Here is a 54,925-nt window from a genome sequence, read left to right on the forward strand (position 1 = left end):
GAAGACATCCGCGCTGCTGTCAAAGCGATGTTCACCGATCCCCACCACCTGCGTGTCGAAGACCCGGGACGTGTTGAGGGGCATGTGGTCTTCACCTATCTCGACGCCTTCGACCCCGACCAAAAAGCGCTTGCCGAGCTCAAGGCGCACTATCAGAGCGGCGGGCTTGGCGATGGTAAGATTAAGGCGCGTCTGGAAGCTATTCTTCAGGAGCTTATTGCTCCAATTCGAGCGCGCAGGACCCAGCTATCCCAAGACCGAGCGTACATCCTTGAGGTGATCAAAGAAGGCACGGAGCGCGCGCGCGAGCGCACCGAGGCGACAAAGCGCGATGTGGTGAATGCCTTGGGTCTGTTCCAATTTTAGGAAAGCGGAGGCGGGCGATCCGGATGAATCTGTTTCGTCCGCCGACCGACGTTTCATCCTATAAAATGCTGCGCAATGCGCGAATGTCCGATCGACGGACTGCGCCGCTGCATTGAAAGGACTTGGTCAATGGCAGCAAAGGGCCGTTCTTAGTCTTCAACGATCACCATACATGACCGTCGCGGCAGTGCTGAGGAAGTCTACAGGTCGATTGGGAAGCGGTCCCCATCACTTCCACTCGCCGACCGCATCCTTGGTCAAGAGAAAGAAGTAGGGCGCCACTCCGCGCATATTCATGAGGCCGAGAATGCGCCGTTCGTCGATGCGGCGGAAGTGGTCGACGATGGGCTGCCGGTCGTAGACCATCGCCGCGCTCGCGCTTCCGCGGAACCCGACCGTGGCAAGCCGCGCGGCAGGCCCCGAAGCGCGCAAAAGGCGACGACACAGCCTGAAGGCAGTGCGGGTTGCGGCGCTTTTTGCAACGCGCGGCCAGCGCAGTGCGATGCGGACAGGCATCAGGCGCGGGTCGAGCGCGATGCCGGGCTCGAAGACCAGCGGATCGACGTGATCGACGCTGGCGAAGTGTTTCCCGTGCCAGCCGAGATGCTCCAGCAGGCCGTCGAGGGAATGCCCCGTCGGCAACCCGCCCCCCCGCCAAGCGCCCAACATCTCATCCGGCATGACGGGCGGGAGTGTGTCGAACCGTGCGAGTGCCGCCTCGGTCGAAACGCCCTCGCGGCGCCAACGGCGGACCCAGTTCGGTCCGGTCTCGAGACCGGGCGCGACCCGCGCGGGCTCTGCGTCCTGACCGAGCGCGTCCGCCAGTTCCGCCTCGAGCGCGCCGGGCCTGTCGGCATAGCGCGCCGAGTGGTGGAAGCCGATGACCCGGCGCGCACCCGCAGCCCGCGCAATCTCACCGGCAGCGCGCGCGGTGAGATGTGCCGTCGCCTTGGCCAAGTCGCGATCATCGTCGAGAAAGGGAGTTTCGATGAACAAGTGATCGGCATTCTGGGCAAGGCGCATGATCTGGGTGCGGTTCGCCTCCGTATCGGCTGCGTCGGTGACGTAGACGACCCGCTGGCCGGAACCGACCCGGAAGGCTTGGCCTCGCAGGTCACCGAGACGCCGGGTGCCGTAGCCGGGCACGTCCACATCGTGATCGTCCGGGGCGCCGCTGCGGATCGCGCTCTTGGCGGCCTCGAGCCATGGTCCCACGGGTAAACCCATGCCATCGAGCGCGGTCTTCCAGACGTTGACGCGAAGGCTTTCCTGAAAGGCGAAAGCGAGCGACGGGATGCCGTGGTCGAGTGCTACCGCTTCCACGCTGAAATCCTCGTCGGCGAGCACGACGCCTTCGGGCAGGTCCGCCGGAGCAAGGTCGCGGCGGTGAAAGGCGTCGTGAGCGCGGAACTCGGCCGCTCGCACGATCCGGGTTCCATCGAACTCCTGCACCGTGAGACGGAAGTTGGTGGAGGTTTCGTCGAGAAGGTTCCAGGTGAACGCGTTGAGGCGGCTCTCGACCTGACGAACGAAGCCCGCGGGACCGGTCATGCAGAGCGGGCGCGGCCGGTTGAGGCGCAGGCGTAGCAGCCGGTCAGTGCCCGCAACGTGGTCCATGTGGGCATGCGAGACGAACACGTGGCTGACCCGCAGAAGCTCGCGCGGGGTCAGCGGCGACAGGTCGCCCATGTCAAAAAGCATGGCGCGCCGGCCGAAGCGGAAGTCGAGATAGACGCCGGGATCGCCTTCGGGCGGGTTAACCAAGCGGGGCTGCACAAGCTGGGTCATGCGTTTACTATAGCAGAAGGGTTGCAGCTTCGCTTGGCACGGGCGCACATCAAGGCGAGACAGGCTGCGCCAACCACACAAGCCCTTGCTTCGCAACTCAATTCTGCACCGTCTTCAGGATAACCTCTGCTGCCTCCGTCGGGCGGTCCCATTGCGGAAAGTGGCCGCACCGGTCGAACCAGTGCAGTTCAGCCGTCGGAAAGGCCGCCTGCGCGCGCTCCGCTTGGCGGGGCAGCAGGAGCCGGTCCTGGCGACCCCAGCCGATCGTCACCCGTCCGGGCGGTGTCGTCGTTCCATCCTGCAACGGGCCACGCGCCAGTTCGCTCAACATTGCATCGAAGACGTTCGTCTCGGCGATCGACGTCAGTTCATTCTGAACCAGCTGGGGGTCAAGGTCGCCGGGATGTGCCGACAGTTGGGCCAGCAGCACCGTGCGCGCGGCCCGGCTTTGCGACAGTGTCGGGATACGCCGCCGCAAGAGCCGCACCAGCCGGACCGACGCAGCCAAGGTCGAGCGGAACCAGGCGGTTTCCCAGCCGCGCCAGAAACCGCCCGGATCATAGGCAACCGTGTGGCCGCCCGTTCCGCGCCTTGCCAGTTCCAAGACCATCCGGGCTCCGACGGAGCTGCCGACGGTATCGACGCCCGCCAAACCGTTCCTGTCGATGAAGCGGTCCAGCGCATCCGCGTAGGCGGCGATGGTCTGGCGCCCCGCAAGCGGCGGAGACTGCCCATGGCCCGGCAGATCGACCAGCACCACCTCGCGCGCGCGCGCGAGTGTCGGCACGATGCTGTCCCAAGAGCGCATGCTTCCGCCCAACCCGTGCACCAAAAGCAAAGGTTGACCGGCACCCTGTCGTTCGAAGTTCAAGTCCATGCTCATCAACGATCTGCAAAGGGTTTGGTTTCATGGCAGACTGTGCGGCTACCGCCGATGCCGTATCCTGTCCGGCCGCTGGAGGAGCAACAAGCTGTCATTGATCATGTGAGCACTCTCACAAGCCATTCGACCTCCCACTGGCGTTTGCATTTCGTGGTCCAATTCGAGCTCAGAATCTGTGGAAGGGCCACCAACCAAAGGTGCGCGACGAGGAAGAGTTCCTGTCAATCGCACTGCGGAAATCGAGCGACGCATCATCTCGCGGATGCAGCGAATGGCCGGTTCGGTGACGCTGCAACGCAGCTTCCGAACAGACGATCAGTGTCCGGTCTGGGCCGGAAGCCACTTCTCCACGCGCCGTTTAGATCCGGCCCTGTTGTTCGACCTTGTCCCAGAATGCCTGTTTGCGTGGATGCCTGCGGCGCAGGTCGTCGACAAAGGCCTCGTGGCTTTGAAAGGCGCCGTAATCCGCAATCGCCAGATCGGCCTGGGCGCAGGAGGCGAGATGCCTTGCGGCATGCCGGTAGCGTTTGGCGCGGTTGTTTTGAAGCGCAAAGGTGATCATCAACCGCCACACCAGTGTTGCGGCCAGGGGATGTTCGGCCTTGAGTAACTCGGATGCCGGGGTAAGGATTTCATAGGCATTGCCATCCAGCTCTGCGTGACGGGACAGTATCACGTCAGCGGCAAGCCCTGGGTCGGGCCAACTCACACAGAAGACGAGGCCCTGGAGCAGGTCGGGGTAGGTGCGCACATGGGTGCGGGCATTCAGCAGCGCCTCATCATCGTCGAAATCGTGCAGGCGCGAGAGATAGCGGCGCAGGGTCTCCGCGCAAAGCCTGGTTTCAAACCGGGTCCACATGGCGCTGCGCAGGTTTGCCTCCTCGCCCAAGGCGTCGAGGCAGGCGAAATGGGCGCTGTCGACCTCGGGCGAGTCAAAGGCGCGGCCTTTGCCCTTCTCAGAGGCGATGCAGGTTTCCATGATCCGCAGGGCGTCTTCGGCCCGGCCCGCTTTTAAGAGCCGTCGCGCTGCATTCGGTGCAATCGTGTGATACGTCAGTTGCTGCGCGCTATACTGCGACAGCCACGCATCCACATCGCCCTGGGCATCGGCAACGTCCGACAGGATCATCCTGAGCGTTCTGTCGTGGCTGTCCTTTGCCATTTCAAGGCGGCGCTCGACGCTCATGAGAACCCCGAAATACTCGGTTTCGTCCAAGGTGATGGGCGCATCCATCGCAGCTTCCGCACGTACCCTGAGCGCGGTCAAACCCTGATCACCCAATGCCTCGGACAAGGCAGGGATAACGCCGTCAAATTCGCCATAGCCGTTGTCTTGGAGGGCCTCGAACACCTGATCCGCAAGCAGCTCGGCGTTGCGATCGAGACGTGGGGCGAGGGTTTGGATCGCATCCATCGCAGCATCCATGACGTCGCCGATCGTACCATTGCTGTCGTCGGTGAGGAGATATCGAACCCTGATCACAGCCGCCTCCGGATACAGAAAAATGAGCCGACCTCCTGATCATCAGTCAGGAGAATTCAAAATGTCCGCACCGAAACTCACTCAGGCGTCCGTGAAGAATGCGATCGCCGCCGCCGCCGACCTTACCCCCACCGCCTTGGTCGTTCAGCCGAACGGCAGCCTGCGGCTGGAATTTCTCCCGGAACAATTGAATAATGCCACCAACTCGGAGCCGCTGGCGCCGAACGGTCAGGCGCCGAAGAAGTGGAGAGGGGCACAACGATGAAATTTGAGTTCAAAGGACTCCTCGATGACAAGACGGCGGCGGGAACTGTCAGATGGCGTGTTCGCGTGGAAGGCGACCGAGACAAAAAAATCCCGATCCCTATGGGGCCGGGAAAACCTGGCTTCCACGAACACTACAATGCCGCTCGCGCGGGCCAAAAGCTCGAAATGAGGAAACCAGAAAAGCCGAGGAAGGGTACTCTCGACGAGCTTTGCGACAAGCACCTCGAATGGCTGAAAACGCAGGTAAAAGCTGGCAGTATGTCAAAAGGCACCCTGACAAGCCGTCAGACAGGATTTAAGCAAGCTTGCGACACACTTGATCTTGACGGCGATCGTATGGGGTCCTTGGACTCCGACCTGCCCGAAGAAGCGTTCATTCATATTCAAGACGGCTTCGGAGTTCTCACGGCTGCCGCTGACACTTGCCTCAAGGCGCTTCGCGCTGCGTATCGTTGGGGAGCCAAGCGCGGTTATCCCAAGAATAGTCCTGTCTTCGCAGTGGAGAACATCCACACAGCCGGTGGAGGCGCCAAGCCCTGGAAGCCTGAGGACGTCGAGAAGTTTCTGACTGCCCATGGCTCCGGGACCATGGCGCGGCTGTGGTTTTGCCTCGCTTATGACAGCCACAGCCGGATCGGCGATACTCATCGCCTTGGCAGGAAGAACGAAGCGATGTACGAGGGCGATCGTTACCTTGAGTGGCAACCCTCAAAAAAGGGTTCGGCGTTCGTCTCGATTCCCTTGGGTAATATGCTTGCAACGGAGCTGGCATTGCATGACGAACGCAATACCTACCTGTTGACCGAGCAAGGGAAACCGTTCGCCTCCTCCGGCTCACTCGATAACCGGGTTCGCAAGTGGATCATCGCTGCCGGTCTCTGCGTCGATGCGAAGGATGAAGAGGGTAATCCGATCTATGTGGGTAAGGGCAAGCGGAAGGTCGTGAAGAAAAGGTCCACGCGTTCACAGCATTGGATCCGGAAGGGCGTCGCAGAGCTCATGGCTGAACGTGGCGCGACCGAATACGAACTCATGGCCGCCTTCGGTTGGACTGAGGCGAAGGCCGCCAGCGTCTACACCAAGAACTTCCAGCGCCGCGGCGCTGCAACGGCGGCTTCCAAGCGCATGGCTGAGATGAAAGGTGGACCACGGCCCGAAACTCGTGGTCCACATGCGGACCAAGAGGCCAATAAAATAGGGCTTTCGGGGAACAAGTGGCAGCCCGTAGGGGAGTCGAACCCCTCTTTTCAGGTTGAAAACCTGACGTCCTAACCGATAGACGAACGGGCCACTGTCTTGTGAGGGGCTGATTATGCAATCGCGCGGGATGGTGCAAGACCAAAAATGAAGTTCTTTCAGAAAATTCTGTTCAAGCCTCCGCAGCGTCCTCCAAACGCAGCTGAACGCTCTGCCGCCCGCGGTATGTGTTGATGTCCAGTCGCCCCGCCAGATGAAAGCGCGCGCCGCCGTGCCGTTCCAGCCGGGGCCCCAGCGGGCCATCATAGGCCCCGAAACAGATGGCATCCATGCGCGGCCCGCCGATATCGCCAAAGCTGAGCTTCAGATGGCTTTCGCCGACCCGCTTGGCATGAAAGATCTGCATGTCTGCAAAGGCATAGCGCGGACCGGGGGCGGCGGCACCGTAAGGGCCTGCCTGCTCGATCATCTCGGCCAGTTCCACTTGCGCGGCACCGGGCATCATCGTGCCGTCCAGCCGCAGATCCGCCACGCCGATGCGGTCCGCCCCCTGTTTGGCCAGCAACGCGCCCAGCCGCGCCATCGCGTCCGGAATAAGCTCTTCACGCACTGTCAGCCCCGCAGCCATCTTGTGCCCGCCGCCCTTCAGCAGCAGCCCTTCGGCGGCCAGCCGCTGGATCGCGGCGCCCAGGTCAATGCCGGTGACCGACCGGCCCGAGCCTTTGCCGATGCCGTCCTCGATCCCGATCACCACGGCTGGACGGTTCGACGCCTCTTTCAGCCGTGCCGCGACGATGCCCACGACACCGGGGTGCCAGCCATCGCCTGCCGCCCAGGCCAGCGGTGCGTCGAAACCGCGTTCCTCGGCCTGCGCCATGGCAGATGCGCGCACGGCGGCCTCGATGTCGCGCCGCTCGGTGTTCAGAAGGTCCAGCCGCTCGGCCATCGCCGCAGCCTCGTGCGCGTCGGTCGTGGCCAGCAGACGCGCGCCCAGATCGGCCTGACCGATCCGCCCGCCCGCATTGATGCGCGGCCCCAGCAGATAGCCCAGATGATAGGCCGCAGGCGCCGTATCCAGCCGCGCCACATCCGCCAGTGCCGCCAGTCCTGCGCGGTCACGCGCGGCCATGACCCGCAGGCCCTGACGGACAAACGCGCGGTTGACCCCGATCAGCGGCGCCACATCCGCCACGGTGGCCAGCGCCACCAGATCCAGCATCCGCATCAGGTCCGGCCCGCTTTTGCCCGCGCCGCGCAACTGCCGCCCGCATTCGACCAGCATCAGGAACACCACGGCGGCGGCACAGAGATGCCCCAGATCGCCGTCTTCGTCCTGCCGGTTGGGGTTCACGACCGCCACCGCACCGGGCAGCGTCTCGCCACCCAGGTGGTGATCCAGCACGACCACATCCGCGCCGACCGCCGCCGAAATCGGCCCGTGCGACAGCGTTCCGCAATCCACGCAGATGATCAGGTCATGGGCCGCCGCCAATTCCGCCATCGCCGCATCATTGGGCCCATAGCCTTCGTCGATCCGGTCCGGCACATAGAGCGTCGCGCGCAGGCCCAGCTGCCGCAACCAGTCCAGCAACAAGGCCGCGGAACTGCCGCCATCCACATCGTAATCGGCAAAGATCGCGATCCGCTCGCGCCGCGTCACTGCCTCCAGCACGCGCGAGGCGGCCTTTTCCATGTCCTTCAACAGGCGCGGGTCCGGCAGCAGATCGCGCAGGGCAGGGGCCAGGAACGCATCCGCTTCCTCTGCCACCACGCCACGCCGCGCCAGAACCTGCGCCACGGGCCCCGGCAGTCCCTTTAGCTGCACGATAAGATCGGCTGCCCGCTGCACTTCCACAGCAGGCCCGACCCAGCGCCGCCCGGTCAGGGATGTCTCAACGCCCAGATACATGGCCACATCCCATCTTCATCTTGCCAAACAAACTCCCCCCGGAGGGCCGATCAGCCCCACGCGGCGGGTTATCAGGTTTCCGATACGGGCGTGCGGTATTGCATCCGCCGCACCGATCCGGTTTTCGACCGCATCAACAGGGTTTCGCAGGTCAGCCAGCCGGGTTCGCGCTGAACCGCCTGCAACAGCGATCCCGACGTCACACCGGTCGCGGCAAAGATCACGTCCTCGGTGACCATCTCGTCGCGGGTATAAACGCGGTCGAGGTCGGTGATGCCCGCCTTTGCCGCGCGGCCCTTTTCGTCGTCGTTGCGGAACAGCAGGCGGCCATAGATCTGCCCGCCCATGCATTTCAACGCGGCTGCGGCCAACACGCCCTCGGGGGCACCGCCGTCGCCCATGTACATGTCGATGCCGGTGTCTGGGTCGGCGCAATGCATCACCCCCGCGACGTCCCCATCGGTGATCAGGCGGATGGCCGCACCGGTGGCGCGCACATCGGCGATCATGTCGGCGTGGCGTGGGCGCTCAAGAATGCACACGGTGATGTCTGCGGTCGCACACCCCTTGGCCTTGGCCAGCGCTTTGACGCGTTCGCCGGGGCTCATGGCCAGCGTGACTGTATCGGGGGCAAAGCCCGGACCGATGGCCAGCTTTTCCATATAGACGTCCGGCGCGTGCAGCATCGACCCGCGCGGGCCCATCGCGATCACCGTCAGCGCGTTGGGCATGTCCTTCGCGGTCAGCGTGGTGCCTTCCAGCGGGTCCAGCGCGATATCCACGCCGGGGCCGTTGCCGGTGCCCACTTCCTCGCCGATGAACAGCATCGGCGCTTCGTCACGCTCGCCCTCGCCGATCACCACCACGCCCGCGATGTCCAGCAGGTTCAGCTGCTCGCGCATGGCGTTCACCGCGGCCTGGTCGGCGGCTTTCTCGTCGCCGTGCCCGATCAGCTTGGCCGAAGCCAGTGCCGCCGCCTCCGAGACCCGCGCAAGGCCCAGGGACAACATGCGGTCATGAAATTTTGCGGCGTCTGGCATGGGGGTGATCCTCATCAATCTGTGTCTGGAAAATTTGTAGCGGCGGCAGCCCGATGGCGCAACTTTACAAGTGCTCGATCCGCAGCGCGACAGGGGCAGAGGCCAGAACGCCGGTGCCTTCCATCGCCTCGACGGCCACATCCAGGCTCGCGCGGGTGGTCTTGTGGGTTACGATCAGCACCTGGGCCGCTTCCGCATCGGCATGGCCGTACTGGCGCATCCGTTCGATGCTGACGCCCGCTTCGCCAAGTGCTGCGGCGATCTTGGCCAGTGCGCCGGGTTTGTCGACCAGACCCATCCGCAGGTAATAAGGCGCTGGCAGCACCGACAGCGCAGGTGTCGCCGCTTCCAAAGTGGATGCGGGCTGTCCGAAGACCGGCAGGGAAAAGCCGCGCGCGATGTCGCAGACGTCGGACATCACGGCACTCGCGGTGGGGCCTGCACCGGCACCGGGGCCGCGCAACACGATCTGCTCGACCGCGTCGCCTTCCAGTACGATCATGTTGGTGCCGCCCTGCAACTGGCCCAGCGGCGATGTATCTGGCACAAGACAGGGCTGCATCCGCTGTTCCAAGCCGCGCCCGGTTTTCTGCGCTACGCCCAGCAGCTTGATCTTGAAACCCATGTCGGCGGCGGCGCGGATGTCTTCGATGCTGATCCGCTCGATACCTTCCAGTTCGATGCCCGCGAAATCGACGCGGGTGCCAAAAGCGATCGACGACAGGATCGCGAGCTTGTGCGCGGCGTCGATGCCCCCCACGTCCAGCTGCGGGTCGGCTTCGAGGTAGCCCAGGCCATCGGCCTCGGCAAAGACCTCCTGATAGGTCAGCCCGGCAGTCTCCATCCGGGTCAGGATGTAGTTGCACGAGCCGTTCATCACGCCCATCACGCGGGTGATGCCGTTTCCTGCAAGGCCTTCGGTCAGCACCTTGATCACGGGGATGCCGCCAGCAACGGCAGCCTCGAACTTCAAGGATCGCTGCGCCGCCTCGGCCTGTTCGGCCAGCGACTGGCCGTGCATGGCCAGCATCGCCTTGTTGGCGGTGACCACGTGTTTGCCTGCGGCAAGGGCCGCTTCGGTGGCGTCCTTGGCGGGGCCATCTTCACCGCCCATCAGCTCAAGGAACAGGTCCACATCGTCACGTTTCGCCAGGGCAACCGGATCAGTTTCCCACGCATAATCCCCCAGGCTGATGCCGCGATCCTTGTCCTTGGTCCGAGCCGAAACCGCCGAGATCGTGATCTCGCGCCCGGTGCGGGCAGTCAGCAGAGCGGCCTGCTGGCGCACGATCTTGACGACACCCATGCCGACCGTGCCCAGACCGGCGATACCAAGGCGAAGGGGCTGGGACATGGGCTATTTCCTTATACATGCGTGGTGTTTTTGCGCATCTACCCCGTTCGCGCTGGGCACGCAACATGGCGCTGTCGATCACGCCGCAAGAAAGGGAAAGGGGCGCCGAAAGAAAGGGAAAGCGCCCGTTTGCGTGGCTGCGGCTCAGTCTATGCGGGGCTCTTGGGCCAGACGTGTCCGGTCGGCACTGTCGATCACGCTTGACCCCTTGATCCGTGCCGCGCGGCTCCGCAGGGCGGCGACGCGGGCCTCCAGATTGCCTTGCACGACCGCAGGCGCGGGGCCGTCATTCTCCGCGCGCGCAAGGATGGGGGCGACGTTGACCAGTTCGGGATAATCCGCAGCCTTCGCGCGCTCCGATATGGCGGCGTCCAGTTCGGGGAACTGGGCACAGGCCGCCAGCGCAAGCGGGGCGGCGATCAGGGCTGTGACAAGAAAAAGGCGCATGAACCTGCCTGAATGAGATGTTGCATGCTTGATGCACCAGTGTCGCCCATGGTGCAAGGGACTTGGTTTTGAACGAGTGTTCAGATAATCGGGTGCACATGGCGCGCACAGCAGGATCACATTCGGACATCACGGGGCCACGGGTGCGAGACGCCGCACTGCGTCTGTTCGCCCGAGATGGCTATGCCGCCGTGTCGATGCGCCGGATTGCGGGCGAGGTCGGGGTACAGGCAGGCGCGCTCTATAACTACACGCCCGACAAGCAGACATTGCTGTTCGATCTGATGCGCGACCACATGACCGACCTGCTTGCGGCGCTGCCCGACCACGGGGGCGACGCGGCATCGGCGCTGGAACGTTTCGTGCGCTTTCACATCGGATTTCACCATGACCGCCCCGATGCGGTGTTCATCGCCTATATGGAACTGCGCAATCTGGAGCCGGATAACTTTGCCGTCGTCGAAGCCCTGCGCCGGCGCTATGAGGACCATCTGGAAGCGATCCTGCGGCGCGGGGCCGACGAGGGCGCATTTGCGGTGCCCGACACCAAGATCGCGACGCTCGCCGTGATCGCGATGCTGACTGGCGTGAACACATGGTTTCGCGCGGGCGGACGGTTGCGTCTGGCCGAGGTGCAGGACATCTATTGGGACATGGTGCGCCGCTCGGTCGGCGGTCGGTAGCAACCTGCGCGCTGTAAAGGCGGCGCGCAGGGCAGGAACCCAGGTCTGGGGTCGTTCAGTGCGCAGGCTTGATGAACGTGCCGTTGCGCAATTCGCGCATCGCCTGCATCAGCTCTTCTTGCGTGTTCATCACGATGGGGCCGTGCCAGGCCACGGGCTCGTTGATCGGCGCGCCCGAGATCAGCAGAAAGCGCACGCCCTGTTCGCCTGCCTGCACGGTAATCTTGTCGCCCGAGCCAAAGCGGATCAGCGTGCGGTCGCCTGAAAGATCGCGGATGTTGACCTCTTGTCCTGCCACTTCCTTTTCCAGCAAGACCCCGCTGGGTGCCGAGGCGTCGACAAAAGCCGCCTGACCCTCGAAGATATAAGCAAAGGCACGGCGGTAGGTGTCGATGCGGAACGTCTTGCGCACACCGGGCGGCATGGTCACGTCCAGATACTGCGGATCGGCGGCGATGCCGTCCACGGGGCCTTTCTTGCCCCAGAATTCGCCGGTGATCACGCGCACGGTGGTGCCGTCGTCGTCGGTGACCTCGGGGATATCGGCTGCGGTCACGTCCTGATACCGCGGCGCGGTCATCTTCTGCGCCGAGGGCAGATTGCCCCAAAGCTGAAAGCCGTGCATCTGGCCCTGTGGATTCCCCTGCGGCATCTCCTGATGCAGAATGCCGCGTCCGGCGGTCATCCACTGCACGTCACCGGCCCCAAGCGCGCCGGTGTTGCCCAGGCTGTCGGCATGATCGACGGTGCCCGACAGCACGTAGGTGATCGTCTCGATCCCCCGGTGCGGGTGCCAGGGAAACCCCTTTTCGAAATCCTCGGGGCGTTCGTTGCGAAAGTCGTCAAACAGCAGGAACGGGTCCAGTTCCGACGGGTCCTGAAAGCCGAAGGCGCGGTGCAGTTTGACACCGGCCCCTTCCAGCGTGGGCTGGGCACGGCGGGTTTCCAATGTGGGGCGCAGGGACATGGGACATCTCCTTTGAATGCTGCTGTTGTGCAGAAACATAGTCGTGCGCAGATGCGTCGCAATCGGCGCCTGCGCGCCGTGACTGTGCAGATTTGCGGAAAGTGGCGGGAACCACCGCAGCCGTTGGTTCTTTGTTCCCGAGGACCTGTATGTACAGGTGGGCACCGGGTAAGTGGACCAGGGTCCAAACAGAGCCAGTTCCCTCGGAATTGCTTAAGGCCACTGGAACGTAACCGTATCGAGAGGGGCAGAACCCGCCACTGCCTGAGATAGGGTGCGCGCTGGCACTTGGCAAGGGGGGCAAGGGGGCGCTGCCCCCGGCCTGCGGCCTCCCCCGGAGTTTATCTGGCAAGATGAAGCCTGTTCACTCGCTTTCGACGAAGTTGTAGCGTGTCAGCTCCTCTGGGAGCAGCACGTAGATCTCGTCGGGCGGCGTGGTCAGCGCGTGCTGCATCACCAGCGGGTCGATGCCCATTTCGTCGAGGTAAGTCATCACCTCACCCTGGCCACGCTGGATGTCCTCGACTGCGAAAGAGGCGGGCAGGATCGTGCTTTGGCCGAAGTAATGCTGATGGACGCCGACGCTGGCACTCTCGGCGATGGTGCGCGTGATGCCTGCCGCCAGCAGGTAGGGGCAGGCGGAATAGCACACTTCGTCCGCGCGCATTTCCGTGGCGATGTTCTGTTCGCGGATAAAGCGCCCCAGTTCCAGGGCATCGGCGACCGATCCGCCCGGCGATTGCAGCACCAGCCGGTCGGGGGCGGGCACCGAGGCGGTGATCAGGGCGGAGATGCGCGTGGCGTCGTCGGGCGCGATCGTCCCTTCGAGGCGGTAGGTGCCGCCCTCAAGCTCGGTCAGCATCAGCCGTTCGGGCAGCGGCTCGGAGGGGCCGAACGGGCGCGGGCGGTCCGGATCGAAGGTGCGGCGCTGGTCGCCGGGGCGCACGGGTTCGGTCAGCTGCGGCTGGCCGGGGCCGAAGGACGGCAGCGACAGGCCCGCGTCCGACATGTCCCCGATGATCAAGAGCACGCCCAGCCCAAGCTGGAACACCAGCACGCCTGCAAGGATGCGCCCGACCGAGGGGAATTTGGATGGGGCGGAATCACTCACAGAGAGCTGACCGGGGTAGGGCGCGTCGGCGTTTCGGGCGCGTCCGGGGCCTGTGAATCCTTGACCAGCGTGTCCTTGGCCAAGCTATCCGGCATGTTGTTCATCGCCAGTTCCACATCGCGCACGGCCCCGAGGGCGGCGCGCAGTTCGGCCAGTGTCATGGTGTCGTCGACAGCGGTGCCCTCGCGGCCATGGCGGATGGCGGACTGGGTGATGGCGAGGATCAGGACCAGCACTGCAGGCAGCAGGTCAATCGCAATCGCTCCGGCCCATGAGGGCACGAAGTTGCGCGCGTAGAGGATCACCGCATCGGCCGAGGAGATCGGCGTATAGGTCACATCAGGCGGCGGTGTCTGGGCGATAACGGCGGCGGCGGCCCCTTGCAGCGTCGCGGCGCGCTGGGCCAGCACATCGAGCACGCTGGTGATCGTCGACGCCTGATCGGTGCGGATCTGCGAGGTGCTTCCGTCAAGTTCGGGCAGCACCACCGAGGCGGCCAGATCCTGTGCCGCGCGTTCCACAAGCGGCGCGACAGAGAGCTGGCGCAATTGCGCGATCAGCCCGGCCAGACGCACGGTGGCTTCGGAAAACTCGACCGACCGGGCCTCGACCGGCCCTGCCTCGACCGTGAGGGCGCGCATCCGGCTGAGGATGGCGTTGCCTTCCGTGAAGGCGGCACTGACCAGCGGGGTCTGCGTGGCGATCTGCGCCTCGAGCCCCGACAATTCGGCGGATTTCTGGCGCAGGACACGGAACACGGCACCGCGCCCGGCCATGCCGGACAGGGCACCCGCGGCCTCCTGTTCAGACAGGTCCTCGAAGGATTGACGCACGCGGGCGACGTCACGCTCAAGGCTTTGGGCGCTGAGCGCGATTTCGTGGGTTTCTTCCAGCGCGCCCTGATATTCCTGCACCGTTGTCGCCAGGTGCTGCTCGACGGCGGCCGATCCGGCCAGGGCGGCGGCGTTCAGCCAGGAGGACATTGCCACGATCGCGAGCGACCCCAGCACCATCGCCCCCATAAGCCCGATGCGGGCCTGCGCGGTGCGCACCGCCGGAAAGAGACGCATCATGTAGGACCAGAAGACGAAGATCCCGACGGACACCGCCACCGAGTAGGCGATCGCGGCAAAGACCGACATCGCGCCCGTGTCATCCAGCAGGGATGACACCCCGAGATAGGTGTAGATGCCTGATGCGACCGCCAGCACACCGAGCGCGGTACCGGAGAATGTATCGAGCCAGGTCAGGTGGGTTTCCAGCTCGCGGGCGTGGCGGACACCGCGCGCTTGGGCGTCGGTGAGGGGGCGATCAGATGTCATGCGGGCCTTTCCGACGATCCATTACAGAAGGGTAACATAGATGCGCGCGGCACACCTTCCAAGGTTTCACGCGCAGGGCTTGCATTTGTTCACGTAATGTTCATATTTTTGGGCATGGCTTTGACATCCGATCTTGTGGCCCTTGCACCGGGGCAGGTTCTGGCGCGTGGCGTGGCCCGGCATCTGGCGGCGCTGGGCATGGTCACCGTCGAGGAACTGGTGCCTGCGCGCGGGCTGCGGGTGGATGTGATGGCGCTGGGACCGAAGGGCGAAATCTGGGTGGTCGAATGCAAATCCAGCCGCGCCGATTACATGTCGGACAGCAAGTGGCAGGGCTATCTGGAGTGGTGCGACCGGTTTTTCTGGGCGGTCGATGCAGATTTTCCCACTGACCTTTTGCCCGAGGGCACCGGTCTGATCATCGCAGACGGCTATGACGCCGAGGTGATCCGCATGCCGCCCGAAGACCGGCTGGCCGCCGCGCGCCGCAAGGTGATGGTGCAAAAGTTCGCCACGCATGCGGCACGGCGGTTGCAGGCTCTGCGTGACCCGGCGGCGTTTGCGGGATTGGGGTGACGGCTCAGCGCTTGATGGATTCGGCAGCCTTGGCCGCGGCCAGTAGCTCTTCAGCGATCTCGCGGGCCTCGTCGGGCTCGAAGTCCATCGGGATCTCGGCACCGCCGCCTTCGACGAACAGACGGACCATGCCCTTGTCCGTGGGGCCGATCTGCAGATTGGCTTCGATGTCGCGCTCGTTGTTGATGCCCATGATGGCCTCCGGCTGTGTCAGGCGATTGTGCTAGCGAAGACAGGCTTGATTGGCAAGTGTGACGCGGGCAAGTGTGACGCGGGCAAGGGTGACGCGGGCAAGGGTGGAGCAAGGCTGGCAGCATGACAGAGTTTTCGATCCGGTCCTATACCTCCCGCGATGCGCCTTGGGTGCTGGCGGCGCATGCGCGTCACTACCGCGAGGTCGACGGGTTCGACGAAAGCTTTGCCACGCTGGTGGAAACGATTCTGCGCGATTTCGATGCGGGCCATGATCCTGAGCGCGAAGCGGGTTGGATCGCGGTGGACGGGGCCGGGGCGCCTGTGGCCTGCATGTTCTGCGTGGCGCTTGATGCGGATACGGCCAAGCTGAGGATGTTTCTGGTGACCGACGCGGCGCGGGGGCGCGGACTGGGCTACCGGTTGCTGCAGACCTGCATGGGGTTCGCCCGTGAACGCGGCTACAAGGGGATGCGGCTCTGGACCCACGAGAGCCACGTTGCGGCCTGCGCGCTGTACCGGCGCAACGGCTGGTCGCTGGTGAGTTGCAGGTCAGTGCGTTCGTTCGGTCAGGCGCTGGTCGAACAGGAATGGCAAATTCGCTTTTGATCGGTCTTGCCAAACCCGGATGTCTTGGTTACATCACCGCGCAGTGCCGCCTTAGCTCAGTTGGTTAGAGCGCTTGATTGTGGATCAAGAGGTCCCTGGTTCGAGACCAGGAGGTGGTACCATTACCCTTCCCTTAAGAAATTGCCGTTCCGATGATCGGGGCTTCGCCCCGGACCCCAGGATATTTTTGGCCAAAAGAAAACGGGTGGCCGATCAAGGCGGGGCGTCAGTCGAGGGTGATGGTCTGCTTCAGTTCCTTGCCGTCTGCGGAGTAGATCAGCACCTGCGTCGGGGTTGTTATGGCGATATACTGCGGAGTTTGTGCGAACGCGGTGGGTGTTGTGCCGTCGGGCAGGGTGATGCGCTCTGGAAGCCGGGGCGTTGTCGGGCTATTGAGGCGTATTGCCATCAGCACGAAAATCGCGGCCATGCCTGCGATCATCGTGACGGTGAGAAGCGTCACCAGACGGCGCAGGTTTTTGAGATGGGGCGGTTCGGGCACTTCGGACGCGTCTGTGGCATCAGTGTCGTGAGGATTGGACATGTCGGATCAACTCGTTCGGTTTCGGGTGGGCGAAGCGCCGCCTGCGCGTCTTGATAAGGCCTTGGCGCGCGATGTGCCAGCGGATGCCGCCTTGTCGCGCACCCGTCTGGGACGGTTGATCGAGGACGGATCGGTCAGGGTCAACGGTGAAGTCGTGCGCGACCCAAAGGCGAAGGTGGACGAGGGCGCGGATGTGATGATCGCGGTGGCCGTCGCTGCCGAAAGCCATATCCAGGCCGAGAATATCCCGCTGACGATCATCTATGAAGATGACGATCTGGTGGTCGTGGACAAGCCTGCGGGCATGGTGGTGCATCCCGCCCCGGGCACACCGTCGGGCACGCTGGTCAACGCGCTGATGCACCATTGCGGTGACAATCTGTCCGGCGTAGGCGGCATGAAACGTCCCGGCATCGTGCACCGGATCGACAAGGAAACCAGTGGCTTGCTGGTGGTTGCAAAGTCGGACGCGGCGCATCACGGGCTGGCGGACCAGTTCGCCGCCCACACGGTCGAACGGTATTACCGCGCGCTGGTTTACGGCGTGCCCGACGCCAACGATCCGCGCCTGCGCGGGATCAGGGGCGCATCGTTCGAGCCGGGCAATATCCTGAAGCTGACGACGCAACTGGCGCGCCACAAGACCGACCGACAGCGTCAGGCGGTGCTGTTTCAGGGCGGGCGGCACGCGGTGACGCGGGCGCGCACCGTCACGCGCTTTGGCACGCCGGACGTTCTGGCGCTGATGGAATGCTGGCTGGAGACGGGGCGCACCCACCAGATTCGTGTGCACATGGCCCATGCCGGTCACGGGTTGGTGGGCGATCCGGTCTATGGCGGCAAACGCAAGCTGCCCAAGGGCGCACTGAGCGACGCGGCGCTGGCTGTGCTCAACGGGTTTTCACGGCAGGCGCTACATGCAGCGGTTTTGGGCTTTGTTCACCCTGTCAGCGGCGAAAACATGCGGTTTGAAGCCGAAATGCCCGCCGACATGACCGATCTGCTGGACGCACTGGCCTGAAACGCTAAATTTTTCCACGACGGAAGAGCGTGCCGCCTGCGTTCAAGGGATGTTAACCGAACGCATGGCAAAACGTTTGAAACTGACATCACACGTGTGCGTGAGCGCACTGTCATACGCTAACATTCTCGCAAGGTTCGTGTATGCTTGTCAGCGAAATCGAATTTCAGGGCCTCTTGCAACAGTCCCGTGAGCGACCCATATCTATGTTAAGCCCCTAAACATGGGGCAGAGAGGACAGAGATGGCAAACTATGCAAATCTGCCGGCGCCGACGCCGGAGGGCGGTCTGAACCGCTATATGCAGGAAATCCGCAAGTTCCCTTTGCTGGAACCTGAAGAGGAATACATGTTGGCCAAGCGCTGGGTCGAGGAACAGGACACCGAGGCCGCGCACCGTATGGTCACCAGCCACCTGCGTCTGGCAGCCAAGATCGCGATGGGTTACCGCGGCTACGGTCTGCCGCAGGCCGAGGTGATTTCCGAGGCGAACGTGGGCCTGATGCAGGCGGTCAAACGCTTTGACCCCGAGCGGGGCTTTCGCCTGGCGACCTATGCGATGTGGTGGATTCGCGCCTCGATCCAGGAATACATCCTGCGGTCATGGAGCTTGGTCAAACTTGGCACCACCTCGGCGCAGAAAAAGCTGTTCTTCAATCTGCGCAAGGCCAAGGCCCGTATCGGCGCACTGGAAGAAGGCGACATGCGCCCTGAGAACGTCAAGCGCATCGCGACTGATCTGGGCGTGACCGAGGACGAGGTCATCAGCATGAACCGGCGGATGTCGGGCGGGGATGCGTCGCTGAACGCCACCGTCGGCTCCGAAGGCGAAGGCACGATGCAATGGCAGGACTGGCTGGAAGACGAAGATGCCGACCAGGCCGCCGACTACGAGGAACGCGACGAGCTGACCGTGCGCCGCGAAATGCTGGCCGAGGCGTTGGATGTGCTGAACGACCGCGAAAAGGATATTCTGACCCAGCGTCGCCTGTCCGATCAGACCGTTACGCTGGAGGATCTTTCAAGCCAGTACGACGTCAGCCGCGAACGTATCCGGCAGATCGAGGTGCGCGCGTTTGAAAAGCTGCAAAAGCGGATGCGCGATCTGGCGAATGAAAAGGGTCTCATGGCCACGGCCTGACCGCATTTGATCCGTGCGAAATGAAATGCTCCGCCTTGGGAAAGGCGGAGCATTTTGCGTTTGTTACTGAGCTGCCCAGACATAGACGACGTAACCCAGCAAAGCCGCCACGCCGACGCCGCGCCCGATCACGGGGCGCGTCAGCAGCAGCGCGGTCAGGATCAGCGAAACGGCGATGGTAATCGGCAGGTCGAAGGACAGGAACCTGTCGGCCACCGGAACAGGCGATATCACGGCCGTTACGCCCAAAATGCCCAGCACGTTGAAGATGTTGGAGCCCACGATATTGCCGATGGCAATCTCAGACTGGCGCCGGAAGGCCGCGATCACGGAAGTGGCGAGTTCGGGCAATGACGTGCCCACGGCTACGATGGTCAGCCCGATGAACGCCTCGGATGCGCCGAAGCTGCGCGCGATGGACACCGCGCCATCGACCAGGAACCGTGCGCCGAACATCAGCACCACCAGACCGCCGATGACCCACAGCGCCGAAATCAACACCGAGGCGGGCGGCGTGACATCCAGGTCTTCAGCAGGGGCGTCTCCGGGTTTGAGGTAGGCCAGTGTCAGATAGCACGCCAGCGCCGCGACCAGCGCAAAGCCCGCCAGGCGCCCGATTTCCCCCATCCAGAAGATCGGGACCAAGGCGCAGACGGCTGCGACCATCACGGCGGTGTCGCGGCGCAGGGTGGCGCCGGTGACGACGATGGGCCAGACCAGGCTGGTGACACCGACGATCAGCAGGATGTTCGCGATGTTCGAGCCGATGATATTGCCCACGGCAATGTCGGGCACGCCCCGCAACGCGGCGTCGACAGAGACCAGAAGTTCAGGTGTCGATGTGCCGAAACCAACGACGGTCAGGCCGATCAGCAGGGGCGGGATCGCCATGCGGCGCGCAATGCCGACACTGCCGCGCACCAGTGCTTCGCCGCCCAGAAACAGGCCGATAAGCCCGGCGAAAACGTAGAGATAATCCAATTCAGCAGTCCTTGGTTAAGATGTGTTCCATCCTCAGCAAAATGGGAACGAGACCCGGTTCGATACAACCCCCCGGAGAGTAAAAGGTGTTTTAATTTCATGTCTTCGGGGTGCAGGAACGCGTCCAAAGATTAGCTTGCACGCCACGGGTCCGGTGGATGATAACAAAGACAATTCAAGCAACGGGCGGGGCGTGAATGAGCAAGATCATCTTTCATGTACCACGGTCGTGGCTGGGGCCGCTGGGGGGCGGGCTGATGCCGTTCTATACGCGTCTGACCGAAGGGTTGACCGCCCTGAATGTGCCCTTTTCGATGGTCGAGCTGGACCGCGACACGCTGATGGCCGAGGTCGAGGCAGATGATGCGTTTCACATCGTCAACCATGGGCGGTTCACGCATCCGCGTCTGCTGAATGCGGGCGTCGCCTATGTCTATCCGTTCTGGAACGTGGACCCCTCGGGCATCCGCGCGTTCTCCTCCATTGGCAGCCAGCCGTTCAACCCCGCACAGATCGAGGCCGAGGAAGCGCGGGCGTTCTTTCGCAAGCTCAAGGCGCGGCTGGTGGGTGCGCGCACCTCGCGCTATGAGCAGCCCGAGGAAGAGGCGGATCTGCCGGATGGCGGCACGGCCGTGTTCTTTCAGTCCGAAGCGCACCGCAGCGTCGGCGAGACGATGTATATGGACCGCTGGGCGATGCTACAGGCGGTGATCGACGCCGATCGCGGGCCAGTGGTCGTCAAGCCGCATCCGCGCGACACCGACCCCAAGACACGGGCGCGACTGCGCAAAATGGCGGGCGTGACGGTCAGCGACGGCAACATTCACGACATCATCGCCGCCTGCGACCGCGTGGTCACCATCAACTCCGCCGTTGGAATCGAGGCCTATCTGCACCGCAAGCCGGTGATCCTGTGCGGGCAGGCCGATTTTGCCCATGTCGCGGACGAGGCGCGCGACCCCGCTGCGCTGATCGCGCTGCTTGCCACGGACCCTGCGCGGCGCGCCTATGACAAATACATCTGGTGGTATTTCGCCCACCAGTGCCTCAGCACGACCGAGCCACATTTGGTCCGGCGGTTCCTGGACCGGGTGCGCGCCACGGGTTTCGCGATCTAGCGCCTACTTTAGCCGCGCGCGCAGCACCCGCAGCATGTTCTCGCCAGCCACCTTGCGGATGTCGGCCTCTGGAATGCCAGCCTCCAGCATTGCGTGGGTCAGTGCTGGCAGCTCCGACGTGTCGAACGCGGTCTCGACCGACCCGTCAAAGTCCGACCCCAGCGAGATGTGGTCCACGCCCACCGTGTCGATGCCCGCCTTGATCATCTTGGCGATGCCGCTCGGCGTGATGTCGCCGCAGGCCACATCGGCCCAATAGCCCATGCCGATCACGCCGCCCGTTGCTGCGATCTCACGCATCAGATCGTCGGTGAAGTTGCGCGTCACGGGGCAGTTGCCGTGAATGCCCGAGTGGCTGACGACCACAGGCATGTCGGTCATCGCCAGCACGTCGCGCACCACTTGCGGGGACGAATGCGCCAGATCCAGAACCATGCCACGCTGTTCGACTTCGGCCACGACGCCGCGGCCAAAATCGGTCAGCCCCAGGTTGCCAAGGCCGTGCAACGAGCCGCCCAGCGCGTTGTCGAAAAAGTGATGCAGCCCGATTACACGGTGCCCTGCGGCCTCGATCTTGTCGAGATTTGCAATGTCGCCTTCCAGCGGGTGCGCGCCTTCGATGCCCAGTATGCCGCCCACCGCATCGCTGCCTGCTGCACGTGCGGCCAGATGTGCGTCAAGATCGGCGCGGCTCTTGATGATGGTCAGGGCTTCGGGCGCCTCGACTGCGGCCTCGTGCAGCTTTTCGGCCTGATACAGAGCGCGTTCCAGAATGCTGGTCCAGGTGCGGACGGGCCACAACTGTCCGATTGCCAGCGGCGTGATGTTGTCGAAGGCCTCGGCCGAGTTTTCCTCGTAATTCTGCCCTGCAGGGGACTTGGTGACGGCGGTGAACACCTGAATGGCGACGCCGCCCTCGATGAGCCGGGGCAGGTCCACATGACCACGGTCGCCGCGTTCGGTGATATCGCGGTCCCACAGCAGGCTGTCGGCGTGCCAGTCTCCGACGATCATGTCGGCGTGCAACGCTTGTGCGGCATCGGCAACGGGGTAGGGGTCATGCGGCACCACCGCGTTGCGGGTGCTTTCCACGTAGCCGGGCGCAAAGAGGAAAAACCCGGCGATGGCCACGACCAGAAGGGCTGCGATGATTTTTAAGGCGGTGCGCATGATCTGCTCCTCGATAGACTTCGGCGCAGGTTAGCCATAGACCCCCGCGTTTCCAAAGGGTGACGTCGGGGCGGTGCCGCCCTAGATATAGACCAAAGCTGAAAGGAAATGTCATGGCCGGTGGATGGGCAAAGGACGGCGCGGTGTCCGAACAGATCGAGGCGTCGATCAACGATGAACTGGCGCGGATGAAGGCGCGCAAGGCTCCGTCAGGCGAGAGCCTGAAGTTCTGCGCAGAATGTGAAGAGGAAATTCCCGAGCGGCGACGGGTGGCACTGCCGGGGGTAAAGCTCTGCGTCGATTGCGCGTCGGAACGCGACGGGCGCCCGCAGGATCGCGGCGGCTTCAACCGGCGTGGATCGAAGGATTCGCAGTTGAAGTAGGCGCCAGTGCCAGCCGCATGATGTGCTGGGGCCCGAAATCGCCGTGTACCCAATGTTCGCCGGTATCGACGAACCCGCCCTTGATATAGGCGCTGACCGCGCGCGGGTTCAGCAGGTTGACAGTCAGCCAAAGGCTTGCGGCGTTTGGATACCGTTGCGCGAGATAGGCGGGCAACGCGCGGCACAGCGCCTGACCGATGCCCCGGCCCTGATGGTTCGCATCCACCATCACGGTGCGCAGTCCAAGGTCGGACGTCGACGCAAAGCCGTGCACGGTGCTGTAGTCCCGGTCGATCTTGAAAAACCCCACCACGGCGGTGCCGTCCGTGATCGCATAGCGATCGACATCGGGGTTGGTTGCAGCAAAGGCTTCCTCGATCGTGCCCGAGAATTTCACCTGATCGGGATGAACAGCAAGATGTGACACGTGCGGCAGGTCGTCTTGCGACAGGGATAGAAATTCAATCATGTGACGAGGTCCGGGCCTTCAAGGTCTTGAAAAAAAGACCGGCGCGGTGGATGCCCCGCGCCGGTCCCTGCACATCAGTCTTCCATCGCTTCCAATTCGTCGATGAAGCCCGAGATCATCGCCAGACCCTTGTCCCAGAACGCCGGGTCGGAGGCATCCAGACCAAAGGGTGCCAGCAACTCCTTGTGGTGCTTCGATCCGCCCGCGCGCAGCATGTCGAAGTATTTGTCCTCGAAGCCTTCCGCGCCTTCCTCGTAGACGGAATAGAGCGCGTTCACCAAGCCGTCGCCGAACGCATAGGCATAGACGTAGAATGGCGAGTGGACGAAGTGCGGGATATAAGCCCAGAAGTGCTGGTAGCCGTCCATGAAATCGAATGCGGGGCCCAGGCTTTCGCCCTGAACGCTCATCCACAGCTCGCCGATGTCTTCCGGCGTCAACTCGCCGCCGCGCCGCGCCGCGTGCAGCTTGCATTCGAAATCATAGAAGGCGATCTGGCGCACGACGGTGTTGATCATGTCCTCGACTTTGCCCGCCAGCAGCACCTTGCGCTGCGCGTTGGTCTTGGCCCCGTCCAGCATCTTGCGGAATGTCAGCATCTCGCCGAAGACGCTCGCCGTTTCGGCCAGGGTCAGCGGGGTCGAGGACAGCATTTCGCCCTGATCGGCAGCAAGAACCTGATGTACGCCGTGACCAAGCTCATGCGCCAGCGTCATCACGTCGCGCGGTTTGCCCAGGTAGTTCAGCATCACGTAAGGGTGCACGTCCGTCACGGTGGGGTGGGCAAAGGCACCGGGTGCCTTGCCGGGCTTTACTGGCGCGTCGATCCAGCCCTTGGTGAAGAAGGGCGCCGCAATTTCGCCCATGCGCGGATCAAACGCGTTATAGGCGTCCATAACGGTCTTTTCTGCAGCTTCCCACGATACCGGCTTGGGGTCTTCCAACGGCAGCGGCGCGTTGCGGTCCCAGACCTGCATGCGGTCCAGTCCCAGCCATTTGCGTTTCAACTCGTAATAGCGGTGGCTGAGCTTGGGGTAGGCGTTCACGACCGCAGTGCGCAGTGCCTCGACCACTTCGGGTTCCACATGGTTGCTGAGGTGGCGACCGGTCTGGGCGGTGGGCATGCCCCGCCAGCGGTCCATGATTTCCTTTTCCTTCACTTGCGTGTTGTGCACGCGCGCGAAGGTCTTGATGTTCTTGCCGAAGACGTCCGCCAGTTCTTCGGCGGCGGCCTGGCGGGTCTCGCGATCCGGATCGGTCAGCAGGTTCAGCGTGCCCTCGATGGTCAGATCGTCGCCCTGCACGTTGAATTCCAGTCCCGCGATGGTCTCGTCGAACATCCGTTCCCATGCGTCACCAACCACGCCCAGATCGTGCAGGAACTTCTCCATCTGGTCCGACAGCTGATAGGGTTTCATCGCGCGGATGCGGTCGAACACCGGCTCGTAGCGGGCCAGATCGGCGTTCTGGTGCATCAGTTTCGACAGGTGGTCGTCGTCCAGACGGTTCAGTTCCAGAGTGAAGAACACCAGCGGCGTGGTGAAGTTGGTGATCTTTTCCTGCACGTCCGACATGAATTTCGCGCGCCCGCCGTCGGTGGTCTGCTGGTAATAGCGCAGCCCGGCGTAGGACATGATGCGCCCGGCGATCTGGTTGATCTTTTCCTGACGCAGGATGCAATCCAGCAGGCCTTCGGCGTCCAGACCGGCCAGATTGTTCTCGAAATCATGGGCAAAGGTGGCGCAGGCCTCTTCCAGCCAGTCCAGATCGCGTTTCAGCTCGGGGGCATCTTCGCCCGTATAGAGATCGTCGAGGTTCCACTCGGGCAGATTGCCCAAAGGCTTGTCGCCGCTGCTGGCGTTGGCGTCTTGGACAGGAAAGGGAAGCTGGAACATCGTGAAACCTCTATTTTGTGTTGGCCCATAGGTATGTGTGCGCATGGCCAAGGGCAAGGCTAGCCGTAGACGCGGAGCATTTCGTTCAGATCGTCCAGAGTATTCGCCTCTTGCACCGGCTTGTCCTCGCGCCAGCGCAACATGCGCGGAAACCGCAAGGCGACGCCGGACTTGTGGCGCGGGCTGGCCTGGATGCCCTCGAATGCAATCTCGAACACATGCTGCGGCGTCACCTGGCGGACGGGGCCGAACCGTTGCTGCGTGTTTTTCTTGACCCAGGCAGTGATCTTGCGAAATTCCACGTCCGTCAGGCCCGAATAGGCCTTGGTGAAGGGCACCAGATCGTTGCCGTTCCACACCGCAAAGGTAAAGTCGGTGAACAGGTTGGCGCGACGCCCTGCGCCTGATTGGGCATAGATCATCACTGCGTCGATGGTCAGCGGATCCAGCTTCCATTTCCACCAGTCGCCTTTCTTGCGCCCTGCCAGATAGGGGCTGGCGGCCCGTTTCAGCATCAGCCCTTCGGATTGGACGTCGCGGGCGGTGTCACGCAATGCGTGCAACTGCGCCCAGTCGTCGAAGGGGATCTTGGGCGACTGGATCACGGGCGCATCGGCGGGCAGGTCTGCGGTCAACCTCTCCAGCCGCGCGCGGCGCTCTGACAGGGGCAGGTGGCGGATGTCTTCCCCGCGATCTTCCAGCAGATCGTATGCGTACAGTATCACCGGCGCCTCGCTCAGCAGTTTCTTCGGCACCGTCTTGCGCCCGATCCGCTTTTGCAGCGCGTTGAACGATTGCGGCGTACCGTCGCCCCAGGCCAACAGCTCACCGTCCAGAACCGTGCCGTCGGGCAGGAAATCGACGGCGCGCGCCAGTTCGGGAAAGCGGTCTGTCATCAGCTCTTCGCCGCGCGACCAGACAAAGTGCTGACCGCCGCGCAGGATCAACTGCCCGCGAATGCCGTCCCACTTCCACTCCGCCTGCCAATCCTCTGGCGGGCCGAGGGTTTCCGGCGCGTCGTCCAACCCATACGCTAGGTAGAACGGAAAGGGGCGCGCCGCATCTGCCTGCGCATCGTCCGCCTCGATCAGCTGGTGCCAGGTGATGCTGTCGGGCTGCCAGTTGCCCATCAGCCGGTGTGCCAGCTCCGCCTCGTCGCGGTCGGTCGCACGGGCCAGCGCGCGGGTCATCAGTTTTTGACTGATCCCGACGCGAAAGCCGCCGGTGATCAACTTGTTGAACAAGAACCGCTGAGTGTCGGGCAGCTGATCCCAGGCGTCCAGCACGAACGCCTTGCGCGCCGCGTCATCCACATCAGCAAGGGCGCGCAGAGCATTGATCCAATGGGACAAGCTGTGGTCAGTCTCTCGTGTGGGCGGCGGCAGGACCAGCGTGATCGTCTCTGCCAGATCGCCGACGATGGGGTAACTCTCCTCAAACAGCCACAGCGGGATGTCCGCACGCTCGGCTGCCCATTCGCGCAGTTTGGTCGTGGTGACTGCACGTTTCGGACGACGCCCCGAGAACATGGCGATGGTCCACACACGGTCGGGCTCCGGAGCATGGATGAAATATTCAGCCAAAGCAGCGACTTTCGTGGTGGTCTTCGTGCTTTGGTCCAGCGCGTTGAAAAGTGTGGCAAAGCGGTTCATGCGGCGTCTTCCTCTTCGCCGCCGAATTGGGTGGGGATAACTTGTGCGTTCCAGCCCGCAGAATTCAGGTAGCGTGCGAAGATCTCTGTGTAACCGTGTGTCACGTATATGTTTTCCGCGCCCGTCTGCTCGATCGCCCAAAGCAACCCGTTCCAGTCGGCATGGTCGGAAATGACAAAGCCCCGATCCTGCGACCGCCGCCGCCTGATGCCGCGCAAGGCCATCCAGCCCGAGGCAAACCCGGTCTGCCGCGCGCCGAACTTGGCGGCCCACTTGCTGTCGGTGGCCGACGGCGGCGCCAGCAGCAGGGCACGCGGATGCGCCTTGGGGTCAACCTCGGCCGTCGCGTGCACGGTGTCGGGCAGGCGCAGCCCCTGATCCCGCAGGATCGCATTGGTGTTCTCGATGGCCGTGTGGCACAGGATCGGGCCGATGGCAGGGTCCAGCATCGACAAAAGCCGCTGCGCCTTGCCCAAGGCATAGGCACCCAGCACCGCCGTCTGCCCCGCATCCGCGCAGGCGGCCCACCACGCGTTAAGATCGGCGGCGACCTCCGCCTGCGGTTTCCAGCGGAACACGGGCAGGCCAAAGGTGCTTTCAGTGATGAAATGATCGCAGCGCACAGGCTCGAACGGGGTCGACAGCCCGTCGTCGACAACCTTGTAATCGCCTGACGCCACCCAGACCTCGCCGCGATATTCCACGCGGATCTGCGCCGATCCGGGCACGTGGCCTGCAGGATGGAACGACACGGACACGCCGCCGATGTCGCGCACCTCGCCGTAGCGGATCGTCTCGAGCGGGATGTCGCCCAGACGGTGCCGCATCACCGGGGCGGCCAGATCGGTGGCCAGATACTGCCCCATGCCCCAGCGTGCGTGATCCGCATGGCCGTGCGTGATCAGGGCACGGTCCACGGGGCGCCACGGGTCGATATAAAAATCGCCCCGCGCGCAATAGATACCGTGTTCGGTGAATGTCAGAAGCGGATCAGCCATGCAGGCCAACCTAGCACGCAGCCAGAGGGTTCCTAGGCCGCGTCGAAGAAGGTTTTCACCATCCGGTCAAAGATCGGGCCGCGCTTGGCTGGCCCCTCCATCATCACCTCGTGCTCGCCGTCCTCGACCATGACCAGATCGCCCTTCGGCCAGCTGTCCATGCGCCGGATCACACGGTCCGTGTGCACGATCCGTTCGTTGGTGCCCATGAAGGCGATGCAGGGAAGGTCGGGCGCTTGCATCCGGCTCAGCGCTTCGGTTTCCGACAGCGCCTCGCGCAGCCAGGTCAGGCTTGGCCCGCCCAGCGACAGGTCTGGATGGGCGTTCAATTGGTCGACCATCATGTCCCACATCTCGCGGTCGCGGGTCAGCAGATTGTCCTCAAACGGGTCCGACATGACATAGGACGTCAGCTTCGTGCCGGGGGGCAGGCGGTGACCATGTCCCAGACGCGGCATGACCTGCGACAGAACCCAGGCGACCGGGCGAAGATGCCGCGCGATCCGGATGCCCCACATCGGCCCGGTGAAGGCTGCAGCCTTCACCGGCACCCCTTCATAGAGCGAGCGCAGACCGATGCAGCCACCCATCGAATGGCCCAGCAGAAACCACGGTTGCGGCAGGTCCATCTCGCGGGCCAATGCGACCATGCAGGCCAGATCCTTTTGGTAGTCAAGGAAATCAATCACATGACCGGTGCGCACTTCGTCGAGCATCCGGTCGGCCAGCCCCTGACCGCGCCAGTCGATCGTGACCGTGGCGAGACCCCGCGCCGCCAGCTCGCTGGCGACGGGTGCGTATTTCTCGACGTATTCGGTGCGCCCTGGAAACAGCAGCACGGTGCCCTTGGGCGCGCTCGCGTTCCAGTGAGCAACCCGAACCCGCAACCCGTCCGAGGTCATCGCCCAATGGGCCTGCCCTCCCGGCGGACCGGGATGGCGATCCAGGAACAGCGGCGCGGGTTCGAACGACATCAGCTGAGGGCCGACGCCAGTTTCATCGCCATGCCCATGTCGCCGTCAACTTTCAGCTTGCCGGTCATGAAGGCGGATGTTGGGTTGGTGTCGCCGTTGATTATGCCCTGAAATGTCTCCGCATCGGCGGTCAGCGTCACATCGGCCTCTTCGTCACCTGCGTGCGCGCCTTCGCCGTCGATGATGACGGATCCTTCGCCCTCGATGTCGAATTTCGCGGTGCCCGAAAAACTCTGGCCCTGCATCTTTTCGTTCAGAACTTTTACCGCTTCTTGAACCACATCACTCATCTGTCATGCCCTTTTTGTCGATTGCTGCCGCCGAAGTCTGGATTTGCCCGGCCAAGCTGTTACATTCACGCGTACTATGGGCATCAAAAACATCCTTCGCCACCCTATCGTCGCGGCAATTGTGCTGACAGTCGGGAATACCTTACCTGTTGCAGCACAGGGGGATACGACTGCCTTGCTAGAGCAACTGCAGACCGCAGAACCGGGGCAGGCCTCGCAGATCGAGCGCGAGCTTGAGCGCACATGGTCGCAGTCGGGATCGGTCGCGATGAACATGCTGTTGGAGCGTGGCCGCAAGGCCATGGAAGATCAGGATTATTCCACCGCCATCGACCATCTGACCGCATTGACCGACCACGCGCCCACCTTTGCCGAAGGCTACCATGCGCGGGCCATGGCCTATTATCGGTCAGGCCGCTATGGCCCTGCGTTCAACGATCTGTGGCAGTCGCTGGCGTTGAACCCCGACAACTACAACGCGATCTTCGGGTTGGGGATGATGCTGCTGGAATTCGAGGACACCGCCGGAGCCGCGCAGGCGTTTTCCCGCGTTCTTGAGTTGAATCCCGGACATGAACGCGCAAAGGATGCGCTGAAGCGTCTTGAGGCGGACGGAATCGGCCGCACGCTGTAAGTTAGATCGGGGATCGTAACCGTGGCACAGGACAGCCGCGTCGTGGCCGTATTGGGCCCGACGAACACGGGTAAAACCACCTATGCAATCGAACGGATGCTGGCCTATCGCACGGGTGTGATCGGCCTGCCGCTGCGTTTGCTTGCGCGCGAGGTATACGACCGCGTCGTCGCATTGCGCGGCCCTTCAGTGGTGGCACTGGTCACCGGCGAGGAGCGCATCGTGCCGCCGCGCACGCAGTACTGGATCTGTACGGTCGAGGCGATGCCCGAGGGGATGGGCTGCGATTTTCTGGCCGTGGATGAGATCCAGCTTTGCGCAGATCCCGAACGCGGCCATGTGTTCACCGACCGGCTGCTGCGCGCCCGTGGCCAGCACGAGACGCTGTTCCTGGGGGCCGCGACCATGCGCGGACCGATTGCGGCATTGGTGCCGCACGTCCAGTGGATGACCCGCGAACGGATGTCTGACCTCACTTACGCGGGCGAGAAGAAAATCAGCCGGATGCGGCCTCGGTCGGCCATCGTCGGCTTTTCGGTGGAAAACGTCTATGCCATCGCCGAACTGATCCGCCGGACCAAGGGCGGGGCGGCTGTCGTGATGGGCGCGCTCAGCCCACGCACCCGCAACGCGCAGGTCGAGATGTACCAGTCGGGCGAGGTGGACTATCTGGTGGCGACCGATGCCATCGGCATGGGCCTGAACCTGGACGTGGACCACGTGGCTTTTTCCAGCCTGTCCAAATTCGACGGACGGCGGATGCGCCCTCTGGCCCCGAACGAGCTGGCGCAGATCGCGGGACGGGCCGGGCGCGGGCAGAAAAACGGCAGCTTCGGCGTCACGGGCGATGCGCCGCCGCTTGATCCCGGCGTCGCGCAGGCGATCATGGACCACCGGTTTACCCCGCTCACCAAGCTGAACTGGCGCAACCACGCGCTTAAATTTGCGACGATCGACACACTGATCCGCAGCCTTGAAGCGCCGCCCGAGCATGAAGTGCTGTCGCGCGCACGCGAAGCGGACGACCTGAAAACCTTGCGCAGCCTGTCCCAGGTGGACGAGGTTTTCGCCCGTGCCAGCGACACGGCATCAGTGAAATTGTTGTGGGATGTCTGCAGGATACCCGACTTTCGCGGGATCAGTCACCAAGAGCACGCAAGCCAGTGCGAGGCGATCTTCAACTTCCTGCATCAGGGCGGTGTGATCCCCGACGATTGGCTTTCTCGACAAATTCGCAGAATAGATCGAACCGATGGCGACATTGATGCGTTGTCCAAACGTCTTGCGTTCATTCGAACGTGGACCTACGTGGCGCAGCGGCAGGGTTGGACAAGTGATCTTAGCCATTGGCGCGATGCGACGCGACATGTAGAAGACAGGCTGTCGGATGCGCTGCACAGCGCTTTGACGAAACGATTTGTAGATCGGCGCACCAGTGTACTGCTGCGCCGGCTGGGCCAGAAGGAGGCCATAGTGGCCGATGTAAATGACGCCGGTGAGGTGACTGTCGAGGGTGAATTCGTGGGCAAGCTGGAAGGCTTCCGCTTCACTCAGGATAAGGGCGCGGGTGCCGCCGAAACAAAGACGATCAAGTCGGCTGCTTTGCAGGCGCTTGCACCCCACTTCCACCTGCGGGCGGATCGGTTCTACAATGCGCCGGACACCGAGATCGACTATACCGAACAGGGCGGCCTCATGTGGGGATCCACCGCCGTGGGCAAGCTTGTGGCCGGGTCTGACCCGCTGAAGCCACAGGTCGAGGCTTTTGTCGACGATGTCGCCGGTCAGGACGTGATCGACAAGGTCAAGCGCCGCTTGCAGCACTTCATCGATCGCAAGATCGCAGCGCTGTTCGAGCCGCTCTTGAATCTGTCGAAGGATGAGGCGCTGACCGGGCTTGCCCGCGGGTTCGCCTTTCAGATGGTCGAGAACTTCGGCGTGGTGCCGCGCGGCAAGGTCGCCGATGACGTCAAGTCGCTGGACCAGGACGCACGCGGCCTGCTGCGCAAGCACGGCATCCGCTTTGGCCAGTTCACCATTTTCCTGCCCTTGCTGCTGAAACCCGCGCCGACGCGCCTGCGTCTGGTGCTGTGGTCCTTGGCCAATGGTCTGGATGACTTCCCCGAGGCACCGCCTCCCGGTCTGGTGACCATTCCCGCCCCCCAAGGCACGCCCGAGGGCGCCGATACGATGGCGGGTTACCGTCTGGCAGGTGCACGGGCGATCCGCATCGACATGCTGGAGCGTCTGGCTGACATGCTGCGCGCCGAAGACAGCCGTGGCGGCTTCGAGGCCAAGGCCGATATGCTGTCGATCACCGGCATGACGCTGGAACAGTTCGCCGACCTGATGCAGGGTCTGGGCTACAGGGCCGAGATGGGCGAGCGCGAGAAGGTCAAGGCGGTTGATGCCGTCGTGACGACGGACGCAGGCCAGACCGTCGCGGATGTGCCGGTGATGGACGCCGCCGAAAATGTGGTGCCGACCGCCGCTGCGGGCACGGAGCCCGTCACGCCGGAAGCGGATGACACTCCCTTGGAGGTCGCCGCACTTGACGATGACGGGGTCGCGCCGATTGCCGAAGAACCGGCACAAGCGCCCGAGGTCAGCGACCACATCCCGGAAGCCAGCGAAACCGAAGTGCCTGTGGGCAAGGCCGCCGATGCCGAGGTCGCGGGCCCGGAGATGGAAACCTTCTATACCTTCACATGGGCACGCCCCGCACGCGGTGGCGGCAACGCCCGTCAGGGCGGCGGTCGTCCCGCTGGCAAAAGTCAGGGACAAGCGCAGGGCGAAGGTCGCGGCGAGGGCAAGGGCAAGCCCCGAGGCAAGCAGGGCGGTGGCCCGCGCAAGGGAGGAGGCAAGCCGCAAGGCGGCCAGAACTTCAGCGCACGCCCCCCCAAGAAGGAAAAGGCCATCGACCCCGACAACCCCTTTGCCGCAGCCCTGATGGGGCTTAAGGACAACAAGTAAGTGACCATGGCCCAAGCGCCCGCCGACAAGTTGCGGTTGGACAAATGGCTGTGGTTCGCCCGCTTTTTCAAGACCAGATCGCTGGCGGCCACCCGTGTGGCTGCCGGTGATGTCCGCGTGAACGGCGACCGTGTCACCAAGCGTGCAACCAGCATCGCCCCCGGCGACACGCTGACCTTTGCCCAGGGCGAAACCGTGCGCGTGATCCGGGTGACGGGCATCGGCACCCGGCGCGGCCCGGCCCCCGAGGCGCAGGCGCTTTACGACGATCTGACGCCCGCACCACCGCCACCCGAGGACAAACCCCCTGAAAATCCTGCCTACGAAGGAAAAGGTCGCCCGACAAAGCGTGATCGGCGCAAAGCCGACCTTTCGCGGGCGCGGCATCTTGAATGATCGCCCCGCCTGATTTAGCTAGACCGCGAGTTCGCAAACAAGGTTCACCCGCATGACCTATATCGTCAACGATGCCTGCATCGCCTGCAAATACACCGACTGCGTCGAAGTCTGTCCTGTGGACTGCTTTTACGAAGGCGAGAATATGTTGGTGATCCATCCCGACGAATGCATCGACTGCGGCGTGTGCGAACCCGAATGCCCCGCCGACGCGATCCGTCCGGACACCGAGCCGGACATGGAGAAATGGGTCGAGTTCAACCGCAAGTATTCCGAGCTTTGGCCAGTGATCATCACCAAGAAGGATCCGCTGCCCGAAGCCGAAGAGCGCGATGGCGAAGAAGGCAAGTTGGACAAGTATTTCTCCGAAGCTCCGGGCGAGGGCGGCTGAGCGAATCACCTTGATCTGAAAATCCGTTGAACGGGCTGGGACCGGCGTGAAAACCGCCTTTCAACGCCCTGAAACGGCTGAGCAAACGTCTATACGGCCCAAGGCGAACTTTCGCTGGGCCTGTTTTTGTGTTATACACATCCCTATATGAAACGACAGATGCAGCATTCATCTTTGGCCCGCCACTGGCCGGACCTCTAAACCACCGACCCGATCCCGATTGCGGTAGGGCCCTTCAGGGTCGTGCCACAGTTGTTTTTTGGTGTCTGAACCCCAGATGATGCAGCCTGTTTGCGAGGATAAACATGTCAAAGTCCAAATCTCTTGAGTTCCGCCCGAACGAATTCGTCGTCTACCCTGCGCACGGCGTCGGCCAGATCGTGTCGATCGAAGAGCAGGAAGTCGCGGGCATCTCCCTTGAGCTGTTCGTCATCTCGTTCGAGAAAGACAAGATGACGCTGCGGGTGCCGACCCACAAGGCGACCGAAATCGGCATGCGCGCCCTGTCCAGCCCCGACGTCATCAACCTTGCTATGAAGACGCTCAAGGGCAAGGCCAAGGTCAAGCGCGCCATGTGGTCGCGTCGCGCCCAGGAATACGAGCAAAAGATCAACTCGGGCGATCTGATCGCAATTGCCGAAGTCGTCCGCGACCTGCACCGCACCGACGACCAGCGCGAGCAGAGCTATTCCGAGCGTCAGCTTTATGAGGCGGCGCTCGAGCGTCTGACCCGCGAAGTCGCAGCCGTCAGCGGCGGCGACGAAATGGCCGCGTCGAAGGAAATCAACGACGTATTGGTCAGCCGCGCACCGCCCGCCGCTGCATAAGTAACAGGCTTTCCGAGAGGATGGCAGAGCCGCGCCCCGTCACCGGGGTGCGGCTTTTTCCATGGGCGAAGCGCTCAGGGCATCAGCGCCAGAAGGATCACCAGTTCGGCCAGTTGCTGCGCTGCGCCCAGAATATCACCGGTCTGGCCGCCGATCTTGCGGCGCGCCACTGCGGCCAGTGCCGCCACGGCAAGTGACGCCAGCACCAATGCCCAGATCACGCCGAACCCGGCAAACACCACCGCCAGCACCGCGGCCAGCCCCAATGCCGCAAGCGCCACGCGCCCTTCGGGACGCCCCACATGATGCGACAGGCCGGTGCGCCGCGCATGGGGCACCCATGCCATCAGCGCAGGCAACAGTCCGCGCGACAGCACCGCCGCCGCGATCATCGGGCCCATGCCCACCGCCAATGTCGCGCTCAGCACCATCCAGCGCAGACCCAGACCAAGACCCAAGGCCAGCACGCCGTAGGTTCCGATATGGCTGTCTTTCATGATCTCCAGCCGCCGCGCCGCATCGTATCCCCCCCAAAGCCCATCGGCGGTATCGGCAAGCCCGTCCTCATGCATGGCTCCGGTCGTCACGATGAGCGTGGCCAGCATCACCCCTCCGGTCACGGGCGCGGGCAGGCCCATGGCCATGCACAACCACCCCACCGCCGCCGCGATCAGCCCGACCACCAGCCCCGCCAGTGGAAACGCCCATGTCGCCTGCGCCTGACGGGCAAATGCGGCTTTGGGTGCGTGGGGCAAGGGCAGGCGGGTCAGCAGGACCAGCGCGACGATCACATCCCAAATCCGGCTGGTGTCGTCTTTTATCATCGGGGTGCCTTTTGCTGCGCTTGTGTCATGCGCCCCAACGCGTAAACAGGCCGCAAGACCTAGGCAAGCAAAAGGATTTTGCAAATATGACACCGACCTTCGAGACATTGGACGAATTTGCAAACCTGATGCGCAACGCGCCGGGACCCGACGCGCAGGCCAAGGCAGGCGCTGCCGAGCGCAACAGCCAGCTTACCAAACCCCCCGGCGCGCTGGGACGTCTTGAAGACCTGGGCATCTGGTACGGTGCATGGCGCGGCATGGCCCGTCCGGTGCTGAGCGCGCCACAGATCGTGATCTTTGCGGGCAACCACGGCGTCGCGTCGCGCGGCGTCTCGGCCTTTCCGCCCGAAGTGACGGCGCAGATGGTCGGCAACTTTCAGGCAGGCGGGGCCGCGATCAACCAGCTTGCCCGCACTTTCGGCGCGCAGATGCGGGTCGAGGCGCTGGAGCTGGATCGGCCCACGGCGGACTTCACCGAAGCCGAAGCCCTGGGTGCCGCCGATTGCGTCACGGCACTGCGCGCAGGCTGGGACGCGGTGAACCCTGCCGCCGACCTGCTGGTCGTGGGTGAGATGGGCATCGGCAACACCACGGCGGCGGCGGCGATTGCGGCGGCACTTTATGGCGGCGGGGCCGAAGCATGGGTCGGTCGCGGCACCGGCGTCGATGATGCGGGCCTTGCGATCAAGCGTGATGTCGTGACCCAAGGGCTGGAACGCCACCCCGGCGTGCAGGGCCTTGCGGCGCTGTCGGCCTTCGGCGGGCGCGAGATGGCGGCGATGGCGGGTGCGATGATGCGCGCGCGCTACGAAGGTATTCCGCTGATCCTCGACGGTTTCATCTGCTGTGCGGCTGCGGCCTGTCTGGAAACCGAAGTGCCCGGCGCGCTGGATCACGCAGTTGCAGGCCACCAGGGCACCGAGGGCGGCCATGCACGGCTGTTGCAGGAACTGGGCAAGGAGCCGCTGTTGCAACTGGGCCTGCGTCTGGGCGAAGGCTCGGGCGCGGCGCTGGCCATCGGCGTGATGCAAGGCGCCGTCGCCTGCCTGAGCGGCATGGCGACATTCGCCGAAGCGGGTGTGGCGGCAGGCTGAGATGAACCGCTGGGCCGTCATCGCACTGCTGCCGTTGCTGGCGGCCCAGGGGCTTTGGGTGCGCGCCAAGGTGCCCGCCTTGCCCGAAGCGGATGGCCCGCGCACGGGCCAATCCGGCACGGGCGATCCGCTGCGGGTGCTGATCGTCGGTGACAGTTCGGCGGCGGGTGTCGGCGTCGCGGTGCAGGACGATGCGCTGTCGGGGCGGCTTGTGCAGCGCCTCGGTGGCGCGCGCGCGGTCAGCTGGCAACTGCTGGCGCGCAGCGGGGCCACCACGGCGCAGACGCTGGCGGAATTGCGACGCGCTGATCTGGAGCAATTCGATGTCGCCGTCGTCGCCTTGGGCGTGAACGACTGCAAGAACGGCGTGCCGCTGGCCCGCTGGGTGGCGCAGTCTTGTACACTTTATGATCTTTTACGTACAACATGCGGCGTGCGGCTGATCTGCGCCTCGGCGCTGCCGCCGATGGGCGATCTGCCCGCCTTGCCGCGCCCGCTGTCCACGGTTCTTGCCGCACGCGCGACGCTGTTCGATGCAGCCCTGATCGAGATGGCGGCAGACATGCCAGACCTGCGCCGCGTGCGTCCCGACATGGCGCTCGATGCGCGCGTGATGGCGGCGGACGGGTTTCATCCCGGTCCGCTGGTCTATGCCGCCTGGGCCGAAGCCGTGGCCGCCGAGGTCGAGGCGCTGCTCTAGGCTCAGGCGCGCTTTTCCTCGGCCTCGCGCGACAGCAGGGCAGTTTCCAGATCGCGCTGCAACTCCTTGGCGCGGTCGACATATTCCTGGTTCTGCTCGATCTTCACGCCCGGTTTCCACAGGCTTGCCAATTCACGCACCGTGTCGCGGTCGTGGTGATAGAACACGCGTTCCGCCTCGGCGGCCTCGTATTCAGTCAGGCCCACGTTCTCCAGCACATAGCGGCCTGCGCGCAGCGAGCTGTCGAACATCTCGCGCACGATGTCGTTGGCACCGGCCTGATACAGACGATAGGTGTGCGTCCGGTCATAGGCCCGCGCGACGATGTGCAGATCGGGGCGTTGGGCGCGGGCATAGGCGGTCAGCTTGACCGCCGCCTCGACATCGTCGAGCGCCACGACCAGAACCCGTGCATCCTTGATGCCAGCGGCGGTCAGGATGTCGGGGCGGGTCGGGTCGCCCAGGAATCCCTTGACGCCGAAACGGCGCATCAGCTGGATCGTTTCCATATCATGATCCAGCACCACGGTGTTGAAGCCCGACCCCTGGACCAGACGGTTCACGATCTGTCCGAACCGTCCGATGCCAGCGATGATAACAGGGCCTTCCTCGTCGATCTCGTCCGGTTCATGCTGAACGCCGCTTTCGGCCATGCGGCGGCTGATGACCTCGTAAAGGATGAACAGCAGCGGCGTGATCAGCATCGACAGGGCAATGACCAGCAGCAGGATCTCGGCGATTTCCGTGGGCAGGATGCCCTGGCTTACCGAAAAGCTGACGAGGACAAAGCCGAATTCGCCCGCCTGCGCCAATGACAGCGCGAACAGCCATTTGTCGCGTCCCCTGATCCGAAAGATCATGGCCAGCGCCATCAGGATCGCACCCTTGAGCAGGATCACCAGCAGCGCCATCGACAGGATCGCAGGCGCGCTGCCGAACAGCAGGGTAAAGTTGATGCCCGCGCCCACGGTGATGAAGAACAGCCCCAAAAGCAGCCCCTTGAACGGCTCAAGGTCGGTTTCCAGCTCGTGCCGGAATTCCGAGCTGGCCAGCACCACACCGGCCAGAAACGCACCCAGGGCAGGCGACAGGCCCACCAGCATCATCAGGAACGAAATGCCCACCACGATCAGCAGCGCCAGCGCGGTGTACATCTCGCGCAGGCGGGCAGAGTGGATAAAGCGGAACACCGGCCGTGTCAGGAAGATACCCGCAAAAATCACCGCCCCGATCGCGCCGATGGTCACCAGCGTGACGCCCCATGCGGGCAGCCCTTCCACCAGACTCATGCTGTGGTGATCGTCCGCGTTCAGCACGATGGCGCCGTTTTCCGCCAGCGTCATCGGGATGGTCACCGCGATCAGCGGCAGAAACGCAAGGATCGGGATCACCGCGATGTCCTGCGTCAGCAGCACGGAAAACACCGAGCGCCCGCCGCTGGTCTGCATCAGCCCCTTTTCCGACAGGGTCTGCAGCACGATCGCGGTGGACGACAGCGACAGCGTCAGCCCGATGGCCAGCGCCACGCCCCAGGGCTGGTCATAGGCCAGCGCGACGCCCATCAGCGCCAGCGTGGACAGCGCCACCTGCAACCCGCCCAGGCCCAGCAGCTTGTGCCGCATGTCCCACAGGGCGCGCGGCTCCAGCTCCAGCCCGATCAGGAACAGCATCATCACCACGCCGAATTCCGCGAAATGTTGCAGGTCTTCTGTCTCCGACCCGACAAGGCCCAGAACTGGTCCGATCAATATACCAGCGGTCAAGTATCCCAGCACCGACCCCAGCCCCAGACGGGCGGCAATCGGCACGGCGACGACAGCCGCCAAAAGATAGATCGAGGCCTGGTAAAGAAAGCCTTCCATGGGCGCGGGCTCCTGCAATGGGTTGGATGCATACTGGCGGGGATCGCCACCGAGGACAACGCAAATGCCGGTGATTGCACGTTTTGGTTGCGCTCTTTGCCCTGCGCCGCCTTCTGTCAGGTCGGCAGGGGCCCGTCACGTTTCAATTGGTCCATCACGATCTGGCTGTGCACGCGCGCCACCGCCGGATGCGGCAGCAGTACCTCGTGGATCAGCGCGTTCAGCGCCGGCAGGTCGGCACAAAACACGCGCAGCAGGTAATCGGCATCTCCCGTCATCGTCCATGCGCTGGTGATCTCGGGTCGGCTGTGTACCAGCCGGGCAAAGCCTGCCGAATGGTCCGGCCCGTGGGTGCCCAGATGCACTTGCACGAAGCCTTGCACGTTCAGCCCCAACCGCGCCGGGTTCAACCGGGCGGTGTAACCTTCGATGTAGCCTGCCGCCTCAAGCCGCTGACGCCTCCGCCCGATCTGGCTGGACGACAGATGCAGCGTGTCCGCCAGCTCCTGCGCCGTGGCCTGGCCGTTCCTTTGAAGCGCTTCCAGAAGCCGTGTGTCGAGATCGTCCAGCATGATGCAGCCTTTGCGCGTGACTCAACTCAATGATGCGCGAATCCCGCGAATATTGCCAGAAGAATGCCGTAGAATGCGCAGAAACCGTGCGGACAATGACCTAATCTGACTCCCAAGCGCCAACCACCACATTCAGGAGGATTGCCCGATGGGTCCGTTCCCGCACGATGCACCGAAATCCAAGATCACCGCCGAAAATCCCGCAGGCACCGACGGCTTCGAATTTGTCGAATTCGCCAGCCCCGAGCCGCAGGAGCTGCGCGATCTCTTTGCCCGCATGGGCTATTCCAAAGTCGCCAAGCACAAAAAACAGAACGTCGAGTTGTGGCAGCAGGGCGACATCACCTATGTGCTGAACGCCGATCCCGACAGCTACGCAGCGAAATTCGTCGCGGAACACGGGCCTTGCGCCCCGTCAATGGGCTGGCGCGTGGTCGATGCGCAAAAGGCGTTCGATCATGCCGTGTCCAAGGGTGCGAAACCCTATGAGGACGGCGGCAAGGTCATGGATGTGCCCGCGATCTACGGCATCGGCGGTTCGCTGATCTATTTCATCGACCAGTATTACGAGACTTCGCCCTACAACGAAGAATTCGAGTGGCTTGAGCAATCCAAACCGCGCGGCGTCGGGTTCTTCTACCTCGATCACCTGACCCACAACGTCCACAAGGGCAACATGGACACGTGGTTCAACTTCTACGGTGACCTGTTCAATTTCCGCGAAATCCGCTTTTTCGACATCGAGGGCAAGTTCACCGGCCTGCTCAGCCGCGCGCTGACATCGCCCTGCGGACGGATCCGCATTCCGATCAACGAGGACCGGGGCGAAACAGGCCAGATCGTCGCCTATCTCAAGAAGTACAAGGGCGAGGGCATTCAGCACATCGCCGTCGGCTCGGATGACATCTACGAAAGCACCGACGCGATTGCCGAAATGGGCGTCAAGTTCATGCCGGGTCCGCCCGACACCTATTACGACCTGTCGAAAACCCGTGTGGTCGATCACGATGAACCGATCGAGCGGATGAAGAAACACGGCATCCTGATCGACGGCGAAGGTGTGGTCGACGGTGGCGAGACGCGCATCCTGTTGCAGATCTTCTCGAAGACCGTGATCGGGCCGATCTTTTTCGAGTTCATCCAGCGCAAGGGTGATGACGGTTTTGGCGAGGGCAACTTCAAGGCGTTGTTCGAAAGCATCGAAGCCGAGCAGATCGCCAACGGCGAGCTTGAGGGCGCAGAGCAGAACTGAGTTCTGCGACTGTTCTGCGACTATGGGAAAACAACAAAGGCGGTCCTGCGGGGCCGCCTTTTGTCGTTGTGCCGTTCTGCGGAAGTCTGCCCGCTCACCCCTGAGGCATCTTCAGCACGACACTGCGTCCGCCTTTTTGATAGCGCAACTCGCTGTCGCCGATGGCCGAGACCTGACCGCCGTCGATCCGGTCACCGACCTGCACTTTTTGATAACGCCCGTTCGACAGCCGCACCAGCGCGCGGCGCGACGAGGGTTTGCCGTAGACGCCGATCAGGTTGACCTTGCGCAGGTTGATCGCGTTGTCCAGCGTCGCCGCGCGCTGCACGCTGGTCTTCGACGGGACGCCGGGGGCCACCGTGGTCGGTGCCGTGGTGCGGGCCGGTGCCACCGCTGCGGTCTGGGTTTCCGCGGGCTGCGCCTGGCGCGCGCGCGCGACCGTGCGGTCAAAGTCGTTCGGGCGCTTGGTCGGGCGGAACGACAGGGTGGCGGCCTGTGCCGTGGGCACCTCGTCCAGTTCCTCCTCGACCTTGGCCGTGGCGGGGCGCAGTTGCGGGCGCACCTCGGCCAGTTCGTTGCGGGTCAGACCGCCCAGATTGGCGCGCTCGGTGGTTTCCACCAGATCGCCGGGGCGCGCACGCGGGCGGGCGCGGGCCAGCCGGTCAAGTTCGGGGTTCACTGCTGGTTCTTCGGCGAAACGGGTCGGTGTCGGCGGTGGCACGACGGGTGGGCGGCCTGCGTAGAGCGTGACACCATTTGGCGTCTCCGCACCCTCGGGCGTCGGGATCACGCGGCCTGTGCCGTCCATTGCGAAATTCGTGCCCGCCGCTGCAGGCGAAGGCACTGCGACCATCGCCACGTCAGTTTCAAGTGTGGCGGGGGCGGGCAGGGCAACCGCATCACGCGCCGGGCTGACCGGGTCAATCGAGGCGACATAAAGATCTTCCAGCGGACCGACCTGCGCCGCTTCCGGCACCTCGGGGGCCAGCGGCCAGATGCCGGTGACCGCATAGCGCGCCTCGGCGGCCTGACGTTCGCGCTCTGGATCGTCTTCGGCGATCACTTCGGGCACTGGCACAGGTTCGGGTTCTGGCAACGGGTCGCGCATCGCGTCCAGAACGGCGGCGTCCTCATCGCTCAGGCCTGGGTCGATGCTCGCCACCTCCAGGTCCGCGCTGTCTTCGATCTCTTCGGGCTCGGGCAGGATTTCAAGCGGTGCTTCGACCACCACAGGGTCTGCCGTGCGGCCAAAGAACCGCGCGAGCCCTTCGTCGAGGAAGACCGAAGCCCATGCGGCCACACCGGCCAGAAACACCAGCAATGCCGTGGTCAGGATCAGCCCCAGATAGCGCGGCTTGCCGCCGACCTTCACCGGCTCCTTGCTGCGCGCGCCAAAGACCGTCATCCGCTGCGCTTCCTCGGCGTCGGTGGTGGCTGTTGCACCGGGCGCGACTGTGGCAGGGGCGGGCGATGCGGCGGGATTGCTGCGTTTGGGCTTGCGGCGGCGGCTCATGAAGCCCGCGACGCTGGCCTTGGCGATGTCCATCGGGTTTTCGTCACCCTCGGGGGCCGGTGTTCCGTGCGCGCTGCCGGTTTCGGACTGCGCGGCAGTCAGCGACACGATCCGGGGCGCGCTGGACGGCTCGGGGTTGGTCACGACCGCCGGTGCGGTGCGCGCTGCGGGCGGGTCGGCGCGGTTGGCTCCGCCAAGGGGCGGTGGCGTGGCCGACGCCGTGCGGCGGGTGGAGAAACCGAACGGGGCGGGGGACGTCTCTGCGACGTCCTCGTCCTGGTCCTCGCCTTCCTCGGTCTCGTCTTCCTTGGTCTCGTCGTCCGCTGTCTCGCCGTCCGCGAGGTCTTCGTCTGCGGGGTCTTCGGACGCAGCCTCTAGCGTCTCTTCGGCGTCAGCTTCGTCAGCACCTGCCGTTTCGCTCTGTTCAGTCACCACAACACCCGGCGCCTCGACGTCCACGACCGGCGTTTCATCCGCCACCGCAACCGGCCCCGTGGGCGTCTTGATGTCGCCGATCACCACCACCGCGATGCCGTCGGGTGTCACGCTGTCGCCCGGCTCCAGCAGGTCTGCGGCGTGGCGTGTCACGCCCAAAAACGGCTCGCCCAGAAATCCGGCCTCTCCGGGGACCGATACGAAACAGACGGGGTGAAACCGGTGCAGCATCGCGAAGGCTTCGGCCTCGTCCAGAGTTTCGCGCGCCACGGCGGCGACATGGGTCTGCGCGCCGTCGGCGCAGATGTCCACGCTCAGATCATCGACCGCATAGGGCGTCGCCCCTTCGAGTGCGGCAAAGGCTGCGGCCCAGCGGCCATCCTCGTCCACATTGCCGCTGTCCACTGTCAGATAGCGGATCTGTTCATCCGGAATGATCAGCTTGCTGCGCACGCCGCGTGGCTCAAGATCCGATGCGGTCTTGCGCAGGGCTGCCAGTTCTTCGGCCATGTCGTCCGCGGCCAGCGAGACTTCGCCGACCACGCGCCATCCGCCCGCCGCGCGGTGCAGCAGGCGAATGCCGTCAAAAGACAGGCTAAGCGCGAAATTCGGCTTCATATCATGCCCTTATCATTCAAACCGGAACGAGACACGCTGCCGGACGTTTGATACAGAATAGAGCAGCCTGCCGCGCATGAAAAGGGAAACACCGAATGCCTCTGGTCAATGCGCGGAGGACCACACATCTAGAAGATGTGTACGCAAGAGACACGAAATGACTTAACGAAAGAGGATTCGAGACATGCGCAACATGATGATGGCGAGCGCGCTGGCACTGGCGGCGATGACAGGTGGCGCATTGGCGCAGCAGGCGACCATTGCGCCCCCGCAGATCGAGGTGACCGGGCAGGGCGAAGTGGCCGTGGCCCCCGATATGGCCGTGATCAGCCTGGGCGTGATGCACCGCGCCCCGCAGGCGCGGGATGCGGTTCAGGCTGTGAACGAAAAGATGGATGCGATCCTCCAGCGTCTGACCGAACAGGGTGTCGATGCCGCCGACGTGCAGACCAGCCAGCTGACGGTGGATGCCGACCGCAACCAGCCGATGCGCCCGGTCGAGAGTGGCGAGGCGGAAGAGAAACCGCTGCAATTCATTGCCAACAACCAGGTGACCGTGCGGGTGCGCGATCTGACCGAACTGGGCACGATCCTCGATCTGGTGTTGCAGGACGGTGCCAACCAGATGTCGGGCCTGCGCTTTGATGTGCAATCGCCCGCCCCGCTGGAAGCGCAGGCGCGCGAACGTGCGGTTCAGAACGCGGTCGAGCAGGCGCAGCAGCTCGCTGCCGCTGCAGGCGTGGAACTGGGCCAGGTGCGCCGCATCACCGCCTATAACAACGGCGGGCGTCCCAAGATGATGGAGATGGCGCGCAGCAGCGACGGCGTGCCGGTCGCCTCGGGCGAAGTGTCGATCGACGCGCAGGTCTCGATGGTCTTCGACATCGCGCAATAAGCCGATCACCAGGACAAGAAAGCGGGCGGGGACCAGTTCCCCGCCCGTTTTGCGTTCAGGCTGTCGCCTTGGCCAGCGCCTGATCCAGATCGGCGATCAGGTCATCGGCGTTTTCGGTGCCGATGGACACGCGCACGACCTCGGGGGCCGCACCCGCTGCGACTTGTTGCTCTTCGGTCAGTTGGCGGTGCGTGGTCGATGCCGAGTGGATGATCAGCGACCGCGTATCGCCCAGGTTGGCCACGTGGCTGAAGATTTCCAGCGCATTCACCAGCTTGATGCAGGCGTCATAGCCGCCCTTCACCGCAAAGGTGAACAATCCGCCGGCCCCGCGTGGGCAGATCTTTTCGACACGGGCGTTATACGGCGACGATTTCAGCCCCGCATAGGTGACGTAATCGACACGCGGATCGTTCTCCAGCCATTCGGCGATCTTCATCGCGTTCTCGACGTGGCGGTCCATGCGCAGCGACAGGGTTTCGGTGCCCATCAGCGTGTAATGCGCCGCCTGCGGGTTCATCGTCATGCCCAGATCGCGCAGACCGATGGCGATGCCGTGAAAGGTGAACGCCAGTGCGCCGAATGTCTCGTGAAACTTCAGCCCGTGATAGGCAGGCTCGGGCGCGCTCAGCGACGGGAACTTGTCGGATGCGGACCAGTCGAACTTGCCGCTGTCCACGATGCAGCCGCCGGTGACGGTGCCGTTGCCGGTCAGGTATTTGGTGGTCGAATGCACCACCAGTGTCGCGCCATGCTCAATGGGTCGGCACAGGTACGGCGTGGCCGAGGTGTTGTCGACGATCAGCGGCACGCCCGCCTCATTCGCGATGGCGCTGATCGCGTCCAGATCGGTGATATAGCCGCCGGGGTTGGCGATCGCCTCGCAGAAGACCGCGCGCGTCTGGTCGTCACAGGCTGCCTTGACCGCGTCCAGATCGTCGAAATCGACGAATTTGGCGTTCCAGCCAAAGCGTTTGATCGTGTGGGTGAACTGGGTGACCGTACCGCCATAAAGTCGCGTGGACACGACCACGTTGTTGCCCGGCATCATCAGCGGAAACAGCGCCATGATCTGCGCCGCGTGACCGGATGAGCAGCACACCGCCCCGACGCCGCCCTCAAGCGTCGCGATGCGTTCTTGCAGAACGGCGACGGTGGGGTTGGTCAGACGCGAATAGATGAATCCGACCTCTTGAAGGTTGAACAGCGCCGCCGCGTGATCGGCATCGCGGAACACATAGGCGGTCGTCTGGTAGATCGGCGTCTGCCGCGCGCCCGTGGCGGGGTCAGGGCGTGCACCCGCGTGAATTTGCAACGTGTCAAAGCCGTAGGATGTTTCGTCTGTCATGGCTGTCTCCTCCGAGGTTTCTGCGCACATCGGTAAGGGATCGGGCGGGGCCGGGCAAGCGTGCGCGCGCATCCGCGCACATCTGAGCGATGGGAAAATCCCGGCTCAGCGCATCCAGAAGCCTTCGGATTTGATCCGGTTGCGGATCGCCTGTTCGCGGCGGGGCAGGTTGTCCTGGTCAAAGAGCGCCCGCACCTTTTCGCCGCGCCCCTGATAGACCATGCGCTTGATCGGATCGTAGCCCTTGAGCACCTTTTTCAGCTTGTTGGGGGTTGCGATCTCTTCCAGCGTTTCGATCACGCGGTCCGCCTCGCGCGCATAAAGCAGCGGAAGCATCCGGTAGTGGCAGCTGACCGTGCCGTCCAGCAAACCCACAGGCAGCACGTCGCGTCCGCCGCCAAGGCTGTGGATCACCAGCGGCAGGGCGATCTGGTCCAGCCAGGGGGTCATTTCCTGGCAGCACAGTTCCACCGGGGTGTCGTCGCGGATCGCCAGAGCGTATTCGCGGAACCGGTCGCCAAAGACACGCGGGCATTTGTAGAAGAAGTAACCGGCGTTGAAATAGAGGTAGCGGGCCCAGTATTCATCCGGCTCGGACAGATCCATGCTCGATGCGAAATCCAGACCGAACTTGTCATAGAGCGATTTCCAGATGCCCGCATAGCCGGGACCGTAAAGCTCTGGTTTGGGCCACGTGCCGGTGCGCCGAAGCGACGCCGAGGGGCGCTCGAAATCAAAGGGCACAGATGCCAGATCGCCGGTGATCAGCGTATCGGTGTCGAAGAACACGAAAGGCTCGCCCTCGGGCAGGGCGGTCAGCATCTCGATCTTGTTGCCATAGGGATAATCCGCGCCAAAATGCGCGCTGTGAAACGGCACGATTTCTGCGCCCAGCTCTTCCAGCGCGCTGCGCACGTCCGGCTTAAGGCGTGGATCGCTGGGCCAAAGCGGACCCGGCTGCGGCTCTGCCACCAGCAACCGGCCTTTGAAATCGGGCGAATGGTGCCGCAGCGAGGCCGCGAACAGCACCGCCTCATAGCCCAGACGCCCCGACTGGCCGACGACCACGACATTGTAAGCCGGTGTTCTAGCGGGTTTGCCTGCCATACGCGTCACTGCCCCGATCCCTGAGATATTCTTTTGCCGCAACTATAGAACGGTTGGGCCAACGGCAAAAGCCGCGATTTTAATGAATGCTGCATGTGCAGCGTCAGGTGTTGACGTAGCCTGCAACCACCTGCAACAGCTTGAACGCGGTGGTCGCGTCGTTCTCGACCACAGCCAGAAATTCCTCGACCCCGATGCGCAGGCAGACCAGATCGGTCCTGGCCTGCATGTCCAGCGCGCGTGGCTCGTTGCGGATCAGGCCCAGCTCGCCCACCAGCGCGCCGGCACCCACGGTGGTGATCAACTGCGGTGCCTTGTCGACACGGGGCAGCCACAGATCCGCCTGACCCTCAAGGATCATATAGGCGCCGTCAGCAGGCGGATCGTTCTTGTGAAAGACGTATTCGCCCGCCGGGCAGCGATACCAGCGCGCGCCAAACGCAAGTAGCCGCAACTGTTTGCGCGACACGCCCGAAAACAGGTCGGTCGAGCCCAGCGCCTGCACCTTACGCGCCAGATCGGCACTGGTGGCACTGTCTTCCTTGGCCGCTTGGCGGTCCGCACCGCCGACGATGCGCCCGTCCAGCAGTTCCAGCTGCATGTCAAACGCGTCGGGGTTCTCGAAGCCTGAGGCGATGAAGATCAACGTGGTGTCGGGCAGCAGGTCGCGCAGGTTGGCGAACATCGCCTCCTGCGCGGCGGCATCGAAACTGGCCAGCGCCCCTTCGAGGATCAGCACATCGGGGCGTTTGATCGCGGCACGGCTGACCGCGGCAGGTTCGGCATAGAACGCGGGCAGGTTGGCACCGCCAAGCGCAATCGGCACATCCAGGATCAGGCGCATGACCTCGCGGCCCATCCCGCTTTGCTGCATCACCTGCGCCACCTTGGCACGCACCTCATCGCCCTTCGACCCGGACCCATCGGGGATTTTCCCGAACAGGGCATTTTCCAGCACGGTCAGACCGGCCACGATCTTGCCCGCGCGAATGGGGGCAAAGGCCGCCCCCATGCTGGCCTGCAGCGCCTCGGCATGCAGCCCGCGCATCTCCAGCACACGCGCCTTGATCTCGTCGGGAAAGCCCGCGCCGATCTGGTCGGACGTGATCTGGAACGGCACCGTCAGCAACAATGCGGTGTCTTCGGGTGTCAATGTCGTGCCCTCGCGCTGACGCGACAGGATCGCGACGGCAGCCTCATAGGTTTCGGCCTCAAGCGTCAGCTTGCGAAACAGCGGGTGGTCGGTGCCGTCGATGCCAAAGATCTGGCGCAACAGGTCGATCACGTCGCGGGTCAGCGCTAGCAGATCGCGGTCCAGCCCCAGCTGCGTCAGCAACGCCAGAAATTCTTTCTGTCCAGCGATAAACTCCGGCGTCACCGGCTGACGTGCGGTTGCGAACAGCAAGTTTTCGGCCACCGGCAGGGCGGAATTATAGCGGTCCGCGTGAAAGATATCGGCGTGGCGGATCAGACCGGCCTCTTCAAGCGCCGCGGCCACGTCGGCGCGCAGATCGACCAGCCGCTGCGCCAGTTCGGGTTGGCCGGTTGCGTCGATGCGTTGTTCGGTGGCGCGCCTGAACAGCGCGTCGCTGCTGCCCATGCCGTCGACCAGCGCCAGCCACCAGTCCAGCAGCGCATCGTCGTCCTGGGTGCCCGCGCGCGCCAGATCCATCCATGGCGCGTCCAGCATATCGGCACTGTTGCCCGCGCGCAGTGCTTCGGCGGCGAACTCCGCATCGCTTCCATCGCCGTGCGGCTGGTGCTTCAGCGCCATCATGATGTTGTCGCCAAAGGTGCCCTGAAACATCACCGGACGCGACGTGGCATGACCGATGCGCGCGGCGATCACGCCCTGATGCAGATCGTTCAGCGCATGGTCGCCAAAACGAACACGCCCGCTGGTCGGCATCGTCTCGCGGGTCAGCACCTGCGCCAGCGCGCGGCGGTCCTCGTCGCTGGGGGCGATGAAGGCGATGGTGCGCCCGGCGGGCAGAGTGGCGGTGACGTCCTCCAGCACAGCATTGCCGTCGGCATCGCGCACCGTCACCCCGTCCAGCACCACATCGCCGTTCAGATGCGGCAGCGCGCCGGGCTGGCCATAGAACTTATCCTCGTCGATCATGCCTGTGGGCGCGAACCGCTCTGCGATGGTTTCCCAGCGCAGCTGCATGTCCTGCGACTGGTTGTAATAGAGCAGCAGCTCCTTCCACGGGCTCGACAGATCCTTGTAGGCGGCAAGGGCTGCGACCAGCGCGCCCAGACTGACCTGACCCTGAATGACCAGATAGCCGCCGATCAGGAAAAAGAAGAACGGCGTCAGCTGGGTGATGAAGTTGTTGAGAAACTTCATGAAGAATTTCTTTTGGTAGATGTCGAAGCGGATCTCGTAGAGCCGCCCCAGCCGGTCGGTGATCATCGCCATCCGAAACCGCCAGCCGCCGTTGACGCGCAAGGTGGCAGCGCCCGAAGCACTCTCGCCGATCTCGGCGGCCAGCGCGCGCACCTGCACCACACGTTTCTTGTTCAGCAGGTTGATCTGCCTTTGCAGCTTGGGGATCAGCCAGGCCTGCAGCGGTATCAGCGCGCAGGCCGCAAGGCCAAAGGTGACGGACTGGGCGAACAGAAACCCCAGGATCGTCAGCATCTGCCCCGCCTGCAACACCGGCTGCGCCAGCGCGTCGCCCATCAGCCCGCCCATCGGCTCGCTTTCGGATGTGACCATGCTGACCAGTTCGCCCTGCGACGTCCGCTCGAAGTAAGGCTGCGGAAACCGCAGGATGCGGGCGATCAACCCATAGCGGTAGCGCCGCAGCAACCGCTCGGCCAGAACGCCCTTCATCGTGTTGATGCGCATTTTCAGCAGCCCGTGCAGGATCACGGCCACCAGGAACATCGCACATAAAATCAGCAGGAAATGGATCTGCGAAAACGTCGCACCGTAAAATTCGACCCTGTCCGAAGGGGCGGCAATCGCGTCGTTGATGATCCGCTTGGGCAGTTCCAGCGTGAGGTACAGCATCGGGAACAGGGTCAGCGTGACCAGCAACAGGATGAATTGATCGCGTTTGGAATGCTTGAAAATAAAGCTGAAGATGCTGCGTTCTATCGTGCTGTCCAAACATGGTCATGGGGCAGGGGCACCAGCGTGTTGCCTGCGCGATCAATCGCGGTAACCTAGCAAGCCACGCGCGCGTCGGGCAATGGGTATTCCGTAGCGGGGGCCAAGCCTGTGACCCTCTTGCGCGGGAATGATGGACGAAGTGGAAACAACGCTCTAGGCTCTTGGCAACCTCAGGAGAAGACGGCCCTTTGACCGCCACCACAACATCCTTGCTGATCCTGCTTTTTCTGCTTCAGATCAAGCACATGTTTGCCGATTTCTTCTGGCAGACGCCCCGGATGCTGGCCGATCGCGGCCGCTATCTGCACATGGGGCGCGCGCAGCACGCAGGCCTTCATGCCCTGAGCTCGGCGCTGGCGCTGCTGGTCGTCGGGGTATCGGTGCCGGTGCTGGTGGCAATCGTGCTGGCCGAGTGGGTCGCGCACTATCACATCGACTGGGCCAAGGGGCACTGGTCCGACCGCTCCGGCCACACCCCCGCAGAGGGCGCGTACTGGCGCGCGGTCGGCGTTGATCAGGCGCTGCACCAGCTGACCTATCTTGCGATGGTCTGGGCCTGGGTCGCCTACGCCTGACCGCCGCGCGTGGCGGGCGGTTTGTCGCGTCACATGAGAAGGAAAGTGGTGGGCGACCCTGGAATCGAACCAGGCGTGCGTCTCCGCGAGGGAGTTACAGTCCCCTGCCACACCTTGCGGCCTGTCGCCCACTTGGCCCATGCGCATTGCGCTGGGCGTGGGGGCGTGATTACAAGCGGTCCCAAAGGGCGTCAAGGCAGAATTTGGCCTTTTGCTCAGGTTCAGGCCCGGGCGCGGACATTGTCTGTGTCCGAAGGCCATCTGCATATGAGGTTCGGCGATGAATAAAGTGAAAAAACCCAAGTGGGTCGTGGCCAAGGAGCAAGCCAAGAAGGTCGAGGCGGCCACCACCGTCTGGCTGTTCGGCCTGCATGCGGTGCGCGATGCGCTGATGAACCCCAAGCGTGAAAAACTGCGGCTGATCGTGACGCTGAACGCCCACAACAAGCTGGCCGAGGCGATTGCCGAGGCGGGGATCGAGCCCGAAGTGGTCGATCCCCGCAGCTTCAAGGCGCCGCTTGATCCGGGATCTGTGCATCAGGGCGCCGCGATGGAGGTCAAGCCGCTGGAATGGGGCAGGCTGGCCGACGTCGCCATCGGGGCCGAGGTGCCGCGGCTGATTCTTCTGGACCGCGTGACCGACCCGCACAACGTGGGCGCGATCCTGCGCTCTGCCGAGGTGCTGGGCGCATCCGCCGTGATCGGCACGCGTCATCATTCCGCCCCTGAAACCGGCGCGCTGGCCAAGACCGCCAGCGGCGCGCTGGAGCGCCAGCCCTATCTGCGGGTGCGCAACCTGGCCGATGCGATCACCGAACTGCAGGGCATGGGCTATCTGGTGCTGGGGCTCGATGGCGATGCCGAGCAGACCATCGAAGCCGCCGTTGCGGGGCGCACCCGCGAACCCGTGGCGCTGGTGTTGGGGGCCGAGGGCCCCGGACTGCGCGAAAAGACCAAGGAGACCTGCGACGCGCTGGTACGAATTGACGCAAGCGGCGGCTTTGGCTCGCTCAACGTCTCGAATGCCGCTGCACTGGCCTTATATGCAAGCAGGGCACGCAGTTAGGGCAGGGGTGCTTCATGGGATATCCGACCAAGATCGCGACCTGTTGCTATTGCGGGACGCGGGCCGCGCTGGTCCTGGACCGGTCGCGGCACGAGTTGACCTGTGGGCAATGCGGCGCGCCGCTGCACGATCTCAAGATGCTGCGCACGGATCATCACGCACCCGCAAGCGCCCCTGTAAGGCCGGGTGCGGCTGTCGCCCAGAAGGTTGCGCGTCCGCAAAAGACCCGTAAACCCACGCGCAAAAAGTCGTTCCGGTTCAAGAAGCTGGTCGAGGAGGTGTTCGATCTGGTCGAGGACATCTTCGACTAGACCGCGCGTGCTTGATTTTAGGCTAATACCAGCCAGATTTTCAGCTTTCGTTCACACATTTGCGAGAGGGTCTTCATAACCCGAAAGATGATATTATCTGAAGGTCACAGGCAGCAGGTCTGGAACTCCTGATGCCCAAGCACTGTCCCTCGTTCCATACCTTGCGCCCCGGACCCGATGGTCCTGGGGCGCTTTTTTTATGCCGCGAACGGGTGTAGGACAGGGGAACAAACGGGGAGCGGGCATGCACTATTCTGACGAACTGCTGAAAGATGTACTCAAGCGCACCGAGGTGATCGCCGTGGTGGGCGTGTCGACCAACCCGGTGCGGCCCAGCCATTATGTCGCGCGTTACCTGTCGCTGCGCGGCTACCGCGTGATCGGGGTGAACCCCGGTGCCGAGGGTCAGATGCTGTTCGGGCAGCGCATCGTGGCAAATCTGTCGGATATCGACGCACCGGTGGACATGGTCGACATCTTCCGCAAACCCGAAGCCGTGCCCGCCATCGTCGACGAGGCGCTGGAGGTTTTTACAGACCTGCGCACGGTGTGGATGCAGATCGGGGTCCAGCACGCTGAGGCCGCCGCCAAGGCCGAAGCGCGGGGGATCACGGTGATCCAGAATCGCTGCCCCAAGATCGAATACCAGCGGCTGTTCGGCGAGTTGCGGATGGGTGGGTTCGCCACCGGGATCATCAGCTCGAAGCTGTGATGGGGTGGTTTTGGGGCTCTGCCCCGTCGCTGGCGCGACTCCCCGGGATATTTTTAGCCAAAAGAAAGCGTCAGCGGGCGGCTTTTTCCGCGATGCCTGATTGTGACTGGCGTCGGGCGAGTTCGGCCAGCACGTCGTCGAGCGGCACGTCCCGGGCGGCAAGCATGACCATGAGGTGATAGAGCACGTCTGCGGCCTCGGAGGTGAGGGCCGCCTTGTCATCGCGCACGGCCTCGATGATGGCCTCTATGGCCTCTTCACCAAACTTTTCGGCGCATTTTTCGGGGCCCTTGGCGAAAAGCTGCGCGGTCCAGCTGCTGTCGGGGTCGGCGGATTTGCGGGACAGAATCGTCGCGTAAAGGTCGTTCAGGGTCATGCCAGCCTCATGTTCAGACCTGCGGCGGCCATATGCGCCTTGGCTTCGGCGATGGTGTAGGTGCCAAAGTGGAAGATCGACGCGGCCAGCACCGCCGAAGCATGGCCTTCGCGCACGCCGTCGACCAGGTGATCGAGAGTGCCGACGCCGCCCGAGGCGATGACGGGTACGGAAACGGCATCGGCGATGGCGCGGGTCAGCGGCAGGTTGAAGCCCTGCTTGGTGCCGTCGCGGTCCATCGAGGTCAGCAGGATCTCGCCTGCGCCCTTGGCGGCTGCCGTCATCGCGAATTCCACCGCGTCGATGCCAGTGGGCTTGCGCCCGCCGTGGGTGAAGATTTCCCAGCGGCCCGTTTCAACGGTTTTGGCGTCGATGGCGCAGACGATGCACTGGCTGCCGAACCGGTCGGCGGCGCGGGCCAGCACCTCGGGGTCGGCGACGGCAGCGGAGTTGAAGCTGACCTTGTCCGCGCCCGCCAGCAGCAGATCGCGCACGTCTTCCGAAGTGCGCACGCCGCCGCCCACGGTCAGCGGGATATAGCAGGCCTCGGCGGTGCGGCGGACCACGTCGAACATGGTGCCGCGATTCTCGTGGGTGGCGTGGATGTCGAGAAAGCACAGCTCGTCCGCACCGGCGGCGTCATAGGCGCGCGCGGCATCGACAGGGTCGCCTGCGTCCACCAGATCGACGAAATTCACGCCCTTGACCACGCGGCCATCGGCGACATCAAGGCAGGGGATAATGCGGGTTTTCAGCATGGGTTTGCTATAGGCGGGCGCGGGGCGTGGGGCAAGCCCGCAGAGGCCTGCACAGGGTCCAGAGCCTAGTCGCGGGCCAGAACCTTCAGCGCCTCGGCCAGGTCAATCGCGCCGTCATAAAGCGCACGGCCCGAGATTGCGCCCGAGATCACGCCCGTGGCCTTGAGCGCACGCAGATCGTCCAGCGATGACACGCCACCGCTTGCGATCACCGGGATCGACACGGCGCGCGCCAGATCGGCGGTTGCGTCCACGTTGGGACCGCCCATCGCGCCGTCGCGCATGATGTCGGTATAGATGATCGCGGCCACGCCTGCGTCCTCGAACGACTTGGCAAGGTCGGTCACCATCACGTCGGTTTCCTCGGCCCAGCCCTTGGTCGCCACGCGGCCGTTGCGTGCGTCGATGCCCACGGCGACCTTGCCCGGAAACGCCCGCGCCGCTTCGCGCACCAGATCGGGGTTTTCCACCGCCACGGTGCCCAGGATGACGCGGGCCAGGCCCTTGTCCAGCCAGCTTTCGATGGTGGCCATGTCGCGGATGCCGCCGCCCAGCTGGGCAGGGACGGGGCACGCCTTCAGGATCGCCTCGACCGGGGCAGCGTTCACGGGTTGCCCGGCAAAGGCACCGTTCAGATCGACCAGGTGCAGCCAGGTGCAGCCCGCATCGACAAAGGCACGCGCCTGCGCTGCCGGATCGTCGTTGAACACCGTCGATTGCGCCATGTCGCCGTGCACCAGACGCACGGCCTGGCCGTCTTTGAGATCAATGGCGGGATAGAGGATCATGGGCGCGCACCTTTCGCTTTTCGCAACGCTTTGGCACGGGTCCGCCGGATTTGCAACGCGACCCTACGACAGCCTTGCCAGATGGCTGTGCGCCGTATCAGAATGATCGCCGGGAAACAGGGAGGAGACCTTGATGAAACGCTTTTTGATCGCTGCTGCGATGGGTGTGGCCATGGCAGGCTCGGCGCTGGCCGATCCGGTGTTGGGCACCTGGCAGACGCAGGTGGACGATGGCGCCTATGCCTACGTCAAGTTCGCGCCGTGCGGTGCGGCGCTGTGTGGCACGATATCCAACACGTTCAACAGCACCGGCGAATACAAGTCCGAGAACATCGGCAGGCAGCTGGTCTGGGACATGGAGGCCAACGGCGGCGGCAAATACAGTGGAGGCACCATCTGGCAGCCATCCTCTGGCAAGGAATACCGCTCGAAAATGGAGCTTTCGGGCAATACGCTGAATGTCTCGGGCTGTGTCGGCCCGATCTGCAAGAAACAGACGTGGAGCCGCGTGAACTGATCGCATTGGTCTCGTGTCGCTTTGACAGAGCCGGTCACTCCAAAGGTGGCCGGTTTTTTTTTACACCTCAAGACACTTTTTTGAAACTGGCCGGACACCGCGTAGGGATCCATTTGGAATGTGCGTGCGACAGCCCTACATCAAGTGTTGACACCGCGTAGGGATCCATTTGGAATGTGCGTGCGACAGCCCTACATCAAGTGTTAATGTTTAAGTGCATGGTTCGCAGGCCTGTGTGGCTCGAATCGGCTGCGCGCGCCAATTCGACTTTTTCCGAAGGAGTTTTCAGATGCCCGCGATCACAGACAGCCGTAACCTCACGCGTCAGCGTATCGGCCTGACCATGCTGGGTGCGGCGTTGAGCATGACGCTGTGGACCTCTATCGCACAGGCGTCGCCGGTCGGCACCTGGAAGACCGAAGCCGACA

At 63.6% G+C, this 54,925-nt stretch carries 54 protein-coding genes, 3 tRNA genes and 1 pseudogene (1 of these 58 cut by a window edge); 25 read left to right on the forward strand and 33 right to left on the reverse strand.

Features of this window, described 5'->3' with window-relative positions:
* Positions 1-366: pseudogene (locus NTA49_RS06995) on the forward strand (tryptophan--tRNA ligase); the annotation flags it as partial.
* Between the two features lie 228 nt (positions 367-594).
* On the opposite strand, the gene NTA49_RS07000 reads toward NTA49_RS06995, so the two are convergent.
* From NTA49_RS07000 to NTA49_RS07010, 3 genes are all read right to left on the reverse strand, one after another.
* Positions 595-2,154 carry a GXWXG domain-containing protein gene (locus NTA49_RS07000; RefSeq protein WP_258293971.1) on the reverse strand — a complete coding sequence of 520 codons (1,560 nt, stop codon included), beginning with the start codon at positions 2,152-2,154 and terminating at the stop codon, positions 595-597.
* Between the two features lie 97 nt (positions 2,155-2,251).
* Positions 2,252-3,031, reverse strand: a complete 780-nt coding sequence (locus tag NTA49_RS07005) for an alpha/beta fold hydrolase (RefSeq protein ID WP_258293972.1) — start codon at positions 3,029-3,031, stop codon at positions 2,252-2,254.
* A 364-nt stretch (positions 3,032-3,395) separates the two neighbouring features.
* The gene (locus NTA49_RS07010; RefSeq protein ID WP_258293974.1) at positions 3,396-4,520 is read right to left on the reverse strand and encodes a DUF6880 family protein; all 1,125 of its coding nucleotides are present in this window, start codon (positions 4,518-4,520) and stop codon (positions 3,396-3,398) included.
* A gap of 61 nt (positions 4,521-4,581) precedes the next feature.
* On the opposite strand from NTA49_RS07010, the gene NTA49_RS07015 reads away from it, so the two are divergent.
* Complete coding sequence (locus NTA49_RS07015) at positions 4,582-4,785, forward strand: hypothetical protein (protein WP_258293975.1); 204 nt, start codon at positions 4,582-4,584, stop codon at positions 4,783-4,785.
* 263 nt (positions 4,786-5,048) lie between these two features.
* Here the strand turns inward: NTA49_RS07015 and NTA49_RS07020 are convergent, their stop codons facing one another.
* The 6 genes from NTA49_RS07020 to NTA49_RS07045 all read right to left on the reverse strand — a co-directional run bounded on the left by NTA49_RS07020 (position 5,049) and on the right by NTA49_RS07045 (position 10,734).
* Complete coding sequence (locus NTA49_RS07020) at positions 5,049-5,435, reverse strand: hypothetical protein (protein WP_258293976.1); 387 nt, start codon at positions 5,433-5,435, stop codon at positions 5,049-5,051.
* A gap of 567 nt (positions 5,436-6,002) precedes the next feature.
* Positions 6,003-6,077: transfer RNA gene (locus NTA49_RS07025), tRNA-Glu, on the reverse strand.
* A gap of 79 nt (positions 6,078-6,156) precedes the next feature.
* Entirely contained in the window at positions 6,157-7,893 is a 1,737-nt protein-coding gene (gene recJ / locus NTA49_RS07030) for a single-stranded-DNA-specific exonuclease RecJ (RefSeq protein ID WP_258293977.1), read from the reverse strand.
* 71 nt (positions 7,894-7,964) lie between these two features.
* Positions 7,965-8,933: a class II fructose-bisphosphatase gene (gene glpX, locus NTA49_RS07035; RefSeq protein ID WP_258293978.1), complete on the reverse strand. Its 969-nt coding sequence runs from the start codon at positions 8,931-8,933 to the stop codon at positions 7,965-7,967.
* 64 nt (positions 8,934-8,997) lie between these two features.
* Positions 8,998-10,287: a homoserine dehydrogenase gene (locus NTA49_RS07040; RefSeq protein WP_258293979.1), complete on the reverse strand. Its 1,290-nt coding sequence runs from the start codon at positions 10,285-10,287 to the stop codon at positions 8,998-9,000.
* A gap of 144 nt (positions 10,288-10,431) precedes the next feature.
* On the reverse strand, positions 10,432-10,734 hold the full coding sequence (locus tag NTA49_RS07045) for a hypothetical protein (protein WP_258293980.1): 303 nt from the start codon (positions 10,732-10,734) through the stop codon (positions 10,432-10,434).
* A 98-nt stretch (positions 10,735-10,832) separates the two neighbouring features.
* Between NTA49_RS07045 and NTA49_RS07050 the strand changes: the two genes are divergently transcribed.
* A complete protein-coding gene (locus tag NTA49_RS07050; protein WP_258293981.1) occupies positions 10,833-11,417 on the forward strand; it encodes a TetR/AcrR family transcriptional regulator in 585 nt (194 codons plus the stop codon).
* A gap of 55 nt (positions 11,418-11,472) precedes the next feature.
* Here NTA49_RS07050 and NTA49_RS07055 read toward each other — a convergent pair whose 3' ends face one another.
* The 3 genes from NTA49_RS07055 to NTA49_RS07065 all read right to left on the reverse strand — a co-directional run bounded on the left by NTA49_RS07055 (position 11,473) and on the right by NTA49_RS07065 (position 14,817).
* Positions 11,473-12,384 (reverse strand): pirin family protein, encoded by a 912-nt coding sequence (locus NTA49_RS07055; protein WP_258293982.1) that lies wholly within the window; start codon positions 12,382-12,384, stop codon positions 11,473-11,475.
* A gap of 364 nt (positions 12,385-12,748) precedes the next feature.
* Entirely contained in the window at positions 12,749-13,495 is a 747-nt protein-coding gene (locus NTA49_RS07060; RefSeq protein ID WP_258293983.1) for a COG3904 family protein, read from the reverse strand.
* Positions 13,492-14,817 (reverse strand): hypothetical protein, encoded by a 1,326-nt coding sequence (locus NTA49_RS07065; protein WP_258293984.1) that lies wholly within the window; start codon positions 14,815-14,817, stop codon positions 13,492-13,494. The genes NTA49_RS07060 and NTA49_RS07065 overlap by 4 nt, the downstream gene beginning before the upstream one ends.
* 114 nt (positions 14,818-14,931) lie before the next feature.
* Here NTA49_RS07065 and NTA49_RS07070 point away from each other — a divergent pair, with 114 nt between their 5' ends.
* On the forward strand, positions 14,932-15,393 hold the full coding sequence (locus NTA49_RS07070) for an MmcB family DNA repair protein (RefSeq protein WP_258293985.1): 462 nt from the start codon (positions 14,932-14,934) through the stop codon (positions 15,391-15,393).
* A 4-nt stretch (positions 15,394-15,397) separates the two neighbouring features.
* Here NTA49_RS07070 and NTA49_RS07075 read toward each other — a convergent pair whose 3' ends face one another.
* The gene (locus tag NTA49_RS07075; RefSeq protein ID WP_258293986.1) at positions 15,398-15,586 is read right to left on the reverse strand and encodes a DUF6324 family protein; all 189 of its coding nucleotides are present in this window, start codon (positions 15,584-15,586) and stop codon (positions 15,398-15,400) included.
* Between the two features lie 122 nt (positions 15,587-15,708).
* Between NTA49_RS07075 and NTA49_RS07080 the strand changes: the two genes are divergently transcribed.
* Together NTA49_RS07080 and NTA49_RS07085 are read left to right on the forward strand one after the other, a co-directional pair.
* Positions 15,709-16,194: a GNAT family N-acetyltransferase gene (locus tag NTA49_RS07080; RefSeq protein WP_258293987.1), complete on the forward strand. Its 486-nt coding sequence runs from the start codon at positions 15,709-15,711 to the stop codon at positions 16,192-16,194.
* A gap of 45 nt (positions 16,195-16,239) precedes the next feature.
* Positions 16,240-16,316: transfer RNA gene (locus NTA49_RS07085), tRNA-His, on the forward strand.
* Positions 16,317-16,420: 104 nt separating this feature from the next.
* Here NTA49_RS07085 and NTA49_RS07090 read toward each other — a convergent pair.
* On the reverse strand, positions 16,421-16,696 hold the full coding sequence (locus NTA49_RS07090; RefSeq protein ID WP_258293988.1) for a DUF6476 family protein: 276 nt from the start codon (positions 16,694-16,696) through the stop codon (positions 16,421-16,423).
* A gap of 40 nt (positions 16,697-16,736) precedes the next feature.
* Between NTA49_RS07090 and NTA49_RS07095 the strand changes: the two genes are divergently transcribed.
* Together NTA49_RS07095 and rpoH are read left to right on the forward strand one after the other, a co-directional pair.
* Entirely contained in the window at positions 16,737-17,759 is a 1,023-nt protein-coding gene (locus tag NTA49_RS07095) for an RluA family pseudouridine synthase (RefSeq protein ID WP_258293989.1), read from the forward strand.
* A 243-nt stretch (positions 17,760-18,002) separates the two neighbouring features.
* On the forward strand, positions 18,003-18,899 hold the full coding sequence (gene rpoH, locus NTA49_RS07100; RefSeq protein WP_258293990.1) for an RNA polymerase sigma factor RpoH: 897 nt from the start codon (positions 18,003-18,005) through the stop codon (positions 18,897-18,899).
* A 63-nt stretch (positions 18,900-18,962) separates the two neighbouring features.
* Here the strand turns inward: rpoH and NTA49_RS07105 are convergent, their stop codons facing one another.
* Complete coding sequence (locus tag NTA49_RS07105; RefSeq protein ID WP_258293991.1) at positions 18,963-19,880, reverse strand: calcium/sodium antiporter; 918 nt, start codon at positions 19,878-19,880, stop codon at positions 18,963-18,965.
* A gap of 197 nt (positions 19,881-20,077) precedes the next feature.
* Here NTA49_RS07105 and NTA49_RS07110 point away from each other — a divergent pair, with 197 nt between their 5' ends.
* Positions 20,078-20,998: a capsular polysaccharide export protein, LipB/KpsS family gene (locus tag NTA49_RS07110; RefSeq protein ID WP_258293992.1), complete on the forward strand. Its 921-nt coding sequence runs from the start codon at positions 20,078-20,080 to the stop codon at positions 20,996-20,998.
* Positions 20,999-21,001: 3 nt separating this feature from the next.
* Here the strand turns inward: NTA49_RS07110 and NTA49_RS07115 are convergent, their stop codons facing one another.
* On the reverse strand, positions 21,002-22,168 hold the full coding sequence (locus NTA49_RS07115; protein ID WP_258293993.1) for a dipeptidase: 1,167 nt from the start codon (positions 22,166-22,168) through the stop codon (positions 21,002-21,004).
* 113 nt (positions 22,169-22,281) lie between these two features.
* Between NTA49_RS07115 and NTA49_RS07120 the strand changes: the two genes are divergently transcribed.
* Entirely contained in the window at positions 22,282-22,551 is a 270-nt protein-coding gene (locus NTA49_RS07120) for a DksA/TraR family C4-type zinc finger protein (protein WP_258293994.1), read from the forward strand.
* Here NTA49_RS07120 and NTA49_RS07125 read toward each other — a convergent pair.
* The 6 genes from NTA49_RS07125 to NTA49_RS07150 all read right to left on the reverse strand — a co-directional run bounded on the left by NTA49_RS07125 (position 22,514) and on the right by NTA49_RS07150 (position 28,829).
* Entirely contained in the window at positions 22,514-23,020 is a 507-nt protein-coding gene (locus NTA49_RS07125) for a GNAT family N-acetyltransferase (RefSeq protein WP_258293995.1), read from the reverse strand. The genes NTA49_RS07120 and NTA49_RS07125 overlap by 38 nt on opposite strands.
* A gap of 74 nt (positions 23,021-23,094) precedes the next feature.
* The gene (locus NTA49_RS07130) at positions 23,095-24,915 is read right to left on the reverse strand and encodes a M3 family oligoendopeptidase (protein WP_258293996.1); all 1,821 of its coding nucleotides are present in this window, start codon (positions 24,913-24,915) and stop codon (positions 23,095-23,097) included.
* A gap of 59 nt (positions 24,916-24,974) precedes the next feature.
* The gene (locus NTA49_RS07135; RefSeq protein ID WP_258293997.1) at positions 24,975-26,567 is read right to left on the reverse strand and encodes an ATP-dependent DNA ligase; all 1,593 of its coding nucleotides are present in this window, start codon (positions 26,565-26,567) and stop codon (positions 24,975-24,977) included.
* A complete protein-coding gene (locus NTA49_RS07140; RefSeq protein ID WP_258293998.1) occupies positions 26,564-27,565 on the reverse strand; it encodes a ligase-associated DNA damage response exonuclease in 1,002 nt (333 codons plus the stop codon). The genes NTA49_RS07135 and NTA49_RS07140 overlap by 4 nt, the downstream gene beginning before the upstream one ends.
* Positions 27,566-27,597: 32 nt before the next feature.
* Positions 27,598-28,539, reverse strand: a complete 942-nt coding sequence (locus tag NTA49_RS07145) for an alpha/beta fold hydrolase (protein WP_258293999.1) — start codon at positions 28,537-28,539, stop codon at positions 27,598-27,600.
* Positions 28,539-28,829 carry an SCP2 sterol-binding domain-containing protein gene (locus tag NTA49_RS07150; RefSeq protein ID WP_258294000.1) on the reverse strand — a complete coding sequence of 97 codons (291 nt, stop codon included), beginning with the start codon at positions 28,827-28,829 and terminating at the stop codon, positions 28,539-28,541. The genes NTA49_RS07145 and NTA49_RS07150 overlap by 1 nt, the downstream gene beginning before the upstream one ends.
* 175 nt (positions 28,830-29,004) lie before the next feature.
* Here NTA49_RS07150 and NTA49_RS07155 point away from each other — a divergent pair, with 175 nt between their 5' ends.
* From NTA49_RS07155 to NTA49_RS07175, 5 genes are all read left to right on the forward strand, one after another.
* Positions 29,005-29,463: a tetratricopeptide repeat protein gene (locus NTA49_RS07155; protein WP_258294001.1), complete on the forward strand. Its 459-nt coding sequence runs from the start codon at positions 29,005-29,007 to the stop codon at positions 29,461-29,463.
* A gap of 21 nt (positions 29,464-29,484) precedes the next feature.
* The gene (locus NTA49_RS07160; protein ID WP_258294002.1) at positions 29,485-32,436 is read left to right on the forward strand and encodes a helicase-related protein; all 2,952 of its coding nucleotides are present in this window, start codon (positions 29,485-29,487) and stop codon (positions 32,434-32,436) included.
* Positions 32,437-32,442: 6 nt separating this feature from the next.
* The gene (locus NTA49_RS07165; protein WP_258294235.1) at positions 32,443-32,832 is read left to right on the forward strand and encodes an RNA-binding S4 domain-containing protein; all 390 of its coding nucleotides are present in this window, start codon (positions 32,443-32,445) and stop codon (positions 32,830-32,832) included.
* A gap of 52 nt (positions 32,833-32,884) precedes the next feature.
* Entirely contained in the window at positions 32,885-33,223 is a 339-nt protein-coding gene (gene fdxA, locus NTA49_RS07170) for a ferredoxin FdxA (RefSeq protein WP_093915789.1), read from the forward strand.
* 305 nt (positions 33,224-33,528) lie between these two features.
* Positions 33,529-34,050, forward strand: a complete 522-nt coding sequence (locus NTA49_RS07175) for a CarD family transcriptional regulator (protein ID WP_258294003.1) — start codon at positions 33,529-33,531, stop codon at positions 34,048-34,050.
* A 74-nt stretch (positions 34,051-34,124) separates the two neighbouring features.
* On the opposite strand, the gene cobS is transcribed toward NTA49_RS07175, so the two are convergent.
* Complete coding sequence (gene cobS / locus NTA49_RS07180; protein ID WP_258294004.1) at positions 34,125-34,874, reverse strand: adenosylcobinamide-GDP ribazoletransferase; 750 nt, start codon at positions 34,872-34,874, stop codon at positions 34,125-34,127.
* An 86-nt stretch (positions 34,875-34,960) separates the two neighbouring features.
* On the opposite strand from cobS, the gene cobT reads away from it, so the two are divergent.
* On the forward strand, positions 34,961-35,971 hold the full coding sequence (gene cobT / locus NTA49_RS07185) for a nicotinate-nucleotide--dimethylbenzimidazole phosphoribosyltransferase (RefSeq protein ID WP_258294005.1): 1,011 nt from the start codon (positions 34,961-34,963) through the stop codon (positions 35,969-35,971).
* Position 35,972: 1 nt separating this feature from the next.
* Positions 35,973-36,671 (forward strand): SGNH/GDSL hydrolase family protein, encoded by a 699-nt coding sequence (locus NTA49_RS07190; RefSeq protein WP_258294006.1) that lies wholly within the window; start codon positions 35,973-35,975, stop codon positions 36,669-36,671.
* Between the two features lie 2 nt (positions 36,672-36,673).
* Here the strand turns inward: NTA49_RS07190 and NTA49_RS07195 are convergent, their stop codons facing one another.
* Entirely contained in the window at positions 36,674-38,533 is a 1,860-nt protein-coding gene (locus tag NTA49_RS07195) for a monovalent cation:proton antiporter-2 (CPA2) family protein (RefSeq protein ID WP_258294007.1), read from the reverse strand.
* A gap of 116 nt (positions 38,534-38,649) precedes the next feature.
* Positions 38,650-39,105, reverse strand: coding sequence for an Lrp/AsnC family transcriptional regulator (locus tag NTA49_RS07200; RefSeq protein WP_258294008.1), 456 nt, complete (start codon positions 39,103-39,105; stop codon positions 38,650-38,652).
* A 148-nt stretch (positions 39,106-39,253) separates the two neighbouring features.
* On the opposite strand from NTA49_RS07200, the gene hppD reads away from it, so the two are divergent.
* Positions 39,254-40,357 carry a 4-hydroxyphenylpyruvate dioxygenase gene (gene hppD / locus NTA49_RS07205; protein ID WP_258294009.1) on the forward strand — a complete coding sequence of 368 codons (1,104 nt, stop codon included), beginning with the start codon at positions 39,254-39,256 and terminating at the stop codon, positions 40,355-40,357.
* 94 nt (positions 40,358-40,451) lie between these two features.
* Here hppD and NTA49_RS07210 read toward each other — a convergent pair whose 3' ends face one another.
* Positions 40,452-42,923 carry a hypothetical protein gene (locus NTA49_RS07210; RefSeq protein WP_258294010.1) on the reverse strand — a complete coding sequence of 824 codons (2,472 nt, stop codon included), beginning with the start codon at positions 42,921-42,923 and terminating at the stop codon, positions 40,452-40,454.
* A gap of 184 nt (positions 42,924-43,107) precedes the next feature.
* On the opposite strand from NTA49_RS07210, the gene NTA49_RS07215 reads away from it, so the two are divergent.
* Positions 43,108-43,818, forward strand: coding sequence for an SIMPL domain-containing protein (locus NTA49_RS07215; RefSeq protein ID WP_258294011.1), 711 nt, complete (start codon positions 43,108-43,110; stop codon positions 43,816-43,818).
* 55 nt (positions 43,819-43,873) lie between these two features.
* Here NTA49_RS07215 and NTA49_RS07220 read toward each other — a convergent pair whose 3' ends face one another.
* From NTA49_RS07220 to NTA49_RS07230, 3 genes are all read right to left on the reverse strand, one after another.
* A complete protein-coding gene (locus NTA49_RS07220) occupies positions 43,874-45,166 on the reverse strand; it encodes an O-acetylhomoserine aminocarboxypropyltransferase/cysteine synthase family protein (RefSeq protein ID WP_258294012.1) in 1,293 nt (430 codons plus the stop codon).
* 105 nt (positions 45,167-45,271) lie between these two features.
* Positions 45,272-46,273, reverse strand: a complete 1,002-nt coding sequence (locus NTA49_RS07225) for a hypothetical protein (RefSeq protein WP_261368205.1) — start codon at positions 46,271-46,273, stop codon at positions 45,272-45,274.
* 103 nt (positions 46,274-46,376) lie between these two features.
* Positions 46,377-49,292, reverse strand: coding sequence for an ABC transporter transmembrane domain-containing protein (locus NTA49_RS07230; RefSeq protein ID WP_261368206.1), 2,916 nt, complete (start codon positions 49,290-49,292; stop codon positions 46,377-46,379).
* A gap of 290 nt (positions 49,293-49,582) precedes the next feature.
* Between NTA49_RS07230 and NTA49_RS07235 the strand changes: the two genes are divergently transcribed.
* Positions 49,583-49,969, forward strand: a complete 387-nt coding sequence (locus tag NTA49_RS07235) for a DUF3307 domain-containing protein (protein ID WP_258294015.1) — start codon at positions 49,583-49,585, stop codon at positions 49,967-49,969.
* Positions 49,970-50,015: 46 nt separating this feature from the next.
* Here NTA49_RS07235 and NTA49_RS07240 read toward each other — a convergent pair.
* Positions 50,016-50,099, reverse strand: a tRNA-Tyr gene (locus NTA49_RS07240).
* A gap of 150 nt (positions 50,100-50,249) precedes the next feature.
* On the opposite strand from NTA49_RS07240, the gene rlmB reads away from it, so the two are divergent.
* From rlmB to NTA49_RS07255, 3 genes are all read left to right on the forward strand, one after another.
* A complete protein-coding gene (gene rlmB, locus NTA49_RS07245) occupies positions 50,250-51,035 on the forward strand; it encodes a 23S rRNA (guanosine(2251)-2'-O)-methyltransferase RlmB (RefSeq protein WP_258294016.1) in 786 nt (261 codons plus the stop codon).
* 14 nt (positions 51,036-51,049) lie between these two features.
* A complete protein-coding gene (locus NTA49_RS07250) occupies positions 51,050-51,346 on the forward strand; it encodes a hypothetical protein (protein ID WP_258294017.1) in 297 nt (98 codons plus the stop codon).
* A gap of 244 nt (positions 51,347-51,590) precedes the next feature.
* Positions 51,591-52,058 carry a CoA-binding protein gene (locus NTA49_RS07255; protein ID WP_258294018.1) on the forward strand — a complete coding sequence of 156 codons (468 nt, stop codon included), beginning with the start codon at positions 51,591-51,593 and terminating at the stop codon, positions 52,056-52,058.
* Between the two features lie 70 nt (positions 52,059-52,128).
* Here NTA49_RS07255 and NTA49_RS07260 read toward each other — a convergent pair whose 3' ends face one another.
* The 3 genes from NTA49_RS07260 to hisA form a co-directional block, all read right to left on the reverse strand.
* Complete coding sequence (locus NTA49_RS07260) at positions 52,129-52,434, reverse strand: phosphoribosyl-ATP diphosphatase (protein WP_258294019.1); 306 nt, start codon at positions 52,432-52,434, stop codon at positions 52,129-52,131.
* Positions 52,431-53,192 carry an imidazole glycerol phosphate synthase subunit HisF gene (hisF, locus tag NTA49_RS07265; RefSeq protein ID WP_258294021.1) on the reverse strand — a complete coding sequence of 254 codons (762 nt, stop codon included), beginning with the start codon at positions 53,190-53,192 and terminating at the stop codon, positions 52,431-52,433. Before hisF ends, NTA49_RS07260 begins: the two co-directional genes overlap by 4 nt.
* A 65-nt stretch (positions 53,193-53,257) precedes the next feature.
* On the reverse strand, positions 53,258-53,980 hold the full coding sequence (gene hisA / locus NTA49_RS07270; RefSeq protein ID WP_258294022.1) for a 1-(5-phosphoribosyl)-5-[(5-phosphoribosylamino)methylideneamino]imidazole-4-carboxamide isomerase: 723 nt from the start codon (positions 53,978-53,980) through the stop codon (positions 53,258-53,260).
* Positions 53,981-54,113: 133 nt separating this feature from the next.
* Here hisA and NTA49_RS07275 point away from each other — a divergent pair, with 133 nt between their 5' ends.
* Both NTA49_RS07275 and NTA49_RS07280 read left to right on the forward strand, forming a co-directional pair.
* Entirely contained in the window at positions 54,114-54,497 is a 384-nt protein-coding gene (locus tag NTA49_RS07275) for a DUF2147 domain-containing protein (RefSeq protein ID WP_258294023.1), read from the forward strand.
* Between the two features lie 289 nt (positions 54,498-54,786).
* A protein-coding gene (locus NTA49_RS07280) for a DUF2147 domain-containing protein (protein ID WP_258294024.1) crosses the window boundary here: on the forward strand, positions 54,787-54,925 show its 5' portion. 287 nt of this gene lie beyond the right edge of the window; 139 of the gene's 426 nt are visible here — the first part of the coding sequence; its start codon is at positions 54,787-54,789; its stop codon lies off the right edge, out of view.

Origin of the sequence: Pseudosulfitobacter koreensis (genome assembly GCF_024733015.1) — a bacterium.
GTDB classification, from domain to species: Bacteria; Pseudomonadota; Alphaproteobacteria; order Rhodobacterales; family Rhodobacteraceae; genus Pseudosulfitobacter; species Pseudosulfitobacter koreensis.

Excerpts from the sequence above, each read along its gene's own strand:
- cobS (WP_258294004.1), bottom strand. The coding sequence starts at position 34,874 with ATGATAAAAGACGACACCAGCCGGATTTGGGATGTGATCGTCGCGCTG.
- NTA49_RS07055 (WP_258293982.1), bottom strand. The coding sequence starts at position 12,384 with ATGTCCCTGCGCCCCACATTGGAAACCCGCCGTGCCCAGCCCACGCTG.
- NTA49_RS07165 (WP_258294235.1), top strand. The coding sequence starts at position 32,443 with ATGGCCCAAGCGCCCGCCGACAAGTTGCGGTTGGACAAATGGCTGTGG.
- NTA49_RS07210 (WP_258294010.1), bottom strand. The coding sequence starts at position 42,923 with ATGAAGCCGAATTTCGCGCTTAGCCTGTCTTTTGACGGCATTCGCCTG.
- NTA49_RS07200 (WP_258294008.1), bottom strand. The coding sequence starts at position 39,105 with ATGCTGGACGATCTCGACACACGGCTTCTGGAAGCGCTTCAAAGGAAC.
- NTA49_RS07255 (WP_258294018.1), top strand. The coding sequence starts at position 51,591 with ATGCACTATTCTGACGAACTGCTGAAAGATGTACTCAAGCGCACCGAG.
- NTA49_RS07275 (WP_258294023.1), top strand. The coding sequence starts at position 54,114 with ATGAAACGCTTTTTGATCGCTGCTGCGATGGGTGTGGCCATGGCAGGC.
- NTA49_RS07045 (WP_258293980.1), bottom strand. The coding sequence starts at position 10,734 with ATGCGCCTTTTTCTTGTCACAGCCCTGATCGCCGCCCCGCTTGCGCTG.
- recJ (WP_258293977.1), bottom strand. The coding sequence starts at position 7,893 with ATGTATCTGGGCGTTGAGACATCCCTGACCGGGCGGCGCTGGGTCGGG.
- NTA49_RS07065 (WP_258293984.1), bottom strand. The coding sequence starts at position 14,817 with ATGACATCTGATCGCCCCCTCACCGACGCCCAAGCGCGCGGTGTCCGC.
- rpoH (WP_258293990.1), top strand. The coding sequence starts at position 18,003 with ATGGCAAACTATGCAAATCTGCCGGCGCCGACGCCGGAGGGCGGTCTG.
- rlmB (WP_258294016.1), top strand. The coding sequence starts at position 50,250 with ATGAATAAAGTGAAAAAACCCAAGTGGGTCGTGGCCAAGGAGCAAGCC.
- NTA49_RS07230 (WP_261368206.1), bottom strand. The coding sequence starts at position 49,292 with ATGCTGTACCTCACGCTGGAACTGCCCAAGCGGATCATCAACGACGCG.
- NTA49_RS07050 (WP_258293981.1), top strand. The coding sequence starts at position 10,833 with ATGGCGCGCACAGCAGGATCACATTCGGACATCACGGGGCCACGGGTG.
- NTA49_RS07250 (WP_258294017.1), top strand. The coding sequence starts at position 51,050 with ATGGGATATCCGACCAAGATCGCGACCTGTTGCTATTGCGGGACGCGG.
- NTA49_RS07195 (WP_258294007.1), bottom strand. The coding sequence starts at position 38,533 with ATGGAAGGCTTTCTTTACCAGGCCTCGATCTATCTTTTGGCGGCTGTC.
- NTA49_RS07110 (WP_258293992.1), top strand. The coding sequence starts at position 20,078 with ATGAGCAAGATCATCTTTCATGTACCACGGTCGTGGCTGGGGCCGCTG.
- NTA49_RS07005 (WP_258293972.1), bottom strand. The coding sequence starts at position 3,031 with ATGGACTTGAACTTCGAACGACAGGGTGCCGGTCAACCTTTGCTTTTG.
- NTA49_RS07095 (WP_258293989.1), top strand. The coding sequence starts at position 16,737 with ATGTCGGATCAACTCGTTCGGTTTCGGGTGGGCGAAGCGCCGCCTGCG.
- hisA (WP_258294022.1), bottom strand. The coding sequence starts at position 53,980 with ATGATCCTCTATCCCGCCATTGATCTCAAAGACGGCCAGGCCGTGCGT.
- hisF (WP_258294021.1), bottom strand. The coding sequence starts at position 53,192 with ATGCTGAAAACCCGCATTATCCCCTGCCTTGATGTCGCCGATGGCCGC.
- NTA49_RS07135 (WP_258293997.1), bottom strand. The coding sequence starts at position 26,567 with ATGAACCGCTTTGCCACACTTTTCAACGCGCTGGACCAAAGCACGAAG.
- NTA49_RS07220 (WP_258294012.1), bottom strand. The coding sequence starts at position 45,166 with ATGACAGACGAAACATCCTACGGCTTTGACACGTTGCAAATTCACGCG.
- NTA49_RS07225 (WP_261368205.1), bottom strand. The coding sequence starts at position 46,273 with ATGGCAGGCAAACCCGCTAGAACACCGGCTTACAATGTCGTGGTCGTC.
- NTA49_RS07120 (WP_258293994.1), top strand. The coding sequence starts at position 22,282 with ATGGCCGGTGGATGGGCAAAGGACGGCGCGGTGTCCGAACAGATCGAG.
- NTA49_RS07040 (WP_258293979.1), bottom strand. The coding sequence starts at position 10,287 with ATGTCCCAGCCCCTTCGCCTTGGTATCGCCGGTCTGGGCACGGTCGGC.
- NTA49_RS07130 (WP_258293996.1), bottom strand. The coding sequence starts at position 24,915 with ATGTTCCAGCTTCCCTTTCCTGTCCAAGACGCCAACGCCAGCAGCGGC.
- glpX (WP_258293978.1), bottom strand. The coding sequence starts at position 8,933 with ATGCCAGACGCCGCAAAATTTCATGACCGCATGTTGTCCCTGGGCCTT.
- NTA49_RS07190 (WP_258294006.1), top strand. The coding sequence starts at position 35,973 with ATGAACCGCTGGGCCGTCATCGCACTGCTGCCGTTGCTGGCGGCCCAG.
- NTA49_RS07215 (WP_258294011.1), top strand. The coding sequence starts at position 43,108 with ATGCGCAACATGATGATGGCGAGCGCGCTGGCACTGGCGGCGATGACA.
- NTA49_RS07140 (WP_258293998.1), bottom strand. The coding sequence starts at position 27,565 with ATGGCTGATCCGCTTCTGACATTCACCGAACACGGTATCTATTGCGCG.
- hppD (WP_258294009.1), top strand. The coding sequence starts at position 39,254 with ATGGGTCCGTTCCCGCACGATGCACCGAAATCCAAGATCACCGCCGAA.
- NTA49_RS07080 (WP_258293987.1), top strand. The coding sequence starts at position 15,709 with ATGACAGAGTTTTCGATCCGGTCCTATACCTCCCGCGATGCGCCTTGG.
- fdxA (WP_093915789.1), top strand. The coding sequence starts at position 32,885 with ATGACCTATATCGTCAACGATGCCTGCATCGCCTGCAAATACACCGAC.
- cobT (WP_258294005.1), top strand. The coding sequence starts at position 34,961 with ATGACACCGACCTTCGAGACATTGGACGAATTTGCAAACCTGATGCGC.
- NTA49_RS07145 (WP_258293999.1), bottom strand. The coding sequence starts at position 28,539 with ATGTCGTTCGAACCCGCGCCGCTGTTCCTGGATCGCCATCCCGGTCCG.
- NTA49_RS07020 (WP_258293976.1), bottom strand. The coding sequence starts at position 5,435 with ATGAGTATCGCCGATCCGGCTGTGGCTGTCATAAGCGAGGCAAAACCA.
- NTA49_RS07260 (WP_258294019.1), bottom strand. The coding sequence starts at position 52,434 with ATGACCCTGAACGACCTTTACGCGACGATTCTGTCCCGCAAATCCGCC.
- NTA49_RS07115 (WP_258293993.1), bottom strand. The coding sequence starts at position 22,168 with ATGCGCACCGCCTTAAAAATCATCGCAGCCCTTCTGGTCGTGGCCATC.
- NTA49_RS07075 (WP_258293986.1), bottom strand. The coding sequence starts at position 15,586 with ATGGGCATCAACAACGAGCGCGACATCGAAGCCAATCTGCAGATCGGC.
- NTA49_RS07015 (WP_258293975.1), top strand. The coding sequence starts at position 4,582 with ATGTCCGCACCGAAACTCACTCAGGCGTCCGTGAAGAATGCGATCGCC.
- NTA49_RS07070 (WP_258293985.1), top strand. The coding sequence starts at position 14,932 with ATGGCTTTGACATCCGATCTTGTGGCCCTTGCACCGGGGCAGGTTCTG.
- NTA49_RS07175 (WP_258294003.1), top strand. The coding sequence starts at position 33,529 with ATGTCAAAGTCCAAATCTCTTGAGTTCCGCCCGAACGAATTCGTCGTC.
- NTA49_RS07150 (WP_258294000.1), bottom strand. The coding sequence starts at position 28,829 with ATGAGTGATGTGGTTCAAGAAGCGGTAAAAGTTCTGAACGAAAAGATG.
- NTA49_RS07125 (WP_258293995.1), bottom strand. The coding sequence starts at position 23,020 with ATGATTGAATTTCTATCCCTGTCGCAAGACGACCTGCCGCACGTGTCA.
- NTA49_RS07000 (WP_258293971.1), bottom strand. The coding sequence starts at position 2,154 with ATGACCCAGCTTGTGCAGCCCCGCTTGGTTAACCCGCCCGAAGGCGAT.